The organism is Duganella alba, assembly GCF_009674495.1.
In the GTDB taxonomy this organism is placed as follows: Bacteria; Pseudomonadota; Gammaproteobacteria; order Burkholderiales; family Burkholderiaceae_D; genus Rugamonas; species Rugamonas alba.
Map to the genome: position 1 here is coordinate 56,383 of NZ_WKJN01000015.1, position 56,596 is coordinate 112,978.

Here is a 56,596-nt window from a genome sequence, read left to right on the forward strand (position 1 = left end):
GCGAATTCAACAAGATCATCGTGGCGCGCCGCGCCAACGGACCGGTCTACCTGGAACAGGTGGCCACGGTGGAGGACGGCGCCCAGGAAGAACTGTCGATCTCGCGCATCAACGGCCAGCGCTCGGTGACGCTGGACATCACCAAGGTGCAGGACGCCAACGTGGTGGAAGTGGGACGCCGCATCCAGCTGGTGGCGGCCGATTTGCAGAAGTCGCTGCCGCCCGATATCAAGCTGGCCGTGCTGAACGACGAGTCGCTCAAGGTGCAGAGCCAGCTCGACAACGTCAAGGAAACCATCATCGAAGGCGCGGTGCTGACCATGGTGATCGTGTTCTTCTTCCTGCACTCGTGGCGCTCGACCATCATCACCGGCCTGACGCTGCCGATCTCGGTCATGGCCAGCTTCATCGCCATGAAGGCCTTCGGCTTCACGCTGAATTTCCTGACCCTGATGGCGCTGTCGCTGTGCATCGGCCTGCTGATCGATGACGCCATCGTGGTGCGCGAGAACATCGTGCGCCATCTCGGCATGGGCAAGAATCACCGCAAGGCGGCCGAGGACGGCACCAACGAAATCGGCCTGGCGGTGATGGCCACCACCTTTGCGATTGTCGCCGTGTTCATTCCGGTGGCCTTCATGGAAGGCATCATCGGCCGCTTCTTCCTGCAGTTCGGGATCACGGTGGCGGTGGCGGTGCTGGTGTCGCTGTTCGTCAGCTTCACGCTCGACCCGATGCTGTCGTCGGTGTGGCCGGACCCGGTCAAGGACCGCTTCAAGTACCTGCCATGGCTGGGCCGCTTCATGCACTGGCTGGAAGGCGGCGTCGAATGGCTGCACGTTGTGTACGGCAAGGTGCTGGCGCTGGCGCTGCGCTGGAAGAAGCTGACGCTGCTGCTGGCCTTCGGCCTGTTCGCCGGCAGCCTGCTGCTGGTGCCGAAGATCGGCGGCGAGATGATGCCGCAGCAGGACAACGGCTGGGTCAACTTCATGATCAAGACGCCGGTCGGCTCCAGCCTGGAATACACCGACAACAAGATTCACCAGGTGGAGGCGGCGCTGAAGGAGTTCCCGGAAATCGCCAACCTGATCACCGTGGTCGGCACCTGGGAAGGCCGCAACATCGCCCAGCTCGACATGAAGCTGCTGGACCGCAAGACGCATGCGCGCCGCAGCCAGCAGGAGATGGAAATCGCGATCCGCGCGCGCCTGAGCAAGATCGCCGGCATCACGCTGTCGATGGGCCAGAAGCCGATCTTCATCGCCATTCTCGGCACCGATGAAGCCAAGCTGGACGACGTGGCGCACCGCCTGATGGACAAGATGCGCAAGATCAAGGGCATCGCCGACCTGGAATACAGCCAGGAAGGCGCCAACCCGTCGACCAACATCAAGATCAACAACGAGCTGGCCAGCGACCTCGGCCTGACCACGCAGCAGATCGGCGCCGCCTTGCGGCCGTTCGTGGCCGGCGACACCACCTCGCACTTCCTGGCAGCAGACGGCCAGAACTATGAAGTCAACGTGCAGCTGCCCAAGTCCGGCCGCCAGAAAGTGGCCGACCTGGCCGACCTGTCGCTGGCGTCGAGCAAGCTGGGGCCGGACGGCCGTCCGGTGATGGTGCCGCTGCGCCAGGTGGTGGAATTCGTGCCGGCCTTCAGCCCGCAGGTGCTCAAGCGCCAGGCGCTGCAGCGCCGGGTGGCGGTGTACGCCAGCACCGAAGGCCGGCCCGGCGGCGACGTCGACAGCGACGTCAAGAAGGCCATGAAGGAAATCGAGCTGCCGTCCGGCGTGCGCTTCGACGTCGGCGGCAACGCGCAGAGCATGCAGGAATCGATGACCTCGGCCATGATCGCACTGAGCATCGCCGTGATCTTCATCTACCTGGTGCTGGCCTCGCAGTTCGGCAGCTTCCTGCAACCGGTGGCGATCATGATGTCCCTGCCGCTGTCGCTGATCGGCGTGCTGGTGGCGCTGCTGGTGACCGGCAGCACGCTGAACATCTTCTCGGTGATCGGCTTCATCATGCTGATGGGTCTGGTGACCAAGAACGCCATCCTGCTGGTGGACTTCACCAACCATGCGCAGAAGGAAGGCCAGGGCCAGGTCGAGGCGATCATGAACGCCGGCCAGGTACGGCTGCGCCCTATCCTGATGACGACGCTGGCGATGGTGTTCGGGATGCTGCCGATGGCGATCGGCATGGGGGATGGCGGCGAAACGCAGGCGCCAATGGGCCGCGCGGTGATCGGCGGGGTGCTGACCTCAACCCTGCTGACGCTGGTGGTGGTGCCGGTGGCCTACACCTACCTGGACAACTGGGGCAAGCGCTGCGCCCGCTTCTTCAAGCGCCAGCACGAGGAGGAACACGTGCTGCGCGAGGTGGCGTAGCGCCGCAGATTATTCGCTGTCGGGGGCGAGGCCGGAAGCCTCGCCCTCGGCGACATCCTCTTCGCCTTCCTGCGCCAGGCCTGGATTATTCTTCAACTCGGCCTTGCGCCGGTTCTTCTCTTCCTGCTTTTTCTTCTTTTCCAATTCCCGCTGCCGCTTTTCATATGCGAAGTTTGTTTTGGCCATTTGCTGCTCCTTCTCTAAAAGCGTTGCACTGCACAACCCTCATTATGAACCAAGTTGCTCAACCCCGAGGATGATGTTGCGCATGCAAATGCTTCATGCGCTCGCGGGCGACGTGGGTATAGATCTGCGTCGTGGAAATATCGGAGTGTCCAAGTAGCAATTGAACAACACGCAAATCGGCGCCATGGTTCAATAAATGGGTGGCAAACGCGTGCCGCATGGTGTGCGGCGACAGCGGCGCCGTGATGCCGGCCTTCAGCGCATGCTTCTTGATCAGCACCCAGAACATCTGCCGCGTCATGCCCGAACCGCGCCCGGTGACGAACAGCGCGTCGTCCTGCTGGCCGTTGAGGATGATGCCGCGCGCGCCCTTGGCGTAGCGCTCGATCCACACCCGCGCCTGCTGGCCGAACGGCACCAGCCGCGTCTTGGCGCCCTTGCCGGTGACGCGCAGCACGCCGTCGTTCAGGCTCAGTTCCAGCATTTTCAGCTCCACCAGCTCGGACACGCGCAGGCCGCTGGCATACATCAATTCCAGCATGGTGCGGTCGCGCAAGCCTAACGGGGTATTGACATCGGGCGCCTCCAGCAAAGCCTCGACCTGGGCTTCGCTCAGCGTGTGCACGAAGCGCTGCGGCTGCTTGGCCGAGGCCATCTTCAGGCTGGGGTCATTGGTGATGCGGCGCTGCCGCAGCAGCATCTGGTAGAAGCGCTTGATGACCGACAGCCGCCGGTTCGACGATGTCGCCTTTCCCTGCTCATGGCGGGCGGCGATATAGCTTTCGATATCGTGCGACGCCACCGCCTGCAGCCCGGCCACGCCGGGACGCATCTTCTCCAGCCAGGCGGCAAACAGGCGCATGTCGCGCCGGTAGGCTTCCAGCGTGTTCTTCGACAGCCCGTCCTCCAGCCACAGGCTGTCGCAGAACTCGTCGATCAGAGCAAGGTTGTCTGCTGCCATGCGTATTCGCTCGACCCTTCGTGCGCCAGCAGCCAGCGCTTGATGCCCAGCAGGTAGCCGTTCGGATCGTCACTGTTGGAAAAGCCGCCCAGGCCGGTGGCGGCGGTCACGCGGTGACACGGAATCACCACCGGGAACCAGTTGGCGCCGCAGGCCTGGCCCACCGCGCGCGGCGCCGAACCGATGTGCCTGGCCAGCTCGCCATAGGTGCGCATGCTGCCGCGCGGAATCGAGCTGATCGCCTCCCACACCTTGTGCTGGAACTCGGTGCCGGCGCGCTTCAGCGGCAGGGAGAACTGGAAATCGGCGTCGTCGCAGTACTTCTCCACCTGGTAAGCCACCAGCTCGGCCGCCGCGTCCTGCGGCGCCTTCGCATCAAAATGGGGCGGCAGGTAACACAGCTCGGTAATCAGCCCGGCGGCCGTGCGCACGCCCAGCTTGCCGAACGGGAGCGCCACCACGGCGGAGAACAGCTCGCTGCCCTGTTGTATTTTCATCACACTGACTTGCACCAAAAAAGTACCTCAATTGTGTTTTCGTTGTCCAAATGCACCATTTTGTTGCGTCGCTGCTACAGCAAAAAAACCACGCTGGAAGCATTGTAAATGCCCCGGCCAAAAAAAAACGCACCTGACGGTGCGTTTCCAAATCCTGCTTCACGTTCCCGGTCACTTGCCTGGTTCCGTAGCACGCTTGTGGCGGCTTGCAGAGCCTATAACAGCGACATTCTGTAAAACGTGTGTCTCCTCGATCTATTGCCGGTATTCGTTACCGTTTCTATACACACTCCCCACTTACAATTCTTTGCTACCGGGTCGCATATCGATATGCATGTATCCCTGAGAGCGACGCCATCATAACGTATTCGTTAAGGTTTTTCTCAAATTTTTTATGTACGGGAACGACCATACTTTAAACCTGAAACATGTTTGACGCAGATCAAACAAGTTGTGGTATAGGCAAACTGAACACTGTAGCCAACTTAGTAATAGTCCTTATTGCTAGTCTTGCCAGTCACGGATAATTTACAACTATGCTGGATTTCCCAGCACTAATAATTCTTAGAGACATATTATGCTGACAAAAATACTCGACCATCTGGAGGAGTGGATCATCACCCTCCTGATGGGCGGCGCCACCCTGATCATCTTCCTGTCCGTGGTGCACCGCTACGGCACCGGCCTGCCGATTCCCTACGTCCAGGACTACCTCCTTTCGCTGCATTTTGAATGGGCGCAGGAACTGGCCATCATCATGTTCGTGTGGATGGCCAAGTTCGGCGCCGCCTACGGCGTGCGCAAGGGCGTGCACGTCGGCGTCGACGTGCTGGTCAACCGCATGCCGACCGAATGGCGCCGCTTCACGGTGCTGCTGGCGATCGGCTGCGGCATGCTGTTCACCGGCATCGTCGGCACGCTGGGCCTGACCTTCGTCTGGGAAAACGGCATGCACCACGCGGTCTACACGCTGCTCGGCTGGGACGCCAGCGACGTGCCGGAAGGACCGACCACGCCGGACCTGGAATGGCCAACCTGGTTCATCTATTCCGCCGTACCGATGGGCTCCTACCTGATGTGCTTCCGCTTCATCCAGGTCGGCTGGACCTTCCTGCGCCACGGCGAACTGCCGCACCATGACGAATCCCACGTCGAAGGCCTGGACGACGAGGAAGACGACGAACTGTTCGCCGCCGCCCCGTCGCACCAGCCAGCCCACGGAGGTGCGCGATGAGCGGCGCCGTGGCAATGCAGGGCATCGAGCCCTGGAGCAAAAAGAAGGCCGGCACCATCCTGTCGGTGATCGCCGGCATCCTGCTGGCCGTGTGCCTGCTGGGCGGCAAGGTCGGCATCGTGTTCGCGCTGCTGATCCTGCTGATGCTGACCGGCATCCCGGTTTCCATCGCGCTCGGCCTGACGGTGCTGATGTTTATGTACCTGCTGACCAATGTGCCGGTCGAGGCGGTGGCGCTGAAGCTGTTCAGCGGCATCGAGAAGTTCGAGATCATGGCCATTCCGCTGTTTATTTTGGCCGGTAACTTCCTGACCCACGGCGGCGTCGCCAAGCGCATGATCGCCTTTGCCACCAGCCTGATCGGCCACTGGCACGGCGGCCTGGCGCTGGCCGGCATCATCGCCTGCGCCATGTTCGCGCTGGTGTGCGGCTCGTCGGTGGCGACGGTGGTGGCGATCGGCTCGATCATCCTGCCGGCCATGGTCAAGCAGGGTTATCCCAAGGCCTTTGGCGCCGGCGTCATCATTACCGCCGGCTCGCTGGGGATTCTGATGCTGCCGTCGATTCCAAAGGTGATCTACGCCATCTCGACCAACACCTCGATCGGCGCGCTGTTCCTGGCCGGCCTGTTCCCCGGTATTTTGCTGACGGTGATGCTGTGCACCACCACCTGGGTGCTGGCCAAGAAGAACAACTACCCGCGCATGCGCAAGTCCACCTGGGGCCAGCGCTGGAAGGCCTTCCGCAAAAGCGTGTGGGGCCTGATGCTGGTGGTGATCATCATTGGCGGCATCACCAAGGGCATCTTCACGCCGACCGAGGCGGCGGCGATGAGCGCGGTGTATGCGTTCCTGATTTCGGTGTTTGTCTACAAGGATATGCCGCTGTCGAAGACGCCGGAAGTGCTGAAGAAATCGGCGGCGCTGTCGGCCATGCTGCTGTATATCATTACCAATGCCGTGCTGTTCTCGTTCCTGATGGCGCACGAGAATATTCCACAGGCGATGGCGGATTGGATTCTGGGCAAGGACCTGGGCCAGGCTGGTTTCCTGTTCTTCACCAACATCCTGCTGCTGCTGGCGGGGAATGTGATGGAGCCGTCGTCGATCATTCTGGTGATGGCGCCGATTCTGCACCCGGCCGCAATCCGCCTCGGCATCGACGCCGTCCACTTCGGCATCATGATCGATGCGAACATGGAAGTGGGCCTGTGCCATCCGCCGGTGGGCCTGAATCTGTACGTGGCCAGCGGCATTTCGAAGATGAGCATCTCCGAGTTGACCGTGGCGGTGATGCCGTGGTTGCTGACGATGCTGGTGTTCCTGGTGATTGTGACGTACTGGCCGGGGTTGTCGCTCTGGCTGCCGAAGGCGATGGGGTTGATGTAAAGCGCGCGGCACCTGCGCAACCCGCACACCGCTGCGGCCAGGGTCTGACCCCGTACGGGGTCAGACCCTTTCGTCAGGGGTACTCCATGCGATAACAATCGTCCGCCGCCTCTCCCCCCAAAAAAAAGGAGGCCAATGGCCTCCTTTTTCACTTCCCAGCGAAGATTTACTTCGCCGCTTCCTTGTTGATCGCCGAGATCAGATCCTTGCCGATCCGGCTCTCCATCTGCTGCTGCACCGGCAGCAGCGCCTTGCGCCAGTCGGCCTGCTCTTTCACGCTGAGCGTGTAGATCTCGGTCTTGCCGGCCTTTTTGATCGCATCCAGCGCCATGTCGTTGTCACGTTGCGCAATCGCTTTCTCGAAGGTGGTGGCATCCTTCATCGCCTTGTCCAGCGCGGCGCGGATGTCCGGCGGCAGACCGTCCCAGAACTTCTTGTTGACGATGACCGCATAGCCCAGGTAACCGTGGTTCGACACCGTCACATACTTCTGCACCTCGTGCATCTTCTGCGTGTACATATTCGACGGCGGATTCTCGGTGCCGTCCACCACGCCGGTCTGCAGCGCCTGGTACACCTCGGAGAACGCCAGCACCTGCGGGTTCGCGCCCAGCGCGCGCATCTGCGCGTCCAGCACCTTGGACGACTGGATGCGCATCTTCAGGCCTTTGAAATCGGTCGGATTATGCAGTGGCTTGTTGGCCGACATGACCTTGAAACCGTTGTCCCAGAACGCCAGGCCGGTGATGCCCTTCGGCTCCAGCTTCTTCAGCAGCGACTTGCCGATTTCGCCTTCGGTGACGTTGTACAGCGCCGTTTTCGACGGGAAGATGTACGGCAGGTCGAACGCCTCGAATTCCTTCACGCCCAGCGGGCCGAACTTGGCCAGCGACGGCGCCAGCATCTGCACCGCGCCCAGTTGCAGCGCTTCCAGCTCTTCCTTGTCCTTGTACAGCTGGCTGTTCGGATACACCTCGATCTTCACGCGGCCGTTGGTTGCCTTTTCCGCCAGCTGCTTGAAACGCTCCGCCGCCTGGCCTTTCGGCGTGTCGGTGGCCACCACGTGGCTGAATTTGATGACGATCGGCGCCTGGGCATACGCGTTGAAGCTCAGGGCCGCGCTCAGGACGAGCAAGACGGGTTTCAGTTTCATGAAGTCTCCTGGTGGGTTTAAAGTTACACTATTGTTCTATTCTGACCGATTCTTATAAATAGCTGCAACACTGGCAAGTGTGGATAACCACAATGGCCGCACCACCGTGACAAGCTACCCTGACCGTCCATGACCGAATCGCCTTCCACCGCGCCCGCGCCGCGCCGCCGCACCCACACCAGCACCTCGCTGCGCTGGCTGCTGCCCATCGTGCTGGTGTTGTTTTTTCTGGCGATCCTGATCTGGCTGCCGTGGCAGGCGCGCCAGATGGAGAGCAACGAGCGCCAGGAACAGCTGATCGCCGATACCCTGTGGGTCGAGCAGACCATCCGCTTCCAGATGGGCCGCGACGAGGAAAGCCTGCGCAGCCTGGGCGTGGAAATCGCCGCCGGCCATCTGTCGGCGCATGAGCTGCACGAGCGCATGGCACGGCTGCTGAAGAACGGCCACGAACTGCTGCGCGTGGTCTGGCTCAAGCCCGACGGTCAGCTTGGCAGCAGCAGCGATCCCCTGTCCGAGCCGGTGGAACTGACGCCGGCCTCCAAGGCCACCGCCGAGATCACGCGCAAGACGCGCCGCGCCATGTACGCCCAGCCGGAAGTGCAGGCGCATAACCAGACCGCCGCGCCGTCGGCGGTGCTGATGGACTACCACGTGCCGCTGTTCCGCGGCGACGACTATCTCGGCGACCTGGTCGCCACCTATCAGACCAGCGCGCTGCTCGATGAAATGGTGCCGTGGTGGTTCGCGCAGGACAACCAGGTCACGCTGGTGGACCGCGACGACAAGGTGCTGGCGCGGCGCGCGGCCGCCGGCCCGGGCCACGGCATCTACACCCACAAGCGCGCGCTCGACCTGCCCGGCGCCACCGTCACGCTGGTGACGGACAGCGTCAAGAGCGAGCCGCAGCTGCTGCCCAACCTGCTGGTCGGCTCGGTCATCGTGCTGTCGCTTGGCCTGCTATGGAGCCTGCTGGCCCTGTGGGGCCACATCTCGAAACGCCTGGCGGCCGAAGGCGCGCTGCGCCAGCAGATGTCGTTCCGCACCGCGATGGAGAATTCGCTGGTGACCGGCCTGCGCGCGCGCGACCTGGAAGGCCGCATCACCTACGTCAATCCGGCCTTCTGCCAGATCGTCGGCTATCCGGCCGAGGAAATCGTCGGCAAGCTGCCGCCCATGCCCTACTGGGCGCCGGAGGCGATGTCCGAATACCAGGCGCGCTTTGCCTCGGTATTGGCCGGCAAGGTCACGCCGCAGTTCGAAACCATCTTCCAGCGTCCCAACGGCGAGCGCGTGCCGGTGCTGGTGTTCGAGGCGCCGCTGGTGGACAACCACGGCAAGCAGACCGGCTGGATGGGTTCCATCCTCGACATCTCCGACCGCAAGCGCATCGAGGAAGTCAACCGCCAGCAGCAGGAAAAGCTGCAATCGTCGGCACGCATGGCCACCATGGGCGAGATCGCGTCGATGCTGGCGCATGAGCTGAACCAGCCGCTGGCCGCCATCTCCAGCTACACCACCGGCGCGCTGAATGTGCTGGACCGTGCGCATGAGGACCATAAGCCGATCGATCGCGGCATCCTCAAGCCGGCGCTGGAACAGGCCAGCGCGCAGGCGCAGCGGGCCGGCCAGATCATCCGCAGCGTGCACGAATTCGTCAAGAAGCGCGAACCGCTGCGGCAGGCGGTGGCGATTCCGTCGCTGCTGGACGGCATCCGCGCGCTGATCGAACTGCAGGCGCGCCAGAGCTACGTATCGTTCCACACCGACCTCCCGGCCGACCTGCCGCCGGTGCGCGCCGACCGCGTGATGATCGAACAGGTGCTGCTCAACCTGACCCGCAACGGCATCGAAGCGATGCAGCACGTGCAGCCACAACGGCGTATCCTCAACGTGGTGGCGCAATACCATGCGGACGCCGACCAGGTCAGCGTGGCGGTGATCGACCAGGGCCACGGCATTCCGGACGACGTGGCGCAGCGCCTGTTCTCGCCGTTCTTCTCGACCAAGGCCGAGGGCATGGGCATGGGCCTCAACATCTGCCGGACTGCGATAGAATTCCATGGCGGCGCGCTGACCTTCCGCGCCAATCCGCAAGGCGGAACAATATTTACGTTCGTGCTGCCGGCCGCGCCGGCAGCCACGACACAGGAGACATAAGACAAATGCTGCATATCGTCGACGATGAAGCGGTGGTGCGCGACGCACTGACCTGGCTGGCCACATCCCGGGCGATTCCCTCGCGCGCCTACGACTCCGGAGCGCAGTTCCTGCAGCACGCCGGAGATTTCGACACCGACGGCGACTGCGTGCTGCTCGACGTGCGCATGCCCGACATGAACGGCGTGGCGGTGTTCGACCAGCTGCTGACGCGCGGCCTGGCGCAGCGCATGCCGGTGATCTTCCTGACCGGCCACGGCGACGTGCCGATGGCGGTGGACACCTTGAAGCGCGGCGCCTTCGACTTCTTCGAAAAGCCGTTCAACGACAACCAGCTGATGGACCGCGTGCAGGAAGCGCTGGCCAACTCGCGCCGCGCCGGCGAAACCGCCGCCGTCCACGCCCGCCTGGCGACGCTGTCGACGCGCGAGCGCGAAGTGCTGGACCTGATCCTGGCCGGCAAAATGAACAAGGTGGTGGCCGACCAGCTGGGCATCAGCATGCGCACGGTCGAAGTCCACCGCGCCCACATCTTCGACAAAATGCAAGTCAAAACCGCCGTCGAACTGGCCGGCCTGCTGAAGTAAATCCCGCTTCAAAAACATACATAAGCACTTATGTATCATGGTATGCTTGTCGCATGAGACAAGGACTTGGTACGCAATTACGGCATTTGATCGACCTGCTGGACGGTGCGGTCAGCGCTGCCTATGAGGAGGCGGGCATCGATTACCGGCCGCGCTACACGCCGGTGATGCGGGCGCTGGAGGGCGGCGAGCCGCGCACCGTCAGCCAGATCGCCGAGGCGGCCGGCATCACGCAGCCGGCCGCCACGCAAACCGTCACGCTGATGATGAAGCAAGGCTTGCTGGAAGCCTCGCCCGGCGTGCGCGATGCGCGCCAGAAGATCGTCCGCCTGAGCGCCCAGGGCGAAGCGCTGCTGCCCCAGCTGCGCCTGTGCTGGCAAGCCACGCGCGCCGCCGCCGACAGTCTCGACCGCGACATGCCCTACCCCCTGTCCGACGCGCTGGCGGAGGCCATCGCCGCCCTGCAAACCCAGTCTTTCGGCGCCCGCATCCGCGCGGCGCGTGCCACCACCAAGAGCAAAAAGGAGACATCATGAGCATCGCCCAGCCACAGGTCGTTTCATCCGTGCCTTCGTTCCGCGCCCGTCTGTTTGCGCACCCGGTCACGCGCATCATCATCGGCATGTGCGCCGTGGTGCTGCCGATCATCCTGACGCTGGCCGTGATCGACAAGCTGGTGCCCAAAGAGCTGCGCTTCGGCTGGCAGTTCCTGCTGGCCGGCGGATTGGCCATCCTCAGCTACCGCTACTTCGTGCGCCGCACCGAACAGCGCGGCCTGACCGAACTGGCGCCAGCCGGCGCGGCGCGTGAAACCTTCACCGGCGTGGCGCTTGGCGCCGCGCTCGGGCTGGCGGTGGCCGGCGTGCTGGCGGCGGCCGGCGCCTTCGCCATCAGCGGCAGCAATGATGCGGCCATCATGCTCAAGACCCTGCCGGAGCAGATGATGGTGGCGGTGTTTGAAGAACTGCTGTTCCGTGCCGTGCTGTTCCGCATCGTCGAACAACGCTGGGGCACGCGCACGGCGCTGATCGTCTCCTGCGTGGTGTTCGCGCTGGCGCACGTGTCGAACGACCAGGCCACCGCGCTGGGCATCCTGATCACCGGCGTGGCCTCGCTCACGCTGTGCGCCGCCTACCTGCGGACGCGCCGCCTGTGGCTGCCGATCGGCCTGCACTTCGGCTGGAACTACCTGTACGACAGCCTGTTCGCCGTCCCCGTCTCCGGCCACGCCGCACGCGGCTGGCTGCAGGTGACGATGACCGGCCCCGACTGGCTGACCGGCGGCGCCTACGGCGTCGAAGCCTCCGCCATCACCCTGCTGCTCTGGGGCGCCACCGCCCTCCTCCTCCTGCGCCGCGCCGTCAAGCGCTGACGCCGCCGCGTGGCTGACGTTCAGGCATGGCAGGCCAGTGCCCATTCGACGTGCTCGCGCACCAGCGCCGACGGATCGTCGCGCCGCGCCGATAGCGCCGCCACGATGGCGGCATCGCCCTTGGCGCCGGCCGCCGCCGCGTTCCCCAGCCCCACCGCGATATTGCGCAGCCATCGCTCGTGGCCGATGCGGCGGATCGGGCTGCCCTCCATCTTGCGGTTGAAGTCGTCCTCGCTCCACGCGAACAGTTCGATCATCGAGGCGCTGCCCAGGCCATGGCGCTCGTCGAAATCCGGCAGCACCGCGCGCTGCGCGAACTTGTTCCAGGGGCAGGCGGTCTGGCAGTCGTCGCAGCCGTAGATGCGGTTGCCGATCAGCGGCCGCAGCTCCAGCGGAATCGCGTTCTTCAATTCGATGGTCAGGTAGGAGATGCAGCGCCGCGCATCGAGCTTGCCCGGCCCGAGGATGGCCTGCGTCGGACAGGCCGTGATGCACGCCGAACACTGGCCGCAGTGCGCGCCGGTCGGCTCGTCGATGGGCAGCGGCAGGTCGACCAGGAATTCGCCCATGAAGAACATCGAGCCGGCCGTGCGCGACAGCAGCAAGGTGTGCTTGCCGCGCCAGCCCAGGCCGGCCTTCTCGGCCAGCGGCAGCTCCATCACCGGCGCCGAGTCGGTAAACACGCGGTAGCCGAAGTCGCCAATCTCCGCCTTCACCTTGTCGGCCAGCTGCTGCAGGCGCGCACGCAGCACCTTGTGGTAGTCGCGTCCCCGCGCATAGACCGAAATGACGGCCGCGCCGGGATCGGCCAGCCGCGCCGCCTCGCGCGCACGCCAATCGTGCTCGCCGCTGGTTTCCGTGTTCCTCGGCAGATAGTTCATGCGGGCGCTGACCACGCGGATGGTGCCCGGCACCAGCTCGGCGGGCCGCGCGCGCTTCATGCCGTGGGCCGCCATGTAGTCCATTTCGCCGTGCATGCCGGCGTCCAGCCACGCCTGCAGGCCCGCCTCGGCGTGACTGAGATCAACGTCGGTGATGCGGATTTCGGCGAAGCCCAGCTCCGTGCCCCAGCGCTTGATGCTGACGGCAAGTTCGGCTAAATTGGTTTCGGACAGGGACATCTTGGAGTTTGCACTGGCGTAGGCGGTTACAATGGCGGTCAAACCAACATGACATTCTAATTGATGCAGCACTTCACAGCCCACCTCCACGACGAAGAAGGCACCGCCGCCCTGGGTGCGGCGCTGGCGCGCGCCCTGGCGCCCGGCCTGGCGATCCACCTGCACGGCGACCTGGGCGCCGGCAAAACCGCCCTCACCCGCGCGCTGCTGCACGCGGCGGGCCACGTCGGCACCGTCAAGAGTCCGACCTACACGCTGTCCGAACCGTACAGCATCCAGCTCGACGGCCGCGCCGTCAGCGTGATCCACTTCGACCTGTACCGCATGGGCAGCCCGGAGGAATTCCTCGACGCCGGCTTCCGCGAAGACTTCAACGGCGACAACGTCTGCATCGTCGAGTGGCCGGAAAAAGCCGAAGGCGTGCTGCCGCCGCCGGACCTGAATGTGTTTTTGACTGTGTCCGGCCATGGCCGTGATGTAGAATTGCAGGCGTCTACCGCCTTGGGTAACTCATGCCTTCAACGCCTCAAATTCGCTCCCAACATGTGAGCCGCCGCACCGTCCTGAAGGCCGGCGCCACCCTGCTGCTGTCCGTGACGGTGCCGCTGCGCGCCAATGCCGCGCAAATCCTCGCCGTGCGCGTCTGGCCGGCCGACGACTACACCCGCGTCACGCTGGAAAACGACACCGACCTCAAAGCCACGCACTTCATCGTCAAGGACCCGGAGCGCATGGTGGTCGACATCGAAGGCCTGGAGCTGAACCCGACGCTGAAAAGCCTGGTCGCCAAGATCCAGTCCAACGACCCGTACATCAAGCAGGTGCGCGTCGGCCAGAATAGGCCCAACGTTGTGCGGCTGGTGTTCGACCTGAAGGAAGAGGTCAAGCCGCAGGTGTTCACGCTGCCGCCGGCCGGCAATTACAAGCACCGCCTGATCTTCGACCTGTACCCGGTCAAGGCGGTCGATCCGATCGCCGCCATGATCGAAAAAGGCGACTGGTCCGGCGACGAGAAAGTCGCCAACGTGGCGCCAGCCACGCCGAAGGAACAGCTGGAACAGCTCAAGCCCGACCTGAAGGCCGAACCGCGCGAAGAACTGAAAACCGAGCTGAAAACCGCCGACGCCCAGGCGCAGTCCAAGACCAGGGCCGACCAGCCGGGCAAGATCGTGCGCATGATCACCATCGCGCTGGACCCCGGCCATGGCGGCGAAGATCCCGGCGCCTCCGGCAAGAACGGCAGCCACGAAAAGGACATCGTGCTGGCCATCGCCAAGCGCCTCAAGGGCAAGCTGGAAGAACAAGCCAACATCCGCGTGATGCTGACCCGCGACGGCGACTACTTCGTCCCGCTCGGCACCCGCGTCGACAAGGCGCGCAAGGTGCAGGCCGATTTGTTCGTGTCGATCCACGCCGACGCCTTCGTGCAGCCCACCGCGCGCGGCTCGTCGGTGTTCGTGCTGTCGGAAAAAGGCGCCACGTCATCGGCCGCGCGCTGGCTGGCGGACAAGGAAAATTCGGCCGACACCATCGGCGGCGTCAACGTCAAGAGCCACGACAAGCAACTGGCCAGCGTGCTGTTCGACCTATCCACCACGGCGCAGATCAACGACAGCATGAAGCTGGGCCGCTCGGTGCTGGGCGAAATCGGCGGCATCAACCGCCTGCACAAAGGCTCGGTCGAACAGGCCGGCTTCGCGGTGCTGAAGGCGCCGGACATTCCGTCGATCCTGATCGAGACGGCCTTCATCTCCAATCCGGAAGAAGAAGCCAAGCTGCTCGACGACGCCTACCAGAACAAGCTGGCCGACGCCATCGTCACCGGCATCCGCCGCTATTTCGCCAAGAATCCGCCGCTGGCCAAGAACCGCTTAACTTAAGAAGAGAGACACATGGCTGTAGTTACGATGACCAGGTACGGCGATCTGCCGGCCGTCCACATTACCGCCGCCGACGGCGCGCAGGCAACCGTGTCGCTGTTCGGCGCGCACCTGCTGTCGTGGAAAACCGCCGACGGCAAGGAGCGCTTGTTCGTCAGCTCGAAGACGCCGCTGGACGGCAGCAAGGCGATCCGCGGCGGCGTGCCGGTCATCTTCCCGCAGTTTAATGTGCGCGGCCCCGGCCTGCGCCACGGCTTCGCGCGCGTCAGCACCTGGCGCTTGAGCGACAGCGGCGGCGATGGCGGCCGCTCCTTCCTGGAATTCAGCCTGGCGCCGGAAGACCTGTCGCCCGAGCATGCGCAGGCGTGGCCGCACGCGTTCGACCTCAAGCTGCGCTTCACGCTGCATGGCGACGCGCTGGAGATGGCCTACACGGTGCACAACCCCGGCCAGCAGGCCTTCCCGTTCGGCGTGGCGCTGCATACCTACTACGACGTCGGCCATCTGGACGCGACCAGCATCAGCGGCCTGCAGCACGTGCAGTTCCTGGACCATCACAACCAGACGCTGGAGCAGGACACGCCGGCGCTGCACTTCACCGAGAAGCACGACCGCATGTACCAGTCCACGCCCGGCGTGACGCTGAACACGGCCGCCTCCACGCTGCGCCTGGAGCAGCAGGGCTTTGAACAATGGGTGGTGTGGAATCCGGGTGCGGAAGACGCGGCGGCCCTGACCGACCTGGGTCAGGATGAATACCTGCGCTTCGTCTGCATCGAGCCGGCGCGCATCTACCAGCAGCCGCTGGAAGCCGGCGCCACCTGGACCGGCAAGCACACCATCAACGCTTAATTCGATTCCTTGATGATGCGGCCCGCGCTAGGCTGGGTCGGCCGCGCATTCAATGGATAGAGGCGGCTGAACAGCGCCATCTGCGCCGGCGACGCCTGCACCGGCTCCTTCATCACCAGCCACAGCACGCCTTCGTTGCAAGGCGGCGTGGTCATCGACCCCATGAAGGTGAAGTAGTCGCGGCGCGCCGGAATCAGGTCCAGCGGATCGAGCGGCTCCACCGGCGCCGCGGTATCGAGCTTCTCCAGCGGCAGATTGTTCCACACGGTCTGGATCACCGGCTGCGGCTTGCCGCGCTCCAGCAGCAGCGCCAGCATGGCGATGCGGCCTTCGCCATCCTTGTGCACCAGGTGCACCACCATCTCGTAACCCTTGCCGTTGATGCGCTCTTCCGACGGACGATGGAAGTGGAACTGGATCAGCTCATAGGTGCGGTTGCCCACCGTGAGGAAATTGCCGCTGCCGACCATCACCTGCACCGTGTGGCCGTTGTCGGTCACATTGAACGACGACGGATGGTAGTCGAAGGTGATCTGCTCCAGATCGACCTTCATGCCGTCGCGGATGTCGATCGGCGACTGGCGGTTGCCGGTGCCGCACTTGGCCCAGGCGGGATTGATCTTGCCCCAGTTGGCCGGGCCGGTCTCGCCCTCATACGACCACACATTGCTGTACACCTTGGGGATCGTCGCGATGGCGGCTTCCTTGGCGGCCGCCTGCTTCTTGGCCTTGGCCGCCGCCGCCACGCGCGCCGCCTGGTTGGCGCGCATGATGGCCAGCCGCTCCTGGATGCGGGCCGACAGGTCGGCCTCGGCCTGCGCTTCCTTCTCGCGCTCGGTCAGCTTGCGCGGCGGCGCGCTCGGGGCCGAAGACGAAGCGGAGGCGGACGAACCGGTGGACGTGACGCCGGCAGCACCCACCAGCGCCGATTTCGTCGATGGCGAAATCAGCGGGTCTTTTTCGTTATTGGCTGCTGCGGTAACAACGTAGCAGCAGGCCAATAGGGTCAGGAGGGTGCGCATTGGGTATCCAGAATGAACAATTACATTCTGGTTTACGGATGCATTTGGGCAAAACTTGAGGGAAAGCGGTAAAACGGCATGCTGCGGCGGACGCGCAGCATGCATTCATGCGGGTTTCAGCGGCTTTGCATGCGGCGTGTCAGTTTCCACAAACCGCCCAGCGCCATCGGCACCACGGCCACGGCCACGCCGAACAGCACGATCTCGGTCAGGTGCTCGCGCACGATCGGGATATTGCCGAAGAAGTAGCCGGCGGTGGTCAGCAACGCCACCCACAGGATGGCGCCGGTGAAGTTATACAGCTGGAAGCGGGCGAAGGTCATGTCCGATACGCCGGCCACGAACGGCGCAAAGGTACGCACCACCGGTACGAAACGCGCCAGCACGATGGTCTTGCCGCCGTGTTTTTCGAAGAATTCGTGGGTGCGGGTCAGCGCTTCCTTGTTGAGCCAGCGGTAATCGTGGGTAAACACCCGCTGCCCGACCTTTTCGCCGATCCAGTAATTGACGGTGTTGCCCGTGATCGCAGCCGTGGTCAGCAGGACCAGCAGCAGCGGCAGATTCATTTCACCCACCGCGCACAGCGCGCCGGCGATGAACAGCAACGTGTCACCAGGGAAGAAGAACAGGACCACCAGACCGGTTTCGGCGAAGATGATGGCGAACAGAACCACGTAGATCAGTGTTCCGTATTGTTGGATCAGCACTTCCAATGTCTTGTCGACATGGAGGATCATGCCGAAAAATTGCATAAAATCCATATTCTTCCCGTAAAGTGAGCGCCGGAATCATACACCACCCTAAGCCCTAGCGGCATCGGTTTCCGAGCGATTGATATCCAGTTTACAATCCAGCTAGGTCCCGCAGCAAGCGGGTTCGCTCAACCAAGGAGATTTGGATGGCTTTGTTACACATTTTCCGTGTTTTATCCCTGCCGGCCCTGGCGCTGGGCCTCGGCGCCGTCAGCGCGCACGCCGCCGACCTGCCGGTGCGCCCGAGCGCCAGCGACATCATCAAGACCTCCAAACCGTCCGACTGGCGTCCCACCGACCCGGCCAACACCTTGTACATGGACCTGCCGACCGGCCGCGTGGTGATCGAGCTGGCGCCGGACTTCGCGCCGCTGGGCACCGCCAACATCAAGACCATGGTGAAAGAACATTATTTTGATGGCCTGGCCATCATCCGCTCGCAGGACAACTACGTGGCGCAATGGGGCGACCCGAACGCCGAGACCAAGCCGAAGTCGCTGGGATCGGCCAAGGCCAAGGTGCCGGGCGAATTCACGGTGCCGATGTCGAACGACAAGCACTTCGTGCAGCAGAAGGACGCCGACGGCTACGCGCCGCAGATCGGCCACTCCAACGGCTTCCCGGTCGGCCGCGATCCGAAGGCCAAAAGCACCTGGCTGCTGCATTGCTACGGCATGGTCGGCGTCGGTCGCGACAATGACACCGACAGCGGCAGCGGTTCCGAGCTGTACGCCATCACCGGCCACGCGCCGCGCCATCTGGACCGCAACATCACGCTGCTGGGCCGCGTGATCTCTGGCATGCCGCTGCTGACCACCCTGCCGCGCGGCAGCGAGGCGCTGGGCTTCTACGGCCCGAACGAGGCGCGCATGCCGATCGTCTCGGTGCGCCTGGAAGCCGAGGTGCCGGAAGCGGAGCGCAGCCACTTTGAAGTGATGCGCAGCGAAGCGCCGATCTACGAGCAGGTGCTGGAAGCGCAGCGCAACCGTGGCGGCCCGTGGAATAAATACGCGGCCAACTATCTGGAAGTATGCAACGCCATGATTCCGGTACGCGAACGGCCAAAACAGTAACCCCGGGCGTTACGGTTTGCGGGGTTCGCCGGTGCCGCACACGTTATAATCGCAGGGATGAACGCCCCAGACCTTCGCCCCCCACGCCCCATCCAGGCCCTGCCTGACCAGCTGATTTCCCAGATCGCCGCCGGCGAGGTGGTGGAACGACCATCCGCCGTGGTCAAGGAACTACTGGAAAACGCGCTGGACGCCGGCGGCACGCAGATCGCCGTGCGGCTGGAAGAAGGCGGCGTCAAACGCATCTGCATCACCGACAATGGCCGCGGCATCCCGCCCGAGCAAATGCCGCTCGCACTGGCGCGCCACGCCACGTCCAAGATATCTTCCCTGCACGACCTGGAAAACGTCGGCACGCTCGGCTTCCGTGGCGAAGCGTTGGCGTCGATCGCCTCGGTGGCCGCCGTCACCATCACCTCGCGCACCGCCGACGCGGCGCACGCGTGGGAGATCGTCGGCTCGCACAACGCCACGCCGGCACCGTCGTCCGGCGCGGTGGGCACCACCGTCGACGTGCAGGATCTGTACTTCAACACGCCGGCGCGCCGCAAATTCCTCAAGTCCGAGCAAACCGAGTTTGGCCACTGCGCCGAAGTCGTGCGCCGCATCGCGCTGGCGCGGCCGGACGTGTCGTTCTCGCTGAGCCACAACGGCCGAACCATCGACCACTGGAACGTCAGCGAGATGGCCAAGCGCAGCGCCCACATCCTGGGCGACAACTTCGCCGAAGCGCGCCTGGCGGTCGATGAAACCATGGGGCCATTGCGCCTGCACGGCTACGTCGGCCTGCCGACCGCTTCCAAGGCGCGCGCCGACGGCCAGTTCTTCTACGTGAACGGCCGCTTCGTGCGCGACAAGGTGCTGGTTCACGCGGTGAAGGCCGCCTACCAGGACGTGCTGCACGGCGACCGTTTCCCGTCGTATGTGCTGTCGCTGGAGATGGACCCGGCGCTGGTGGACGTCAACGTTCACCCATCGAAAATTGAAGTGCGCTTCCGCGACAGCCGCGCCGTACACCAGTGCGTGTTCCACGCGGTGCAGCGCGCGCTGGCGCAGACCTCGGCCACCGCGCACGGCAGCGTGCCGTCACCGCTGCCGGCGGCGGACAGTCTGAGCACCACGCCGATGTGGCGCGGCGAACAAACCTCGTTCGGCCCCTTGCTGGCGCCGGACTATGCGCCGACCTTCTCGCCGTCGCCATTCGGCAGCGGCGGCAGCGGTTCAGGCGCCGCTGCCGCCAGCACGCAGGGCAGCTTTGGCAGCAGCTACGCCGGCCCGCGCTTCGGCGCCGACGGCGGCGTCGCCCAGAGCACCGAAAAATACGGCGCTATGTTCCGTGACAGCGACCGCCCTGCCGGCGCACGCAGCGAATACGACATGACGCTGCCGCAAGCCAGCTCCTTCACCGTCTCCGCCGCCGCCATGGCGCAGGAAGAATTCCCGCTCGGCTTCGCGCTGGCGCAGCTGCACGGCATCTACATCCTGGCGCAGAACGCCAAGGGTCTGGTGCTGGTCGACATGCACGCCGCGCACGAGCGCATCCTGTACGAACAGCTGAAGACCGCCTTGGACAGCCGCGTGGCCGGCGAAGAAATGCAGGTGCAGCCGCTGCTGATCCCGATCACCTTCTACGCCGACGCGGTGGAAGTGGGCACCGCCGAAGAACACCAGGACACCTTGCAGACACTGGGCTTCGACATCGCCGTGCTGTCGCCGACCACACTGGCGGTGCGCTCGGTGCCGGTGCTGCTGAAGAACGCCGACGCCCAGACGCTGGTGCGCGACGTGCTGCGCGACGTGCGTGAATTCGGCGGCTCGCGCGTGCTGATCGAGCGCCAGAACGAACTGCTCGGCACCCTCGCCTGCCATACGGCGGTGCGCGCCAACCGCATCCTGTCGGTACAGGAGATGAACTCCCTGCTGCGCCAGATGGAAATCACCGAACGCGCCGACCAGTGCAACCACGGCCGCCCGACCTGGGTGCAGGTGGAAATCGGCGCGCTCGACAAGCTGTTCCTGCGCGGTCAATAACATGAGCACCAAACCACTGGCCGTCGCCATCATGGGGCCGACGGCGTCGGGCAAGACCGCCTCCGCCCTGACCATCGCCGGACGCATCCCGTCCGAAATCATCTCCGTCGATTCGGCGCTGGTGTACCGCGGCATGGACATCGGCACCGCCAAGCCAACGCGCGAAGAACTGGCCGCCGTACCGCATCACCTGATCGACATCATCGATCCGCTCGATGCGTATTCGGTGGCGCAGTTTCGCAAGGACACGCTGCGGCTGGTGGAAGACATCAGCGCGCGCGGCAAGCTGCCACTGCTGGTCGGCGGCACCATGCTGTACTTCAAAGGCCTGGCCGATGGCCTGGATGATCTGCCCGGCGCCGATCCCGCCGTGCGCGCCGCGCTGGATGAGGAAGCGGCCCGCCTCGGCTGGCCCGCCATGCACGCCCGCCTGGCCGCCATCGATCCGGAAACCGCCGCGCGCCTGGCGCCGGCCGACTCGCAGCGCATCCAGCGTGCGCTGGAGATTCACGCGTTGAGCGGCAAGCCGATGTCCGAGCTGCTGGCGCTGCGCGAGAAAACCGAACTGCCGTTTGAGCTGCTGTCGTTTGCGCTGGAGCCGTCCGACCGCGCCGTGCTGCACAAGCGCATCGCACGCCGCTTCGACATCATGCTGGAAGAAACGCCGCACGGTAATCTGATCACCGAAGTGGAGGCGCTGCGCCGGCGCGGCGACCTGCATCCGGGCCTGCCGTCGATCCGCTGCGTGGGCTACCGCCAGGCGTGGGAGTACCTCGACGGCACCATCGACTACGCCACCATGCGCGAAACCGGCATCATCGCCACGCGCCAACTGGCCAAGCGCCAGCTGACCTGGCTGCGCTCGATGCCGGAACGCGTGGTGCTGGACTGCCTGGCGCCCGATCCCGCCAACGCCATGCTGGCGCAGATCGCCGAACGGCTGGGTTAAGCCTTCGGCGGCTCGCCGCTCATATACACCACTTCCCACAGGTGGCCATCCAGATCCTGGTAGCCATGGCCGTACATGAAGCCATGGTCCTGCGGCTCCTTGTAGGCGCTGCCGCCAGCCTCGATGGCCTTGTTGACCAGCGCCGTCACCGCCTCGCGCGATTCCACCTGCAGGCACAGCAGCACCTCGGTCGACGTGTGCGCGTCGCTGACCGGTTTCGGCGTAAACTCCTTGAACCGCGTTTCGGTGAGCAGCATGACGAAGATATTCTCGTCCACGATCATGCACGTGGCGGACTCGTCGGTGTAATGCTGATTGAAACTGTAGCCCAGGTGCGCAAAGAACTTGATCGACTTCTGCAAGTCGCGCACCGGCAGATTGATAAAGATATTGGTTGCCATATTGCCCCCGTTATAAAAATAATCACTGGCGAGGACACAGAATACCAATATGCCAATGTTTTGACGACCGCCACGCGTTATTCGGCACTTTTTTCAAAAAATTTTTGGGTCAGTCTTGACAGTCATGGTGCCATCCCCTATGATGCTGGGCGTTGCAGGTGATATAGCTCAGTTGGTTAGAGCACAGCATTCATAATGCTGGGGTCGGTGGTTCAAGTCCACCTATCACCACCAAGATTCCTAAAGCCGTAATTCACCTTGTGAATTACGGCTTTTTTGTTTTTCTTGTGCCGTCACAAGGCCTGCAGCCGAGGCGGTCGCTACATTGGAGACTTTCTGCCTCGGCGCCATCAACGCATCATGCAACATTTCCTGGACGGCTCCCGGCATCTTCTCGACTAGCAAGGGAGGCCTCCATGCCGGACGATGTCTTCACCAAACACCCCCTGGACAACACGCCGCTCGGCCGCAATACCACACCAGTGTCCGAATGCGATATCCACAGCGCCACCGTGGGCAGCAAAGCCTGCAAGGCCATCGATGTGCCGATCCTTAGTTGTTCCAGCATCTGGTTGCGGGTGCAGAAAGAAGCCGAAGCCTGGATCGCTCCTGGCGGCAAGTTGATAGCCGATCCTGTTGCTCGCAACCGCCGCATTAACCAGGCTTACGCACAATTATGGTTGGCCGACAGGCGTTTTCAATGGACAGGGCTGGCAGCCTTCGCCTCGAAACAAGTCGGCTGCGGCCTCCTGCACGCTGCCGATAACATCCAAAAGTCGCAGGAAGAAATCGCCACGGCTAGTCGCATCGGTGTGATGGGCAACGCCGACAGCGCGGCAGCCAGTGCGATGCCATCCGGTATAGCAGGGAGTTCGGCCTACATGTATCAGCAACTTGCACTGGGCAATACGACGCTCTTCCTCGATATTTATCCTCTTCATCGTTTCTTCATGCTACGCGGATACAAGCATCTGCACAGCTGTCTTCCTCAACGTGCAGAAATCAGCCAAATGATTATTTGGCCCGCTGAAAAGACAAGAATCCCGTTTGGCAAATCGTTCGATGAAATTCTAAAAGCATTCAAAATGATCGAGAACAATGAAGTGACTCAAAGTGTGAAGGTTCTCGCCTACCATGAGCAAATCAACATCCTTCAACCTGCGATCTACGACACTACGGCGATGCGATTGGCGCTGGATGCAAATCAACTATCCTGGGCAACCGATTTTCCAACTGGTGTCGCGGCAGAAATTGAACTCACGCTATCCGCCGAGTGCAAGTCCCAGTCCAGTTCTCGCAATATATGGTTCTCAAAAAATAGAACTGCAAAACTTTACGACAAAGATCAACGTATGGCCTTTGTCTATCAGGCCGCGACTCGGTTCGACAACCTATTGAGTGGTAGTAGCAAACCCAATGTCGAAGCATCGATTGCGGAAATTGCCGCAAATGGCGGAATCAAATGAGAATGCCCCGTGCACTCGCACTCTCGGCATGCGCAGGGCTAATCTGCTATCTCTTCCATGAACCAGCTCCGATGGTTCTTTCGCTACGTGTGGGTCAGACATTCGAAGAAGTCGCGCAATCGTCTTCCTTTCCTGTTCGGGTATTCTCAGACGTCCCTGACAAAGATGGTGATGGCTTTGGCACGACATGGGTAACTCGTCCCTCCGTGATTGTGATCTTCAACGACCCCGCTCATGGATTCACGTTGCCGCCAACCAGATTTGCCACCATTGGCTATATCAAAAATAAAGTCATGACGATATCGACCACTCCCATGCTCTACAAAATGCCCTTCGATCAAGCGATGGATGAGCTAATCAATTTACAAAGTCAATTCAAAGCGGGAGAGTGGCGTCCGACAAATGGCACCCATTGGTTTGATTTATCCCCCACAGGCCAACAGACGCTACGTAGCCACGTGCGCGACCCAGGCCATGGCTACATGAAAACCACGTTTCTGGTTATCCCGCACAAATACGAGATGATTTTCCGTTTCTACTGTGCGGCACAATGCGATAGCACCATAGGACTGGATCGATATCTGATCGATATTGGCGCTGGCGAAGATAAGGGAGGTGACTAACGCAGCCCCCCATAGATTTTTGCTTTTCTTGTGCGCCGACAAAGCCTGTTAACGGAGCGCTCGCTACATTGGAGACTTTCTGTTCGTTGACGGAAAGCCCATGCAACGCTACCACATCACCCTCGGCGCCAGCACCAGTGCCGGCGGCAAAGTCATCAGCGCCAGCAGTTGTTGCAGCATCGACGGCGTGCTGGTCGCGCTGGAGGGCGACGCCATCTTCTGCCCTGCCTGCAAATCGCCGGGCAAGATCAAAATCTTCGGGCCGCGCATCTCGGAAAGCTGGAACGGCACGCAGGTGGCGCTGCAGGATGACCTGTGCGTCTGCAAGTGCACGCCACCGCCCAAGCTGATCGCCAGCCAGCAGCGGAAATATCAGGAAGTGGGCGGCAGCGCGCCCGCCCCTGCCGCAGCCACGCAAGCCGCCGCGACTGCGCGCGAGGAAGCACAAGTCGCTGCCCTTGGCGACCAGGACGACCAGATCACGCTGCGCTTCCTGGACGCCCTCACGCAAGCACCACTCGCCTCCCGGCGCTACCGATTGGAGCTGGCAGGCAAAACCATCGAAGGCGTTACCGACAGCGGCGGCTACACCCAGCCCATCAACGCAGCCGAGCGCGCGCAACTGACCGCCTGGCATCTTCTCGACTAGCAAGGAGACTTCCATGCCGGCTGATGTCTTCACCAAACACCCTCACGACACCACGCCGTTCGGCCGCAACACCACGCCAGTGCCGGAGTGCAACGTACACGACGCCACGGTGGATGGCAAAACCTGCAAGGCCATCGACGTGCCGATCCTCAGCTGCGCCAGCATCTGGCTGCGCGTCCAGAAAGAAGCCGAAGCCTGGATCGCTCCCGGCGGCAAGCTGATCGCCGATCCCGTCGCGCGCAATCGCCGTATCAATCAAGCCTATGCGCAGCTGTGGCTGGCCGACAAGCGCTTTCAATGGGCCGGCTTGGCGGCGTTCGCCTCCAAACAAGTCGGCTGCGGCCTGCTGCATGCGGCAGACAACATCAACAAGTCACAAGAAGAAATGGCGGCCAACGCCTACCGTCCCGACATCACCGGCAGCGCCGACATCGCAGCGATGAACACCATCCCGGCAGCCATCGGCGCCAGCTCGGCCTATATGTACCAACAACTCGCCCTCGGCAACACCACGTTGTTCCTCGACATCTACCCGCTGCACCGTTTCTACATGCTGCGCGGACTAAAAGCTTTACAGGCCTGCCTAAAGGAACGTGAGCTTATCTTCAAAGACGTGATCTGGCCAATCGATCAAACCAAACTCGCGTTTGGAAAATCCTCCAATGACATCCTTGAGGCTTTCGAGATGATCGAGAATGGCCAGACGGCCAAAAGCGTTGAGCGATTAGCCCACCATGAGCAAATCAATGTACTGCAAGCGGCGATATACAACGACATCATCATGCGACGAGCGCTAGACGCCAACCAATTTTCCTGGGCCATAAATTTCCCCACGGGTGTCGCCGCAGAAATCTCTCTTACGCTATCAGCAGAATGTAAAAGAACCTCCGGGCCACTTACCGTAATATTTTCAAAAAATAAGAATGCAAAACTGTATGAAGAGTCTCAGCGGATGGCTTTCGTTTACATGGCGGCTGCGCACTTCGATAATCTATTAAATCGGAACACGCGAAAGGATGTCGAGGCCTCTATAAACGAGATCGCGCAAGCCGGAGGCCGGTGGTGAAGAAATTACGTTTCATGGCGATCACAACCATCGTTTATATCGCTTGGCTATTTTTCTCTTATCCTGATCAAACTTCGGTATCGCTTCATATACAGCAGTCATTCCATGAAGTAGTGAGAGACTCGACCTTTCCTGTCATGGCCGCATCGAACGTCCCGGATGCGAGCACGGACGGCAGTGGAGCAACGTGGATTACCGAGCCGGCTGTTGTTATCCGCTTCAACGATCCGCAACATGGCTTCATACTGCCGCCGACGACATTTGCAGGCATCAGCTACAGCGACTATCGGGTGAGCACCATCGATACCTCACCGATGCTAAAAAAACTTTCGTTCAGCGATACACTCGATCTTGTCGAATCCTTGCAACGACAATTTCAGACCGGAGGCTGGCTGCCCGACGAGAATCAAAATTGGATAGACGTAAGCGCTTCAGGCCGGGAAGCCTTGCATGCTTTGCTGCGGGAACATGGTCATACGATCGTCCTCAGAGTGCCTCGAAAGTACGCCATGTTTTTCGGCCTGCACTGCGCCGATCGATGTCATAGCCGAATAGGACTGGATCGCTATCTGGTCGATATAAGCATTGGTCGAGATTTCTATGCCGATATCGGCAACGAGAAACCGCAGCCGGGGTCCGCAGCTCCAACACCATCGACAGCAGCAAGATCGCAGAGATGAACAAGATACCGCCGCGTGCTCCGGCACCGATGCCACCAATGAGCGAATAAGTAGTTAGCGCAGCGGACGGCAAGGAGTGGCGAAGTCCACGTGATAGTGTTCATCGTGCCGTATCCACGACCGCTCCTTCATGAAATGCAGGTGCTGATTCAGGTATGCGCCACGGTTGGTGGAGAACAATTGCGGCGTCAGCAACGGATCGAAGATCACGCGCGTGATCCCCAGCTTGTGCGATTCGGCAGCGCGGGACAATTGGTACAGATGTTCGGCCATGGCCTCGTAGTCGATCCGCAGATCCTTGAACTTTCCGGCGTTGTCGAACTCAATTCCGTAACCGAACTTGTTGGCGGCATTCCCCGGCAGCGGCACTGATGCGCCGGCGGCGTTTAACACCGGCACCATCAAGTCCACCGACAAGCCGGCCTGATGGGTTTTGTGCGGGCGCATCTGTCCGCCCTCGGCAAAGCCGGTTTCGCCGTAGACGAAGGTGGTTTTGGGCATTGATTGCTCAAGCGCGCGATACGCGTCGACCACCACCTCGCGCACCGCGCTGTGTACATAGGTTCGGCCAAGCTGCACGCCCAGGCTGCTGTAGGCTGCGAAATTGACGCCATCCTTTGGCAACTGTACGCCCTCCTCCAGACGTCCATGGGCGACCGTACCGTAACAGGTGCTGGCCATCCCGATGCCTGGCGAGGCGGCAAGCGCAATGCAGATTAGTAGGCGACGCATATCTCATCCTTTCATGCGGCCCCAGTTTTACCACAACTGCACCACATCAAACTGATCGCCCGCAGGGGCAGGACAATGGTCGTCGTGACGCGCAACAAGAAAGATTTCAAAGGCCCCAACATCCGCGTTCCCTACGAACTGGAAACCGCCACCATTGCCGTAAATTGGCTCGTCGGTTTTTCCCCACAGCGTCGTATAGAAAATTTGCGTTCGCCTATACGATGTCGGCATACCTGACCGTCCAAAACCTCGCCTGCCCCGCCGTTTTCAATTTCATCACATGGACAAAATCGCTCGCTTTCAGAGCGAAATCCTCCTGTCCACACCAAGGTAAAGCCTCTGCCGCAGCGCAATAAAACGTTTTCCGAGCCGTGTTGCCTCGGCTTGTCGAAATGGCTAGTCTTGACTGTGACAGGTCATCAGACAACCTGCGCCCTCCCAGAACTAACCACTGAGGAAAAACATGAAAAAGAAAATAATGGAGACCGTGGTTCCGCTTGCCTTGGCGGCCATGTATGCCCCTGCTGCACTCGCCCAGCAGGCCCCGACACCTCCCGCAACCGCACCAGCCGCCGAGCCACCGCTGCCGTCGCCAACCGACGATCCCGGCACCACCGTGGTGGTCACCGGTTTCCGCTCCAGCCTTCAGAAAGCGCTTAACCTGAAACAGCAGGCGATCGGCGTGCGCGATTCCATCGTCGCCGAAGACATCGGCAAATTCCCGGAGGCGAACGTCGCCGAATCCCTGCAGCGCGTGCCGGGCGTGATTCTGAACCGCGACGAATCGTCCGGCGAAGGCCAGCGCATCTCGATCCGCGGCCTGCCCACCGAATACTCGGTCACCACGCTGAACGGCGCGCCGGTCAACACCACCTCCACCGCCACCATCGGCACGGCGGCGCGCGGCTTCAACTACGACGTGTTCGCGTCCGAACTGTTTGGCCGCGTCGATTTCTACAAGTCGCCGCTGGCCGAACTGACCGAGGGCGGCCTTGGCGGCGTGGTGGACCTGCAAACGCCGCGTCCCTTCGACAATCCGAAGCGCACCATCCGCTATGGCCTGACCGATACCTACAACACCAGTTCCAAGCACAACGATCCGAACGGCTTCGTGCTGTACTCGAACACCTGGGACAACCTTGGCTTCCTGATTGGCGCCTCGCACTCGGGCAGCATCAACACGCGCTCCGGCTTCGAGGCCACCGGCGGCTACAACAGCTCCTTCAACGGCAGCCAGAATCCGGTCAAGGGCAACTTCGCCCTGGCGCTGGACTTCGACAGCCCCCTGGCCAATCTGGGCAACTACACGCGGGATCAAGTGGCGAAAGCCTTCCTGCCGCGCATCTACCGCTTCTACGGTTCGCAGAACGAGCGCACGCGCGACGGCCTGGTCTCGTCGGTGCAGTGGAAAACGCCGACGCTCAACGTCAGCTTCGACACCATGTACTCCAAGCTGGAGAACACGCGCGCGGAGCAGCTGTTCGGCATCCTGGTGCGCAGCACCGCCACCACCAACCGCAACGCGCCGGTCGGCGCCTCCGGCAACAACGGCCTGATACCGCTGAATGTCAGCATCGACCCATCCACCAATCTGCTGACCGGCACCTTCGGCAACACCACCTACAACGCCGGCGCCGCCTACACCAAGGACGACACCAAATTCGGCTACGGCGCATTAAACGCCAGCTGGAAGGCCAGTCCCAAGCTGACCCTGAGCGGGCAAGCCAGCCTGAATCAGAGCACCGCCACCAGCGCCACCGGCCAGCTGTCCGGCTACATCTACGGCGCCACCTCGACCATCGACTACGGGAGCGATCACGTCTACCCGTCGATCTCCTCGCCGACCAGCTACACGGACCCGAACAGCTGGAGCGGCTTCACCATCGGCACCGGCTGGACCAAGGAAACCGACAAGGGCAAGCAGGCGCGCGTCGCCGCCGATTACGACTACGATCTGCCCGGCGGCTGGACCGGCCACCTGAAAACCGGCCTGACTTACGTCGCCACCATCAAGGGCGTCAACAAGCGTAACGGCACCGCGCTGGCCACCGCGCACCTGAACAGCATCGGCGCGGCCGGCCTGCGCAGCGCGATGACGTCGCAACTGCCGATCGATCACCTGGACTTCGGCGCCGGCTGGCCGCACAGCTGGGCGACCTGGAACAGCAGCTACTTCTACTCGCAGTTCGATCCGAATACCTACAATCCGGAGTCCACCTTCACGCCATCGCAAAGCTTCGCGGCGGAAGAAGATGTGAAGACCGCCTTCGCGCAGTCCGACTTCAAGGGCGATATCGGCGGCCACGAGCTACGCATCAACGCCGGCGTGCGCTTCTCCAAAACCGAAACCAGCATCGACAACTTCAAACAGAAAGGTGCAGGCCTGGTCTACTCGCCGAACCATGAGCAAGGCTCGTACAGCAATGTGCTGCCGGCCCTGAGCAGCGCGCTGGACCTGACCGATACGCTGATGTGGCGCGCCTCCTGGGGCAAGACCATCACCCGCGCCTCGCTGTCCATCATCGCGGCGCAGACGGTCATCCCGAACCAGTTCGACAACTCGGCCACGTCGGGCAATCCCAGCCTGCGTCCGCAGCAGTCGAAGAACCTGGACACCAGCCTGGAATGGTACTTCAAGCCGGGCAGCCTGCTGTCGGCCGCGCTGTTCCAGAAGAAGCTGACCGATGCCACCGTCGCCAACACCACCGTGGTGCCGTTCTCCTCCCTCGGCCTGCCGGATACGGCGCTCGGCCCATTGTTCCAGGACGCGAACGGCCACGTCGATCCTAACCTGGCGATGACGCTGCGCACCTACACCAACGCCGGCGAGCAAACGCTGAAAGGCTACGAGCTGGCTTACCAGCAGGCGTTCAGCTTCCTGCCGGCGCCATTCAACGGCATGGGCGCGCTGGCCAGCTACACCCACATCAATCCCTTCAACAGCGTGCCGTGGATTACCAACGCGGGCAAGGTCATCGACGTCAACTCGGTGCCGAAGTACGCCTACAGCGCCACGGTGTATTACGAGCAGGGACCGTGGGCGGCGCGCATGTCCTACAACTACAAGGACAAGTCGCTGCATCCAGACAGCCCGCGCAACCTGGGCGATGATTTGATCCGCTGGCGCGCAGGCCGAGGCTACCTCGATGCGAACATCAGCTACAAGATCAACGAGAACCTGGAGTTCCGCGTCGACGCGCTCAACCTGAGCAACACGCTGGCGTATGATTACTTCGAGGACGCGAGCGGCCAATACGGCAGCGGCAAAAAGACCCGGATGGACTATGCCAAGTATGATGGCCGCACGATCAAAATCGGCATCCGGGGAAAACTCTAAACCATGATGAAACGACTCTACGCCGCCGGCATGCTGGCGGCCAGCGTGACCGTATTGGCCGGCTGCGCTTCGGCGCCGCCGGCGGTCGACACTTCCGAGCAGGAGGTGATCGGTATTATCAACAAGGTCAATGGCTACTGGCAGCAGCGGGAAGCGCCGCAGAAGTGGGCGTTCTGGGACATCGCCGCCTACCACACCGGGAATATCGAGGCTTACCAGATCACCGGCAATCCCGCGTGGCGCAAGTATTCGGAGGACTGGGCCGCGCACAACAACTGGCAAGGCGCCAAGTCCACCAACAAGGCCACCTGGAAGTACCAGTACGGCGAGACCGACGACCATGTGCTGTTCGGCGACTGGCAGATCTGCTTCCAGACCTATGCGGACCTGTACCAGCTCGATCCCGATCCGAAGAAGATCGCCCGCGCCCGCGAGGTGATGGAGTACGAAATGAGCACGCCCAACCAGGATTACTGGTGGTGGTCGGACGGCTTGTACATGGTGATGCCGGTGATGACCAAGCTGTATGCGATCACCGGCAATCGCCAGTACCTCGACAAGCTGTATGAATACTTCCAGTACTCGAACAGCATCATGTACGACAGCGATGCGCAGCTGTACTACCGCGACGCACGCTACGTCTATCCCAAGCATCAAAGCGTGAACGGCAAGAAGGACTTCTGGTCACGCGGCGACGGCTGGGTGTTCGCCGGGCTGGCCAAGGTGCTCAAGGATCTGCCGAAGGACGATCCGCACCGTGCCGAATTCATCGCCAAGTTTCAGGGCATGGCGCAGGCGTTGAAGAAGGCGCAGACCGACGACGGCTACTGGACCCGCAGCCTGCTCGATCCGCAACACGCGCCAGGGCCGGAAACCAGCGGCACCGCCTTCTTCGTCTACGGCTACCTGTGGGGCATCAATAACGGCCTGCTGGAGCGCGACGCATATCTGCCGGTGGTGCGCAAGGGCTGGCGCTACCTGAGCAAGACCGCGTTGCAGGCGGACGGCAAGATCGGCTATGTGCAGCCGATTGGCGATCGCGCCATTCCCGGCCAGGTGGTGGACCAGAATTCGACCACGGCGTTCGGCGTCGGCGCCTACCTGCTGGCGTCCTCGGAGCTGGTACGCCTGCTGCGTCAATAACAACGGAGACTGAATGGAACGACGACACTTTATCCAGACCCTGGCCGCAGCTGCGGGCGGCGGCATGGCTGCTGCCCCCGGCGCGGCGGCGACAGCCAGCGCCATCGACACCAGCGGCGGCGCAGCCCGCGCACAACTCGCCGCGCTGGCGCAGAAAATGTCCGAACCGGTGCTGACCAACATGGCCGCCGGCACGCTGAAGAAAAACTTCGCCCTTGAAGTCAGTCCCACCTGGGATGGCCGCGACAAAGGCGTCGCCTACCTGGAATGCTTCGGCCGCCTGATCGCCGGCATCGCTCCCTGGCTGGCCCTGGCCGACGACGGTACGCCCGAAGGCCGCACGCGCAAACGCCTGCAACAACTGGCCCTGCAAAGCTACACCAATTCGGTCGATCCAGCGACCGCGGACTACCTGCTATGGAAAGGCCCCGGCCAGACGCTGGTCGATTCCGCCTACTTCACCAATGCCCTGATCCGCGCGCCGAAAGCGCTGTGGGAACCGCTGGATGCCAGAACCAAGCAGCGCATCGTCGCCGAAATCAAAGCCCTGCGCCGCATCGAACCGCCCTATATCAACTGGATGCTGTTCGCCGCCATGAACGAAGCCTGGCTGATGTCCATCGGCGAGGAATTCGACCCGTTGCGCATGAACGTCGCCATCCGCAAAATCAATGAATGGTATGTCGGCGACGGCTGGATCAAGGACGGTGACGCCTTCCACTTCGACTACTACAACGCCTTCGTCATGCACCCGATGCTGGTCGAAATCCTCGACGTGCTCGATGAGAAAAAAGGCGCCTTCTGGAACGGCAAACCGGAAGAGCTGCGTGCGCAGGCGATCAAGCGCATGCAGCGCTACAGCGAACACCTGGAACGCTTCATCTCCACCGATGGCAGTTTCCCGCCCATCGGCCGCTCGCTGACCTACCGCACCGCCGCCTTCCAGCCATTGGCCCTGCTGGCGCTGCGCAAGCAGCTACCGCAAAGCCTGCCCGAAGGCCAGATCCGCGCCGCGCTGCAAGCGGTGCACAAGGCCGTGTGGTCAGCGCCATCCAACTTCAACAAGGAAGGCTACCTGACCATCGGCTTCGTCGGCCATCAGCCGGAGCTGGGCGACTGGTACTCCAACAACGGCAGCATGTACATCGCCTCCGCCAGCCTGCTGCCACTGGGCCTGTCGCCCACCGACAGCTACTGGACCGCGCCAGCGCAGGACTGGACGCAGAAGAAAGCCTTTGCGGGCGCCCGCTTCCCTAAAGACTACCCAGTGAACTACTAATGACGATCAAATCCACTTCCCGCCGCAACGTGCTGCGCGGCGCCAGCGCCGCTGCCATGGGCAGTCTGATGCTGCCGCTGTCCACCCAGGCCGCCGCCCGCTTCACCATCAGCGACACCGACTTCATGCTCGATGGCCAGCGCCTGCAAATCCGCTGCGGCGAAATGCACTTCGCCCGCGTGCCGCGCGAATACTGGCAGCACCGCCTGAAAGCCATCAAGGCCATGGGCTTGAATACCGTATGCGCCTACCTGTTCTGGAACTACCACGAATGGCGCGAAGGCCGCTACGACTGGGCGGGACAGCGCGACGCCGCCGAGTTCTGCAAGCTCGCCCAGCAGGAAGGCCTGTGGGTCATCCTGCGTCCCGGTCCCTACGCGTGCGCCGAGTGGGAAATGGGCGGCCTGCCATGGTGGCTGCTGAAGAAACCGGGCGACGCCTTCCTGCGCACGCGCGACGCCAACTTCGTGCAGCCGGCGCGCCGCTACATGAAGGAAGTCGGCCGCGTGCTCGGTCCGCAGCAGATCACACACGGCGGTCCGATACTGATGGTGCAGGTGGAGAACGAGTACGGCTTCTTCGGCGAAGACCTGGCCTATATGCGCGAGATGAAAAGCATGCTGCAGGACGCGGGCTTCGACGTGCCGCTATTCCAGTGCAATCCGACCAACGCGGTGGTCAAGTCGCATATCGACGGCTTGTTCAACGTGGTCAATTTCGGCAGCGATCCGGCGGCCGGCTTCAAGGTGCTGGACCAGGTGCAGAAAGGCCCGCGCATGTGCGGCGAATACTATTCCGGCTGGTTCGACACCTGGGGCGCGCCGCACCGGCGCGGCTCCGCCAACGGCGCCGTGGCCGACATCCAGGCCATGTTGAAGGCCAACGGCTCGTTCAGCCTGTACATGGCGCACGGCGGCACCAGCTTCGGCCTGTGGGGCGGCTGCGACCGTCCCTTCCGTCCCGACACCAGCAGCTACGATTACGACGCGCCGATCAGCGAAGCCGGATGGACCGGCGAAAAATTCCAGGCCTACCGCGACGGCATCAAGCCTTTTCTGCCGGCCGGCGAAACGCTGCCGCCGCCACCGCCGAAAAATTCCGTCATCGCCATCAAGCCGTTTGCGCTGAAACAGTCCTGCACCGTGGCCAGCGCGCTGCCCGCGAACGGCATGCGCGTGGCGTCGCCGCAACCGATCGAACAGTACGACATCAGCCGGGGACTGGTCTCCTACCGCGTGACGCTGCCTGCCGGCCCGGCCGGCACGCTGGAAGCAGCCAAGGTGCGCGACCTGGCCTGGGTCAGCATCGACGGTAAACAGGTCGGCACCATGGACACGCGCTACCGCCGCTTCAGCATCGACCTGCCGGCGCGCAGCAAACCGGCGACGCTGGAGATACTGCTGTACACCATCGCTCGCGTCAACTTCGGCGTAGAGATCCACGACCGCAAAGGCCTGCATGGACCGGTCACGCTCAACGGCCAGCCGGTGGAAAACTGGGACATCCGCGCCATCGACTTCGACGCCGACGGCGTGCTGCCGCCGCTGACGTGGAAGACCGGCCGCGCGCAAGGCGCCGCCTTCTGGCGCGGCAGCTTCGACGTGACACAAGCCGACGACACCTTCCTCGACATGTCAGGCTGGGGCCAGGGCATCGTCTGGGTTAACGGGCGCTGCCTGGGACGCTACTGGAGCATCGGCCCGACGCAGACCATGTACCTGCCCGGCCCATGGATCAAGCGCGGACAGAACGAAGTGGTGGTGCTGGACCTGACCGGCCCGCGCAGCGCCCGTATCGCCGGCCTGACCGCGCCTATCCTCGACCAGCTACATCCGGAACTGGATCTGGCGCGTCCGCCAAGCAAGGTCAAACCGGCACTGGACGCCATCAAGCCGGTGCACGAAGGCGAGTTCGCGCGCGGCGGCGCCGTGCAGGACGTGACCTTCGCACATCCGGCCAGGTGCCGCCAGTTCTGCCTAGAATCGCTGGATGCCTGGGACGGCAAGCAGTACGCCGCCGTGGCCGAACTGTCGCTGCTGGGCGTGGACGGCAAGCCGCTCAACCAGTCCAACTGGACCATCGCCTACGCCAGCAGCGAGGAAGCCACCAAGGAAGACGGGGGCGCCCTCAACGCCATCAACGGCCAGGCCACCGACCACTGGCACACCGCCTACAGCGGCAAGGCCGCGACGGCGCCAGGCAGCAAGCACCCGCATCGCCTCATCATCGATCTAGGCGCCGAAGCCACCGTGGCCGGCCTGCGCTACACCCCACGCCAAGGCCCGGAAGGAGTCACCGGCCGCATCAAGCACTACCGCGCCTACGTCGGCGATCACCTGGTAAAGGAAAACTGAAAGCGGACTAGCGACAAGGCTGCGCTCAGATTGAGGAGATCAACTTGGCTCCGCACGCAGCCTTGTCGCCGTCGTAAGCAACAGCCTTGCCGTGATGATGTCGATCGCTGGCCGCCACCTGTATCGGGAAGTTGCCTTTACATTGCGGACAGACGGTCATATCGCCATCCACAGCGATGGGCTTTCCCAGCGCTTTGAAATCATTGGCCGCAGAGACCACTTTACCTCCGTGCGACGTTGAGTCACCTAGACGAATGACGCCCTTCCCCTGACTGTTTTTCATGTGGTCCCTCCGTCGCGCTTCTCAATTAGTTACCAGGAGCGACTTCTGCTCGCCAAAGCTCGGCGTTCTTGAAGCTATCTTCCTCGCCATACCAGTTCGGCGTCTTGCTGCGTGGGTCCGAGGGATACGTTTGCGTTTTGTGCGCCTGTGACGTAGCGGCCCACCCGACGGGCATATCGCCAACCGGTTGCTGATATGGATCATCAGCGGGCACATGGCAAAGCGCTTTTATTTCCGGTGGCCAGATCGGCGCCCGGCAGGTCGCAAGCGACGACACACGCAGAAAAGTAAGCCAAATAAAGAAAGGCATGAAGGCTATTCGCAAAGATGCACTCAGCCCAAACCCCACCTCGTACATACAATACAGAAATGACTCAAAGAGATTTTCGCGCTCAGTCAGAAAAAGCAAGGGCTTGGGCAGTTCAGCAGGGCCGTGATTCATATACCAGCACCAGTAGTTCCATTGGCAGAGCAAATCATTCATGCCGTCAAGCCCGTCCCACTCCCTGCCAATGGCGAAGCCGCCCAATACCTTGCCATTTGAATCAAGCTGATATTAGCGAATGTGATAGCTATCCGAATGGTCAGTATTCTGCCTGCCACGATGAACACAAAATACAGTATCGTCGGTCCACGGTACCTCCACTGTGAGGTCGCCAAGTTTATACGCTGCAAAGAATCGTCGTCGCCGAATGGCGAAAATTTTCTGTTCAATTCGATGGAACCGAATTGGCCGCCGGGTCAAGGAGAAGACTTCATCTCGACCGAATTTGACGCATACGTAGCCAAATCCGATGGCAGCAGCACCAAATTGGAAGATACCAAGTGCAAGCATAAATTCCCAGTCCCCTGAGCAAGAGTCATAGAGAAAAAAAATGGCAAAAATCAAAAATACCACTGAAAAAAAAGCCGCAGTAAAAGTACCTCCTGCAAGCCATTGCCTCATCATCTGCGGCTGTTCGCTGACGTCCATAAAAACAGAATTAATCCTATGTACAGTGGCGCTATCCTTGTATTCAGGGGCAACACATCCCGTAATTGGCAGGCGGTGTTTGGCATCCCAATCAGGAATCGGCCGGCCTATTTTGATCTTAAAAACCCGCTCGTCCATTTAATATCCCCAGGTATACGGTAACGCGTCTACCATCCCCACTTATTCTGCATATGGCGTTTCGGAGCCGCGAAACAATCGACGATAACGCCAATATCCCGTTGGCTCCACAAGCTGCTCGCGGAAGCCGGCAATAGAATCATGCACAAAATCATCAAAGAATTTTGCGACAGAAGAAGAAACCTTCGGATGAGCGACCACCCTTCGTCTAAGCTCGGGCGCCTCAGGTTCTAGAACGTATAAATTGGCCTGGTTTCTGTCACGATCATAAGGTCGTTTCTTTTTGAGGACGTCGAATGACAATAGGGCATTCATTGAAAGTTGTTCATCGGCCGCACAAAACTGCCGATTTGATGCAATCAAAAGGCGACGATGATCAGGATTTGCTTTTGCGACCTGGCCGGTTTTTTCAAATTCTTTCCTTACCTGCCAACGCCACGACAGGTAAGGTAGCATCCAATCACCTAATGACCTCGGTTCCCCTGTTGAGGTATCGATAAAATTCTCAAATGCCATAAGCAAGTCATGATGAATTGAAAAATTTACGGTACTCCGGCTTTTTGATAGCGGCACCCCTGCGGCAAGTGCGCAATCGTAAAGATGATTTAGGGTAATCTGCGAGAGCTTTAGCGAATCATCTGGAGACACGCCGAGCTCCCCAGGTTCATATCCGCCACCAACGTCGCTGTGTGATCCTGGATAGGCAAACTCCAGACAATTCGAAGGTAGCTCTCGATTAAATAACACCGTGTCTAACGGAAAATTCTTGCGAAGTTCATGCATCGCAATTAAGTGAACGCAATTTTCCACATTGGGAAGAATCCGCATAACCTCCGGCGTAGCCCAATTAGCATGGCCTCCCGTAGAACGCAGGCGATCATTTTTAATGCCTTCAACTATGCCCACAGACGCGACAGTATCCATTAAACCTAAGAAGCGAAAGCGGCAAGGAATGTCAGCCAACCCGGTCCGAGTCAGAAAATCATTCAGCCAATGACAGAATACTCGCGCCTCCGTAGCCCCGCGAGAAAAGCCAAAGATATCCAGAACACACTCGCATACTGTGGCCGTGCGCTTAGACTTCATCCGGGCTTTTATGCTATCTATACAGACAGTCAAGAATGGTCCCCTGAGCGCTCCGTCATCTGCGACCAGACTATCAGTCAGGCCTACGCTTCGAAGCAATTTTTTATCCCCCTTTGAGGGGCTATTAGTACAGAGCGCCGTAATCATCGCAGCCGAAAAGATTTCGGTGCCGAATAGTCCCCTGTGCAAAGCATTGAAAACTCGCAGCAGCGCAACCATGATGCGGGAGTCGCCGCCTCGGGCAAAAGCGCTTCCAAACACACTTTCTGTGACTTCATTGATTAGTGCAAAGGGCTTACCTAGCCCTGGGATGTACACTGCATGGGTGCCCTTTTCGGGTATATGAGGATAAGCTTCATAAAGCCGTGCCACATTGGAATGACCTTTCTTGTTTTTGTGTAGGTATAAGCTATTACCCGTGCCATCAAAGAAAATTCCTATCTGAATAGCTATTTCGCAAGCAGAGGCATTGGCGTATTGAGCAGGTTTGGACGGCTTCAGATATTCCACTGGAGCAGTTCGCGTAGCTCTGAATTTCCCGTTTGATTGCATCATCTCCATGTATTCCTCCGATGGTCCATCTGCTTCTCTTCAGCAGCCGTAAACATTTTCGCAATAGGTCGCCCGGCTGTCGCCAATGCTCCCCCCTCTGTCGGTCCATATGACACAGGGTGATCGGGGCTGATGACTGAAAAAGGCGTAGTCAATACTCGAACCTGGCCGTTCGGAAAAAAATGAACGTACAAGCTATAAACCTCTGAGTATTTTTCAACGGGAACCTTTGCGATATACATGGCCCTGGCCTTAACGCTTCGATAGTTTCCGGCCTCTATTTCTAAACGATCAGCGTGCGACCAATCTTCCACTCTCCACCGAACCTCCACGAGCAGGCCGGGCCGCCAACGCCGAGGGATCATGATGCAACACATTTCACCACTCCCGCCTCCTTCGCGTTGCACGCCTGTGCCGCCGTATTTGTTAATATAAAATTCTGGTATCAGGTAATCCGGTCCGAGATGGTGCACACCAATCACTACCGTTGCCAAATACTCGTCTTCCTCAGAGGAAAAGAAGAATGTCCTCCCTGAAATCACAAGAGTTACGCCCAGTGTGCAAAGGATAAATGCTCGTAACCCTATTTTTATCATCATCTGCCCCCACCAGAATGATGACTTGCCAGGCGATGCAGATCCCTGCGGCGACTGGCGACATCGGATTGCTCTAGCACCTGCTGTAAGCCAGGGTGACGCAGCAGACTTCCCTTTGTCTCAAAAACGTCGCGAGCAAATAGCAATAAATCTGTGTTTTCTTCAAGGCCTGCCGACAACCACATCTGCCGCACTCGCTCGGCATCACAATGTGCCTGCATGGTCGAATATTCTGAATCGTGCTCCGGCCGTATCTTGCGCAAGTTCGCCAGCAATTGGTCTGCGCCAAAAGCCTCTCTGAGAGAATTAATTTGGCAATCGCTTAGTATCAAAGGGGACCTTAACGTCGATTGAGCCCTGGAGACGGGCAATGACTTTAGCTTTCCATCACGGTCGTGTATTTTCCAGCTGTCAACAGGCGCAACGAGCGACGCCCATTGCTCGTTGGTGAGAAGAATAGAGAGTGCAGATAACACCAAGCAATCGGCAAACCTCAACGTTAGCTCTGCGCCGCCGGCAGCCAAAACATAAATGAACTGACGGAGGTGTGTCTGCAATTCCGCCAACGATAGCTCTGTCTCGATGAACGAAATTCCCAACTGTGGTAATTGAGCATTAACTAGTGTCATCATTGCGTCGATTCGAGAGCACTGCAATGCGCGCTCCACATGAATCAGTACCGGACTGATTGATATTGCATCTCGCTCGTATATCGCAGCAATCCAACTTGGCTTACGGCGCTTCTTTGTCCACGGCTTGTGTTTCTGGTACCCAATCAGAGTTGTGTCGATAAGAATGTACGACGAGGTCATGATCAGGCTCCGGAGCTGGCAAAAGGACTATGCGCATCTGCAGCGATCAATAGGCATGGGATACAAATCTTGTGGAACGCTTTATCTTCAGGGAAGGAAACGTTACGCTCTTGTCCTGGGAAAGTTTGATGGCTGGATGCATACATCTCATGTTTTCCCGAGGTGTAGCCTTTGATACCAGCGGCACTCAGCTCCAACTCTGTTCCACCGCCATTGATGCGTACTCCCTTTTTGGCCTTGATCGTTATCCAATCGGTGTTGCTAATGATCTCAACTATCTTTTTAGCCAATACATGTAACTGATCGTCCTGAGCTTGCAACTCAACTTTACCGCTTGCTGCTATCACCTTTATGCCGCCTTCATTTGCAAATAGGCTCATCGATTGGCCGGAACGAAATGACGCACTCTCTCCGGAGGCTAGAGAAGTAGCGGCAGCACTAACAATATCAACCGTGGTCGCAGCTGCGATTGCGATATTTTTAGTGCTCCCGAAAATTAAGCCGGAGGGACCGTTAAGGGCCACAATCGGAGCTCCATCGGTATCAAGTTTTCTCAGTTTTTCAATTAGGTCGGCTAAATCCTTGTTCGAAGCCTTGTCGCCGGCATGTTGCTCCGCCTGCTCCCCTAGTTGATAAACGAGTTTTTGCAGACTTTCCGCAATACGAAGCAGTTCAGCACGTTCGAGATGCTTTCCCTTCTCCGCCTCGCATTGTTCGGCGGTTATAAGAACACCTTGTTGACCACGTACCACGACGTTCATATCGCTACGGAGTTCGGCTCCCGATCCCCGCTGTTCTCCTCGGCCATTTTCCTTAGGCTCAGACAGCCAGCCCAGATTCAGCTGACTCGCGCCGTGGTCGGTCGCCAACTGCGCACTGATTTCGCCATTCGTATCATCAAAGCGGAGTTGGCTGCCACGGCCACCACGTATTTCTCGGCTTTTTATTCCAGATAAATAGCGGTTCCCTGGTAAGTCGCCAGCATTGCTGAGAGCAATTGGTTGCCCCTGCTGGTTATAGAGTTGAGCCACAACCACTGGCTTATCTGGATCGCCACCGAGGAAAGTCACCAAGACTTCTGTACCAATGCGTGGCAAGCCAATCGTGCCGCATTGTTGAAAGGCCCCCGGGCCATTACCTGCCCAGTTGGAGGCGACACGTACCCAGGCGGAATCGGTTTCAGTATCGGATGCGCCGGAACCGGCGGCTTCTTCATGGTCTTTCCTGCGGGTGCCGGGGAAACGGATTTTTACGCGGCCTAGTTGATCGCAGTGGACTTCTTCGCCTTGCGGGCCGACGACGATAGCGCTTTGCATTTGTGCCTGCGGCGTGTCCACGCCCGGATCAAAGACCGGGACGATGGTCACGCCGCGTCTGACAGCTGTGAACTGGATGTGCATGCGTAGCGGACCATATGTCACTTTGTCGGAAATGTCGCGCTGCAATTGAAGGTCAGCGGCACCTTGCATCCAGCGGCTGCGGGTGAACAGGCGTTCAACGCGCGCGGCGAGTGCTTTGGGGAGGTTGTTCTGCGCCGTGACCTGCAAGGCTGTGACGACGAAGTCGCGGTCCTCTGGCGCGTGTTCGTCCACTTCCGGATGCTCCGCCAGCGTGAAGTATTCACCGGCGCACAGGTCGCGCACGCTGCCTTCGCCGTGGAAGCATTTGGACTCATAGTCGTGGCGGTGCATGCTTACCTGGCCCAGGCGGCACAGGTCTTCGTTGTCGTCGCCGGCGTGGGGCATCAGGACTTGGTAGTCGTCCAGGGTTGCGGCTAATTCGTTGCCGCTGGGGCCTTGGTCGACGCCACTGCTGGCTTGCGCCATCATGAAGTCGCGCCCCTGAGTGTTGCGGTAATCCCAGCTATGGCGCGTCACTAGGCCCGGTTGCAGGCTGCGTACCGCGCTCCAGGAGGTGATGGTGTCACGTTCTTCGGTGGCAGCGTCGCGGTGATAGCGGATGGTGCCGGCTGCATTCTGGCGCAGGCTGTCGGCGCTGTTGAACAGTACCAGCGTGTGCGACGGTGCTTCAGCCTCGCCTTCGGCCCGTACGTACCAGCCGATGCCGCGCCGCTTCAGCAGCCGGCGGATAAAAGCGGCGTCCGATTCGTTGTGCTGCATGGTGAATTCGCGCTGGGGATAGGTGCGCTGGCCGAAGGCTTCGTCGGTCTCGTGGTTGAAACAGGTGCCGAGGATGGCGCTTTTCTGCCGCCATTCGTTGAGGAGGCGCTGGACGATTTCCACCTCGTTCATGTTGCGAAACACACGGGTATTGGTACGCTTTTCCAGGATCGCCAGCGCATCGCGCAGCACCAGCTGGTAGCTGGCAAGGCCCCCGTCGCTGTCGCCGGAAGCGGCTTCGGTGACGATGCCGCATACGCTGCGCAAGTCGCCGCGATCAGTGACGAATTGCAGCGCCGCCGGCACGGCGATCATGTCCTTCAGCGGCAGGTGCACGTTGGAGGAGACGCACAGCACGCGATATTCGATGCCGCCGCACAGCGTCTCGGAACCGAACACGCGCTGCGGCAGCAGCATATCGTCGTTGATCCCACCCGGGAGGTCGAGGCGCAGCCGCAATGGGCGGTTGTTGGTAACAAGCTCCTTGGGCAAGGCCATGAAGTCGAAGAAGTCATTGTCGCTTTCCACAATCTCTCCCGTTCGCCGTGCAAGTGCCCGATCATGTCAGAGTGATGCGAGAGGCTTTTGAGGTTGAGCAACTCCGCGTAAGATGCCATGCAAAAAAGTAACAATTAAACATTTTCGTCATTGCAATCATTGACAGCAGGACGGTCGCCGGGCAATCTTAGGCGTGCTGTCCTCAAAATGCTGGCGATGATCAAACGTGAAAAATTCTGGCAGCGGCCGGGCTGGGTGTTTTGCCTGTTATTGGCGCTGTTCCACTTTGCCAGCGTCAAGCTGACTTTCTTCTGTGCAGTCACGCCGGAAAACGCTGTGGTGGTGTGGCTGCCCAACGCCGTGCTGCTGGCGGCGCTGCTGCGCTTCCGTGGTCAGCGCGCACCGCTGCTGGCCGCGATCACCTTCACGTCCGACGTGCTGGCCAACCTGAACGCCTTTCCGTGGTACGAAGCGGTGCTGCTTAGCGCCGTCAACCTGGCCGAAATCACATTCACCTATCAGATCATGACGCGCAGCCGCGCCTCGCCGCGTTTGCACCGTCTCAAAGACCTGGTCAAGTTCATCATCGCCGGCCCGGTGTTCGGCGCCATGCTGGCCGGTTTGCTGGCGGCCGTGGTACTGCAGCAGGTGGGCGGCGCCACCACGTCCTATTTCACGCTGGCGCGGGTGTGGTGGTTCGGTGACGGCCTCGGACTGCTGATCTACACGCCGCTGCTGCTCGCCTACACCCAACCGCAGCGCCAGCGCCTTAAGCTGACGCGCCTCGATGATGCGGCGCTGGGACTGACGCTGATGTTGTCCTTCGCCGTCCTGTCGGCTCATGGCGGTGAAATCGATGGCGTATCCGTCACCCCAACGCTGCTGCTGCCAGCGGTGGCGGTGATCGCCTTCCGCTTCGGTGTGCGTCTCACCACGCTGCTGGTGGCGCTGATTTCACTAAGCACTGCGATGCTGATGACCACTGGCCTGAAACCGTTCGGCGACGTGCCGATCCACCTGGAGGTGGTGCGCGCGCAGGAATTCATTCTGACGCTGTGCATCATCGGCATCGGCTTTGCCGTCCTCTTGAGCGAACTGCAAACCCGCGAGCGCGAACTGGAAAGCCGGGTGCGCGAACGCACGCGGGAGCTGGAACAATCGAACGCGCGCCTGGCCGCGATCAGCGCTACCGACGGATTAACCGGCATCGCCAACCGCCGCCGTTTCGACGAGACGCTCACCGGAGAATGGAACCGCGCCCGCCGCAGCAAGCAGCCGCTGGTGCTGGCACTGCTGGATGTGGACCTGTTCAAGCAATACAACGACCACTACGGCCACCAGTGCGGCGACGACGCGCTGCGCGCCATCGCGGCCGAGCTGGCGCGGCACGCGCGCCGCAGCGGCGATTTCGTGGCGCGCTACGGCGGCGAAGAATTCGCCTTGATCGCCCAGGCCTCCGGCGAGGACCATGCGCTGGCGATGGCGGAACGGCTGTGCCGCTCGATCGCCACGTTGCGCATGCCGCACGCTACGTCGCCGTTTGAGGTGCTGACGGTGAGTATCGGCGTGGCGGTCTTCACACCGGGCCAGCAGGACTCGTGGGACGATCTGCTGAAGGCCGCCGACGTGGCGCTGTACCGCGCCAAGCAGTTGGGCCGAAATCGCGTCGAACTGGCCGACGTCGAATCAGTCACCTGAACGGCGCGCCGATAGCTGCCGATACTGGCTGGGCGTCAGCCCGGTGGTGGCCTTGAACTGGCGCGTGAACGCCGAGTGATCGCCATAGCCGCAGGCCTGCGCGATCTCCGCCACGCTGGCGGCGCCGTTCAGCATGCGCGAGGCGGCATCGACGCGGGTCTGGATGATCATCTGGCGCGGCGTCAGGTGGAAGATGCGCAGGAAGTAGCGCTCGATCTGCGCCACCGACATATTCGCGATGCGCGCCAGCTCCGGCAGCTGCAGCGGCTGGCCGTACTGTTCATGGATCACCTGCACTGCCGCCGCCACCTTGCGGTAGGCCGGATTTTTCTTGTCCGCCATCGCCAGGTCGCGCGAGATGCCGGTCAGGCCGACGATGCGGCCATGGGCGTCGCGCAGCGCGGTCTTGCGGGTCAGGCACCAGCCGGGATCGCGGTTGGGATACAGGTGCAGTTCCAGCTGGTCTTCGATATCGCTGTCACCGGCCAGCACTTGCATGTCCTGCGCCAGATAGGTCTGGCCGAACGGATGGGCGAACACCTCGGCCGGCGTGCGTCCGATCAACGCCGATTTGTGCCGCTGGCCGCAACGCTGGACCAGCGTCTGGTTGACCACCACGTAACGCCCTTCGATATCCTTGACGAAAAACACCACGTCCGGCAACGCATCGAACAAGCCCTCTGCAAAAAAGGGATCGGCGATATTTGCACCCAGTGTGCGGCGCGCGGCCTGATTGTTGACGGATTCTGTATGCATGAACTTTATTGTGCACCATTATGCAGATTTCGTCACCCATCATGCGCAGGCCAAGCAAGACAGGGGGCAGCGTCCAGCCTAAGATTTATGGTATGAAAACCATCTCCATCATCGATTCCCATACCGGCGGCGAACCGACCCGCCTTGTCATCGACGGCGGCCCTGAATTGGGCAAAGGCCCGCTCAGCGAACGCCTGGCCCGGCTGCGCGCCGCCCACGACAACTTCCGCTCCGCCGTGGTGTGCGAGCCGCGCGGCTCGGACGTGCTGGTGGGCGCGCTGCTGTGCGAGCCGCACGCGCCGGACTGCGTGGCGGGTGTGATCTTCTTCAACAACGTCGGCTACCTGGGCATGTGCGGCCACGGCACCATCGGCCTGGTGGCGTCGCTGGCCTTCATGGGCCGCATCGCGCCCGGCCGCCACCGCATCGACACGCCGGTGGGCGTGGTGGAAGCGGAACTGCATGCCGATGGCAGCGTCACCGTGGACAACGTGGCGTCGTACCGCAGCCGCGCCGCCGTCACGGTGGAGGTGCCGGGCCATGGCGCCGTCACCGGTGACATCGCCTACGGCGGCAACTGGTTCTTCCTGGTCGCCGATCATGGCCAGGAACTGAGCGTGCGCAATGTCGAGGCGCTCACCAGCTACACAGTCGCCGTCAGCGACGCGCTGGCCAGGGCCGGCATCACCGGCGACAACGGCGCCGTGATCGACCACATCGAACTGTTTGCCGATTCGCGCACCGGCGCCGACAGCCAGAGCTTCGTGCTCTGCCCCGGCAAGGCCTACGACCGCTCGCCCTGCGGCACCGGCACCAGCGCCAAGCTGGCCTGCCTGGCCGCCGACGGCAAGCTGGCCGAAGGCGCGCTGTGGAAGCAGGAAAGCGTGATCGGCAGCGTGTTCGAGGCTTCGTACCGCGTGCGCGACGGCCAGCTGCTGCCGAGCATACGCGGCAAGGCCTGGGTCAATGCGCAGGCGCAGTTGATCCTCGATCCGAGCGATCCCTTCGTCTGGGGCATCCGGTGATCAGTGCCGACGTGATCGTCATCGGCGCCGGCATCGTCGGCGCCGCATGTGCGGATGCGCTCAGCGAGCGCGGACTGCGCGTGGCGATCATCGAGCAGGACATCGCCGGCGGCGGCGCCACGGCGGCCGGCATGGGCCACCTGGTGGTCATGGACGACAACTCGGCGGAACTGGCGCTGTCGGCCTACTCGGTCTCGTTGTGGAAGGATCTAGTGGGCGACCGCCCGCAGCGCCACGAATACAGCGGCTGCGGCACCATCTGGATCGCCGCCGATGAAGAGGAAATGGATGCCGCGCTGGAGAAGGCGCAGAACCTGTCCGGCCATGGCCTGATCTGTGAAGTGCTGACGCCCGCCGCGCTGTATGCGCGCGAGCCGCAGCTGCGCGCCGGCCTGGCCGGCGGCCTCCTGGTGCGCGGCGATGGACTGGTGTATCCGCCCAAGACCACCCGCATCCTGCTGGACCGCGCCATGCGCCGCGGCGCCATCACGCGCCGCGCCAGCGTCACCGCCATCGAGGACCACTGCGTGGTGCTGGGGGACGGCACGCGCCATCAGGCGCAGCACATCGTGCTGGCGGCCGGTGCCCGTTCCAGCGCGCTGCTGCCGGAACTGCCGATCCAGCCCAAGAAAGGCCACCTCGCCATCACCGACCGCTATCCGGGTTTCGTCAGGCACCAGTTGGTGGAGCTGGGCTACATCAAGAGCGCGCACGCCGCCAGCGGCGATTCGGTGGCGTTCAATCTGCAACCACGTCCCACCGGACAAATCCTGATCGGCTCTTCGCGTCAGTTCGACACCACCGATCCGGCGGTGGAACCAGCCATGCTGCAACGCATGCTGCGCCACGCCGCCACCTTCACGCCGCAACTGGCGCAGCTGAATGTACTGCGCACCTGGACCGGCTTTCGCGCCGCCACGCCGGACGGCCTGCCGTTGATCGGCCCTAGCGGCGCAAGGAGCGGTTTGTGGCTGGCCACCGGCCACGAAGGCCTGGGCATCACCACCTCGCTGGCGACGGCGCAGCTGCTGGCCGGCCAGATGCAGAACGAAAGAACGCGCATCCCGTTTGCGCCCTACCTGCCGGGACGCTTCCATGTCTGACACCCTGATCACCCTCAACATCAACGCCACCGACATCAGCGTGGCGCCCGGCGTGACCGTGGCCGCCGCCATCGCCATGACGGGCGACATCATCACCCGCCGCTCGGTCAGTGGCGCAGCGCGCGCGCCCTTGTGCGGCATGGGCGTCTGCCAGGAATGCCGCGTCACCATCGACGGCCGCCCGCACCAGCTGTCGTGCCAGACGCTGTGCGCCGACGGCATGCACGTCGTCACCGGAGCTGTGGCATGAAGCGCTACGACGTCCTGGTGGTGGGCGCCGGCCCGGCGGGCCTGGCGGCGGCGCATGCAGCGATGACGCAGGGCGCGCAGGTCGGCATCATCGACGACAATCCGCTGGCCGGCGGCCAGATCTGGCGCGGCGGCCCGGACCTGCAAGCCGATGCGCGCGCACCGCAGATGTGGAACGCCTTGCGTGCGTCGGAGCTGGTCGAGTTCTTGCCGCAGACGCGCGTGATGTACGCGCCGCAGCAGGGCCAATTGCTGGTGCAGACACCCAGCGCAGCGGCCACGCTGCATTACGCCAGACTCGTGCTGGCGACCGGCGCGCGCGAACGCCTGCTGCCCTTCCCTGGCTGGACGCTGCCCGGCGTCACCGGAGCCGGTGGCCTGCAGGCGCTGGCCAAGGGCGGCTATCCGCTGCAAGGCAAGCGCGTAGTGGTGGCGGGCAGCGGCCCGCTGCTGCTGGCCGCCGCCGCCACGCTGAAGAGCAAGGGTGCGCACATCGTCGCCATCGTCGAACAGGCGGGCACCCCGGCGCTGCTGCGCTTCGGCTTAGGCCTGCTGGCGACGCCGGCCAGGATCACCCAGGCGATGCAATTGATGGCGCAACTGGGCGGCACGCCGTATCTGCGCGACAGCTTCGTGCATTCGGCGCATGGCGACGGCACGCTGCAATCAGTGCAGATCCAGCGCGGCGGCGTACCCGAGATGGAAAACCTGCAATGCGATTATCTGGCCTGCGGCTACGGCCTGATGCCAAACGTGGAACTGGCGCAGGCATTGGGCTGCGCCACCGCGACGGACGGCGCGCAGACAGTGGTGACAGTGGATGAATCGCAGCTTACCTCCGTGCCGGACATCTACTGCGCCGGCGAAGGCACCGGCATCGGCGGCGTGGATCTGGCCCTGGCGGAAGGCCATATCGCCGGCCTGGCCGCCTGCGGCAAAGCCGAGCCGTCACCGGAGGCGATGCAAAGCCGCGCGCATTGGCGGAAGTTTGCCGGGCGCCTGGCGCGCGCGTTTGCGCTGCGTCCCGAACTGCGCACGCTGGCCGGCGACGACACCATCGTCTGCCGCTGCGAAGACGTCTGCCACAACGAACTGCGCACGCATGGCAGTTGGCGCAGCGCCAAGCTGCAAACCCGCTGCGGCATGGGTCCGTGCCAGGGCCGCATCTGCGGCGGCGCCACCGAGGTGCTTTACGGCTGGCGGCCGGACGCGGTCAGGATGCCGATCTCGCCGACCCGCATCGCCAGCATCATCGAGTAGTTAATTGCGCTTGATGGTCGAGCCGCGCAGGATCAGTTGCGGCTCGATCATGGTGGTGGTCGGCGGCGCCTTGCCGTCGATGGTGGCAATCAGTTTTTCCATGGCGGCTGCGCCCATGCGTTCACTTTGCAGGTCGACCGTGGTCAGCGCCGGCGACGTGTATAAACCGTATTGAATATTATCGAAGCCGGCCACCGACATATCCTCCGGCAGTTTGAAGCCCAGCGCCTGCGCCGCCTTCATGAAGCCCAGCGCCATCAGGTCGTTATAGCAGATCAGCGCATCCGGATGTTCGCCGCCCAGCATGATGGCCGAGCATACGCGCTCGCCTTCGGCCGCCGTCGGCGCGCTGCTTTCGTGGACGATCAGTTCCATGCCATGCGCGGCCAGGCATTCGCGGATGCCGCCCAGGCGCTCTTCGTCGCGGCGCGAACGCGGGAAGCTCAGGTAGGCGATGCGCTTGTGGCCCAGCGACACCAGGTGGCGCGTCAGCATGTAGGCGCCGCGATGGTCGTCGCTGATCACCCATGGAATCTCCAGGCGGTTCAGGCGGCCGAAGAACACCAGCGGCTTGCCCAGCTCCGTCATCCAGTCCATTTCCTCTTCCAGCATGCGCGAGAAGACGATCATGCCGTCGACGCGGCGGCTCAGCGCCTCCAGCAGCGGGCGTTCGCGGCCCGGATTCTCTTCCGTATCGACCAGCAGCAGCGTGTAGCCGTGCGCCTGCGCCACACGGTTAGCGCCCTTGACGATGCTGGTGAAGTGGGGATTGCTGACGTCCAGCACCGACAGGCCGATGCTCTTGGTGCGGCCGGTGATCATCGACGCCGCCAGCGGGTTGGAACGGTAGCCCAGCTTTGCAATCACCTCGGTGATGGTGGCTTCCACCGCGGGCGAGAAACGCTGCGCACCGTTGACGAACTTGGAGACGGTGGCAGTCGAGACACCGGCGGCGGCGGCCACGTCACGGATGGTTGCTACGTTTTTTTTCATGTTCAGACTGTCGGAAAGCGTGGCGGCTGCTGCGCCGAAGCGACAATCTTAGCATGACGGCATGTTTAGTCCGTCATAAAGCGGTAGCTGGTCTGCGAACGGAAGACCTGGCCCGGACGCAGCGCGGTGCTGGGGAAGCTGGCGTGGTTCGGACTGTCCGGGAAATGCTGGGTTTCGAAGGCAAACGCGCCGAAGCGCTGATAGGCCACGCCTTCGCTGCCGATCTCCTTGCCGTCAAAGCCGTTGACCGTGTACAGCTGCACCGAAGGCTCGCTGGTGCTGACCACCAGCTTGCGGCCGGCCGCGATGATGGTGGCCACGGGCGCATAGGCGCCAACCGGCTTGGCCAGCACCAGGCTGTGGTCATAGCCGCCGGTCACGCTGTCCAGCCGCGCGCTGACGCTGGCGGCGCGGCGAAAGTCGAACGGCGTGCCCGCCACGTCCAGCAGCGCGCCGGTCGGGATGCGCAGCGCGTCGGTTTCCAGGTACCGGTCGGCGGCGATCTGGAAGCGATGATCCCGCAGCGTATTGGCGGCGGCGCCGGCCAGGTTCAGATACACGTGATTGGTCAGGTTGAGCACCGTTGGCGCGCTGCTCGTGGCCTGGTACTCGATGCGGAATTCGTCGCGCTTGCGCAGCAGGCGGTAGGTCACGGTGATGTCCAGCGCACCGGCGAAGCCCTGGTCGCCGTCGGCACTGTGCAGGCGGTAGATGGAGCCGATCGATTCCCTGTCGGCGAAATCCTGGCGCTGCCACACACGCTTGTCGTAGGGATCGGGATCGCCGTGGATGGCCATGCCCTTGCTGTTGGCGGGCAGCTGCACGGTCTTGCCGTCCAGCGTGTAGCGCGCGTTGGCGATGCGGCCGGCGTAGCGGCCGATCACGGCGCCGTAGCGGCCGCGCGTGCGCTCGAACGCCGCCAGGTCGGGCAGGCTGAGAATGACGTTGGTGCGCTTGCCTTGCTTGTCCGCGACGTCGGCCGCCACCAGCGTGGCGCCGTAATCAATATAGGCCAGCCGCATGCCGCGCGCATTTTCAAGCACGACTTTCTCGACCGGCTGGCCGGCCTGGGTGACGCCATACGCCTCCGTGCGGATGCCGCCGGCGGCACTCGCATGGACGCAGGCCGCGAGCAGCGCGGCGGTCAGGGCCGCGCGCATCACAGGTCGGTGATTTCCTTGTGGCGCGGGACCAGCGCCTTCATCACGCTCCACGCCACCAGGTAAGCCACGGCGCAAATGCCGAACATGATCATGTAGCCGGTGTGGATGTCGTTCACCTGCTTGTAGTAGTCGAACACCCAGCCACCCAGCTTGGTCAGCGCCACGCCGCCGATGCCGCCGGCCATGCCGCCGATGCCGATCACCGAAGCCACCGATTTTTGCGGGAACATGTCGGACACGGTGGTGAAGATATTCGCCGACCAGGCCTGGTGCGCCGACGCGCCGACGCCGATCAGCAGCACCGGAATCCAGTAGCTGATCGCGCCCAGCGGCTGCGCCAGCAGCACCACCAGCGGGAAGAAGGCGATCATCAGCATGGCTTTCATGCGGCCGTCATACGGCGCATAACCGCGCGCCATGAAGTAGCTCGGGAACCAGCCGCCGCCGATCGAACCGACCATGGTCATGCTGTACAGCACGGCCAGCGGGATGACGATGGCCTCGCCCTTCATGCCGTATTGCGCCGACAGATAGGTCGGCAGCCAGAACAGGAAGAACCACCACACGCCATCGGTCATGAACTTGCCGAAGGCGAAGGCCCAGGTCTGGCGATACTTCAGCAGCTGGAACCAGGAGACTTTCTTGGCGGCGGCGATCGACGCTTCTTCCGTGGTTTCCACCGGCGCGATGGTGTCGCTGCGGATGTAGGCCAGTTCGACGGCCGACAGGCGCTTCTGCTGCTCCGGCTTCTCGTACAGCCACAGCCACACGCTCATCCAGATGAAGCCCAGCATGCCGATCATGACGAAGGCCGCCTGCCAGCCCCACACGGCCGCGATCAGCGGCACCGAGATCGGCGCCAGGATCGCGCCGACGTTGGCGCCCGAGTTGAAGATGCCGGTGGCGAAAGAGCGTTCCTTCTTCGGGAAGTATTCAGCGGTGGCCTTGATCGCGGCCGGGAAATTGCCCGCCTCGCCGACCGCCAGCACCGCGCGCGAAATCATGAAGCCGGCAATGGACGGCACGGCAACCACGCCGAACACACCCAGCACCGCCACCGTCACGTTGCCGATCGGCACCGAGAAGGCGTGCAGCAACGCGCCCAGCGACCACACGGTGATCGCCACCACGTAGGCGGCCTTGGTGCCGATCTTGTCGACCACGCGGCCGGCAAACAGCATCGAGATGGCGTAGACGAACTGGAAGGCGGCGGCGATGTTGGCGTAGTCGGTATTGCTCCAGCCAAACTCGGTCGATAAGGAAGGGGCCAGCAGGCTCAATACCTGGCGGTCCAGGTAATTGACGGTGGTGGCAAAAAACAACAGGGCGCAGATGGTCCAACGGTATTTACCGACGGATTGCGCCACCGCTTGCGCATTGACAGGCTCGCTCAGGTTCATGGCATCACTTATTTTATGTTTATGGTGATGATCTCTCGGTCTCCACGAGATCACCTTTAGTCGTATGTCATCGTACAACTACTTAGAACCCGAGGCAAGCGGAAAGATGGGCTTGCCGTCGATTGTTGTACGATGACTTAGCGGGTTTTCACCATGAACAGCGCCACCAGACTGATGACCGCGGCCACCGACAGGTAGTAGCCGACGTACTGCAAGCCGTGGTTGGTCGCCAGCCAGGTGGCGGCATACGGCGCCAGCGAGGCGCCCAGGATGCCGGCCAGGTTGAAGGTCAGCGACGAACCGGTGTAGCGCACCTCGGCCGGGAACAGTTCCGACAGCATGGTGCCCAGCGGACCGTAAGTCAGCCCCATCAGGCCCAGACCCAGCGACAGGAAGATGGTCACCTCGGTCGGATCGCCCGAACCGAACATCGGCCCCAGCACCAGGCCGAACACGGCAATCGCGGCCGAGACCCAGATCAGCGTCGAACGGCGGCCCTTGCGGTCGGCCCACACGGCCGAGAACGGAATCGTGAGCGCAAAGAACAGCACGGCGAACAATTGCAGGATCAGGAAATTCTGGCGCGTGAACTTCAGCGCGCTGGTGCCCCAGCTCAACGCGAACACCGTCATCAGGTAGAACAGCACGAAGGTGCACAGCGCGATCAATGTGCCCAGCACCAGCACGCGGCGGTGGTCGCGCCACACGGTCAGCACCGGCACCTTGACGCGCTCGTTTTTGTCCAGCACCTTCTGGAAGTCCGGCGTTTCATGGATCTTCAGGCGGATGTACAGGCCGACGATCACCAGCAGCGAGCTGGCCAGGAAAGGAATGCGCCAGCCATAGCTGAAGAACTCGGCGTCGCTGAGCACCTGGCTCAACAGCAGGAAGATACCGCCCGACAGGAAGAAGCCGATCGGCGCGCCCAGCTGCGGGAACATGCCGTACCAGGCGCGCTTGCCCGGCGGCGCGTTCTCGGTGGCCAGCAGCACCGCGCCGCCCCACTCGCCGCCCAGGCCCAGGCCCTGGCCGAAGCGGCACAGCGCCAGCAGGGCCGGCGCCAGGGTGCCGATGGTGGCGTAGGTCGGCAGCAGGCCGATCACCACGGTGGACACGCCCATGGTCAGCAGCGCCGCCACCAGCGTCGCCTTGCGGCCGATGCGGTCGCCGAAGTGGCCGAACACGGCCGAGCCTACCGGACGGGCAAAAAAGGCGATGGCGAAGGTGGCCAGGGATTGCAGCGTGGCGGCGGCGGGATCGCCGGCCGGGAAGAACAGCTTGGGGAACACCAGCACGGCAGCGGTGGCGTAGATGTAGAAATCGAAGAACTCAATCGTGGTGCCGATCAGACTGGCAAACAACACGGTGGCCGGCGAATTGCCCTTCGTCGCTCCCTGGTGAGGCTGGCTCATGCTTGACGCTCCTGCAATGTGGTGTGCGGGCCATCATACACAGGACATTGCAGGATTGCCAAGCCTGGTCAGGGGTCGATTTGCGCAAAGCCAACCGATAGGTCATCGGCGCGTAGCGGCCGCACCACGCGCGCCTTTTCCTCGCCGTCCAGCAGGAAGATAAAGGTCGGCCACAGCTTGACGCGGAACGAGCGCCCCAGCGGCCGGCCGGGACCGTCCTCGACCTTGTAGTGGCGCACGCTCTCGTTGCCGGCAAACGCCTGTTGCAGCGGCGCTTGCGCGGCCATGCAGTGGCCGCACCAGTTGGCGCCGAACTCCAGCAGCACCGCGCCCTGGGTGGCGTCGATCTCGGCGCGCTGCGGCGCCTCGGGGATGTATTGTGTCTTCATTTACCCTTTTTCAGTTGTTTGCACGGGTCGTCTCGTTGCTGCGGCGCCAGCGTCTGGATGCTGTCGTAGCGCCCGCCGTTGTCACGGCTTTCCACAAAGCCCACGCTGCGCATGGTCAGCGCCGGCGCCACCTGCTTGAGCCAGTAGCCGACGCCGATATCCTTGCGCACGTGGCCGTTGCCGGCAATCAGCACCACATCCTTCGGCTGCTGGTCGCGGATGATCTTGGCCATCCAGATATCGCGCGACATTTGGGCGTCGATCATGCCGCCTACCATCATCTCCGGCAGCATATTGCAATGGCCGGTGACGATTTCCTGCTGCTGCGCGTTGCGGACCGCCGCCGGCACCGGCGCGTCCAGCTTGTAATCCTTGATGCTTTGCGGATCGAACGTGGCCTTGACGCCGTCGCGCACCACGCGCGACGCATCGGCGCGCGACAGATTGCCCGCCACCAGCGGCAGGTGATAGGTCAGCGCCAGCTGGATCACAGGATAATACAATTGCCAATCCCAGCGCGCACCGGCCACCACCTGGATCACGCACTGGGCGTCGGCGCAGCCTTTTTGCGCCTTGTCGACCAGATCCTGGTCCTCGCGGTCGAACTGCTCCATGACGATGGCCGGCCGCCAGCCCGCCTCCACCCGCTGCCGCAGCAGCTCGTAGCGCAGCTTGTGGCCCTGGACGTTGTCATGCACCTCGCCCAGCAGCAGCACCTGCGGATTCTTGGCTTCCAGCAAGTCCGCCGCCGGCGCGCTGGCCGGCTTGCCGCCGCTGGCGCAGCCTGCCAACAACACCGCCGCCGGCAGCGCCAAAGTCAATTGTGTTCTGGCCTTATATGTAGAAATCATCTGATGAACGCCTGTATGCTTCAAAATTATTTGTTGAAAAAGTGACATTCCTCTGCGCCACAGGCAAACGGCCGGCGGGTGTTGTTGCGACGCAAAATTACGTTGTACCAAAAGAAAAAGTGATGGCAATTTATTATGGGCCATGGTTTAATAGCAGAACGGTAGCAACTATTAATTCCGCCGTCCGCAATTTTACAGTTTATGCATTAGTTCGACCTTAACTTCCTGTTGATGCAGCAACGTCAGGAGTGTCATCGTGAAAGTACTGTCCTTGATCTCGACTGCTTTACTAGCTTTAAGCCTTGCCGGCGCCGTACAGGCTCAGCCTGCCGCACCGGAAACTAGCAATAGTGCACCTGCAACAATCGTCCTGGCTCATTGCGAGTCCAGCGACACTGCGCCGTGCAGCACCGACGTCGCGGTCGACAGGAACGGCGACATCGATCCACACACCCTGCCGCCCGCCGACCCGAAACAGCGCCCGCAAAACGATCCGGCCACGCCGGTGCCGGAACCGCACACCTTCGTCATGCTGATGCTGGGTCTGTTGGTGTTGGGCGTGGTCTCGCGCCGCCGCCAGTCGACCGACAAGTTTGACGACTAGGCGCCGCACCGCCCCATGAAACATCCCGCTGCGTGCGGGATTTTTTACGTCAGGCGTGCAGGCGCGAATCGGCGTGCAGGGTGACGTCATCCACCGGCGTCACGCACGGCATGCGCAGCACGAAGCTGGCGCCCTGTCCCAGCACGCTGGACACGGTGATACTGCCGCCGAACTGCTTGGCGATCAGGTTGAACACGATATTCAGGCCCAGGCCGGTGCCGCCCTGGCCGCGCCGCGTGGTGACGAAGGGATCGAACACCTTGTCCAGCATGTCCGGCGGAATGCCCTTGCCGTTGTCGGTCACCTGCATTTCGATCCAGTCGCCCTGCTGCGCCACGCCGATGATGATGCGGCCCTCGTCCTCCGGCCCGAAGGCGTGGTCGACGCAGTTCAGCGTCAGGTTGGTGATCACCTGCGCCAGCGCGCCGGGGTAGCTGTCGAGCATGATGTCGGGCGGACAGGCGATGCTGACCGTGATGCGGGTCTTCTTCAGCTTGGGCTGCAGGCTCGACACCACCTCGTTGATGTAGTCGCGCAGCTCGAAGCGGCGGCGCGCCTCGCTGACCTGGTCGACCGCGATCTGCTTGAAGCTGTGGATCAGGTGCGCCGCGCGGTAGGCGTTGTTCATGATCAGCCGGGTGCTCTCGGCCGCCGTCTCCAGGTAGCGCGTGATGTCGGATTTCTTGATGTTGCCGCCCTCGACCGAGGCCTGCACCTTCTCGGTCGCCTCCATCAGCACCGAGGCGCTGGTCAGCGCGATGCCGACCGGCGTGTTGATCTCGTGCGCGACGCCGGCCACCAGCCCACCCAGCGAGGCCAGCCGTTCTGCCTGCAACAGCGACTCCTGCGTGCGGCGCAGGTCGTCCATCGCCTTGGCGGTGGCCTGCGCCGACTTGCGCGCCTCGTCCTCGGCCTCGCGGATGCGCTGGATATTCGATTTGATCTTGCGCTGAATGGCGTTGAAGCCGCGGATCACCTCGCCCAGCTCATCCTGGCGGTTGTCCGGCAGCTCCTCCACCTCGTCGCTGCCGCGCGTGGCCAGATCGAACAGGCCGTCGCGCAGCTGCTTGAGCGGATCGAACACGATGCGCAGCGACCACGCCAGCGCCGCCACCAGGATCAGGTCCAGCAGCAGCACCTCGGTGACCTTGCGCCGCACCTCGGCGGCCAGCGTGGCGTCGATCTGCGCGCGGCTGAAATTGACCACCACGCGGCCGACGATCACCGGCTTGAGCGCCGCCCCGGCCGCGCCGGAATCGCGGTAGGCCAGGTCGGCCACCACCGGCGTGCCGACCAC

General features: G+C 62.0%; 52 protein-coding genes and 1 tRNA gene (2 of these 53 running past the window's edge). 29 read left to right on the forward strand and 24 right to left on the reverse strand.

All coding sequences use genetic code 11. From position 1 onward, the window contains the following. On the forward strand, positions 1-2,390 hold the 3' portion of the coding sequence (locus tag GJ695_RS16200) for an efflux RND transporter permease subunit (protein ID WP_154366453.1). It extends 715 nt beyond the left edge of the window; only the last 2,390 of its 3,105 coding nucleotides appear in the window; its start codon lies beyond the left edge, outside the window; it ends in the stop codon at positions 2,388-2,390. Positions 2,391-2,399: 9 nt separating this feature from the next. Here the strand turns inward: GJ695_RS16200 and GJ695_RS29645 are convergent, their stop codons facing one another. The 3 genes from GJ695_RS29645 to GJ695_RS16210 are packed head-to-tail and all read right to left on the reverse strand — an operon-like array spanning position 2,400 to position 4,034. Continuing rightward, entirely contained in the window at positions 2,400-2,576 is a 177-nt protein-coding gene (locus GJ695_RS29645) for a hypothetical protein (RefSeq protein ID WP_166454865.1), read from the reverse strand. Between the two features lie 58 nt (positions 2,577-2,634). Next, complete coding sequence (gene xerD, locus GJ695_RS16205; protein WP_154366455.1) at positions 2,635-3,537, reverse strand: site-specific tyrosine recombinase XerD; 903 nt, start codon at positions 3,535-3,537, stop codon at positions 2,635-2,637. Further along, positions 3,513-4,034, reverse strand: coding sequence for a methylated-DNA--[protein]-cysteine S-methyltransferase (locus tag GJ695_RS16210; RefSeq protein ID WP_154366458.1), 522 nt, complete (start codon positions 4,032-4,034; stop codon positions 3,513-3,515). Before GJ695_RS16210 ends, xerD begins: the two co-directional genes overlap by 25 nt. A gap of 577 nt (positions 4,035-4,611) precedes the next feature. Here GJ695_RS16210 and GJ695_RS16215 point away from each other — a divergent pair. Together GJ695_RS16215 and GJ695_RS16220 are read left to right on the forward strand one after the other, a co-directional pair. Next, a complete protein-coding gene (locus tag GJ695_RS16215) occupies positions 4,612-5,268 on the forward strand; it encodes a TRAP transporter small permease (protein ID WP_208023429.1) in 657 nt (218 codons plus the stop codon). 14 nt (positions 5,269-5,282) lie between these two features. Then, positions 5,283-6,656 carry a TRAP transporter large permease gene (locus GJ695_RS16220; protein ID WP_166455245.1) on the forward strand — a complete coding sequence of 458 codons (1,374 nt, stop codon included), beginning with the start codon at positions 5,283-5,285 and terminating at the stop codon, positions 6,654-6,656. Between the two features lie 166 nt (positions 6,657-6,822). Here the strand turns inward: GJ695_RS16220 and GJ695_RS16225 are convergent, their stop codons facing one another. After that, on the reverse strand, positions 6,823-7,809 hold the full coding sequence (locus tag GJ695_RS16225) for a TRAP transporter substrate-binding protein (protein ID WP_154366462.1): 987 nt from the start codon (positions 7,807-7,809) through the stop codon (positions 6,823-6,825). Between the two features lie 129 nt (positions 7,810-7,938). Between GJ695_RS16225 and GJ695_RS16230 the strand changes: the two genes are divergently transcribed. The 4 genes from GJ695_RS16230 to GJ695_RS16245 are packed head-to-tail and all read left to right on the forward strand — an operon-like array spanning position 7,939 to position 11,928. Continuing rightward, positions 7,939-9,969, forward strand: a complete 2,031-nt coding sequence (locus tag GJ695_RS16230; protein ID WP_154366464.1) for a two-component system sensor histidine kinase NtrB — start codon at positions 7,939-7,941, stop codon at positions 9,967-9,969. 5 nt (positions 9,970-9,974) lie between these two features. Beyond that, positions 9,975-10,556: a response regulator transcription factor gene (locus tag GJ695_RS16235; RefSeq protein WP_154366465.1), complete on the forward strand. Its 582-nt coding sequence runs from the start codon at positions 9,975-9,977 to the stop codon at positions 10,554-10,556. Positions 10,557-10,609: 53 nt separating this feature from the next. Then, on the forward strand, positions 10,610-11,092 hold the full coding sequence (locus tag GJ695_RS16240) for a MarR family winged helix-turn-helix transcriptional regulator (protein WP_154366467.1): 483 nt from the start codon (positions 10,610-10,612) through the stop codon (positions 11,090-11,092). Further along, positions 11,089-11,928, forward strand: coding sequence for a CPBP family intramembrane glutamic endopeptidase (locus GJ695_RS16245; RefSeq protein ID WP_154366469.1), 840 nt, complete (start codon positions 11,089-11,091; stop codon positions 11,926-11,928). The genes GJ695_RS16240 and GJ695_RS16245 overlap by 4 nt, the downstream gene beginning before the upstream one ends. 20 nt (positions 11,929-11,948) lie before the next feature. On the opposite strand, the gene queG is transcribed toward GJ695_RS16245, so the two are convergent. Then, the gene (gene queG / locus GJ695_RS16250) at positions 11,949-13,049 is read right to left on the reverse strand and encodes a tRNA epoxyqueuosine(34) reductase QueG (protein ID WP_154366470.1); all 1,101 of its coding nucleotides are present in this window, start codon (positions 13,047-13,049) and stop codon (positions 11,949-11,951) included. 63 nt (positions 13,050-13,112) lie between these two features. Between queG and tsaE the strand changes: the two genes are divergently transcribed. Genes tsaE through GJ695_RS16265 form a run of 3 tightly spaced genes read left to right on the forward strand, consistent with a single transcriptional unit; the run spans position 13,113 to position 15,781 of the window. Then, a complete protein-coding gene (tsaE, locus tag GJ695_RS16255; RefSeq protein ID WP_154358270.1) occupies positions 13,113-13,598 on the forward strand; it encodes a tRNA (adenosine(37)-N6)-threonylcarbamoyltransferase complex ATPase subunit type 1 TsaE in 486 nt (161 codons plus the stop codon). Then, positions 13,562-14,929, forward strand: coding sequence for an N-acetylmuramoyl-L-alanine amidase (locus GJ695_RS16260; protein WP_154366472.1), 1,368 nt, complete (start codon positions 13,562-13,564; stop codon positions 14,927-14,929). The genes tsaE and GJ695_RS16260 overlap by 37 nt, the downstream gene beginning before the upstream one ends. A gap of 12 nt (positions 14,930-14,941) precedes the next feature. Further along, a complete protein-coding gene (locus GJ695_RS16265; protein ID WP_154366474.1) occupies positions 14,942-15,781 on the forward strand; it encodes a D-hexose-6-phosphate mutarotase in 840 nt (279 codons plus the stop codon). Here GJ695_RS16265 and GJ695_RS16270 read toward each other — a convergent pair. Both GJ695_RS16270 and GJ695_RS16275 read right to left on the reverse strand, forming a co-directional pair. Next, the gene (locus tag GJ695_RS16270; protein ID WP_154366476.1) at positions 15,778-16,803 is read right to left on the reverse strand and encodes a carbonic anhydrase; all 1,026 of its coding nucleotides are present in this window, start codon (positions 16,801-16,803) and stop codon (positions 15,778-15,780) included. The genes GJ695_RS16265 and GJ695_RS16270 overlap by 4 nt on opposite strands. A 116-nt stretch (positions 16,804-16,919) precedes the next feature. Continuing rightward, on the reverse strand, positions 16,920-17,564 hold the full coding sequence (locus GJ695_RS16275; RefSeq protein ID WP_154366478.1) for a VTT domain-containing protein: 645 nt from the start codon (positions 17,562-17,564) through the stop codon (positions 16,920-16,922). Positions 17,565-17,701: 137 nt separating this feature from the next. Here GJ695_RS16275 and GJ695_RS16280 point away from each other — a divergent pair, with 137 nt between their 5' ends. From GJ695_RS16280 to miaA, 3 genes are read left to right on the forward strand one after another with little or no spacing between them, the layout of a single operon-like run. After that, positions 17,702-18,628 carry a peptidylprolyl isomerase gene (locus GJ695_RS16280; RefSeq protein WP_154366480.1) on the forward strand — a complete coding sequence of 309 codons (927 nt, stop codon included), beginning with the start codon at positions 17,702-17,704 and terminating at the stop codon, positions 18,626-18,628. A gap of 57 nt (positions 18,629-18,685) precedes the next feature. After that, positions 18,686-20,659, forward strand: a complete 1,974-nt coding sequence (gene mutL, locus GJ695_RS16285; protein ID WP_154366482.1) for a DNA mismatch repair endonuclease MutL — start codon at positions 18,686-18,688, stop codon at positions 20,657-20,659. Between the two features lies 1 nt (position 20,660). Beyond that, the gene (gene miaA / locus GJ695_RS16290; RefSeq protein ID WP_154366484.1) at positions 20,661-21,608 is read left to right on the forward strand and encodes a tRNA (adenosine(37)-N6)-dimethylallyltransferase MiaA; all 948 of its coding nucleotides are present in this window, start codon (positions 20,661-20,663) and stop codon (positions 21,606-21,608) included. Here the strand turns inward: miaA and GJ695_RS16295 are convergent. Next, entirely contained in the window at positions 21,605-22,009 is a 405-nt protein-coding gene (locus tag GJ695_RS16295) for a VOC family protein (protein WP_154366486.1), read from the reverse strand. The genes miaA and GJ695_RS16295 overlap by 4 nt on opposite strands. A 157-nt stretch (positions 22,010-22,166) precedes the next feature. On the opposite strand from GJ695_RS16295, the gene GJ695_RS16300 reads away from it, so the two are divergent. The 6 genes from GJ695_RS16300 to GJ695_RS16325 all read left to right on the forward strand — a co-directional run bounded on the left by GJ695_RS16300 (position 22,167) and on the right by GJ695_RS16325 (position 26,493). After that, positions 22,167-22,243, forward strand: a tRNA-Met gene (locus GJ695_RS16300). A 182-nt stretch (positions 22,244-22,425) separates the two neighbouring features. Continuing rightward, complete coding sequence (locus GJ695_RS16305) at positions 22,426-23,475, forward strand: DUF2515 family protein (RefSeq protein WP_154366488.1); 1,050 nt, start codon at positions 22,426-22,428, stop codon at positions 23,473-23,475. Next, entirely contained in the window at positions 23,472-24,098 is a 627-nt protein-coding gene (locus GJ695_RS16310; RefSeq protein WP_154366490.1) for a hypothetical protein, read from the forward strand. The genes GJ695_RS16305 and GJ695_RS16310 overlap by 4 nt, the downstream gene beginning before the upstream one ends. 100 nt (positions 24,099-24,198) lie before the next feature. Next, positions 24,199-24,747: a PAAR domain-containing protein gene (locus GJ695_RS16315; RefSeq protein WP_154366492.1), complete on the forward strand. Its 549-nt coding sequence runs from the start codon at positions 24,199-24,201 to the stop codon at positions 24,745-24,747. A 13-nt stretch (positions 24,748-24,760) separates the two neighbouring features. After that, positions 24,761-25,813 carry a DUF2515 family protein gene (locus GJ695_RS16320; protein WP_154366494.1) on the forward strand — a complete coding sequence of 351 codons (1,053 nt, stop codon included), beginning with the start codon at positions 24,761-24,763 and terminating at the stop codon, positions 25,811-25,813. Beyond that, entirely contained in the window at positions 25,810-26,493 is a 684-nt protein-coding gene (locus GJ695_RS16325; protein WP_154366496.1) for a hypothetical protein, read from the forward strand. The genes GJ695_RS16320 and GJ695_RS16325 overlap by 4 nt, the downstream gene beginning before the upstream one ends. 54 nt (positions 26,494-26,547) lie before the next feature. Here the strand turns inward: GJ695_RS16325 and GJ695_RS16330 are convergent, their stop codons facing one another. Further along, complete coding sequence (locus tag GJ695_RS16330; RefSeq protein ID WP_154366498.1) at positions 26,548-27,225, reverse strand: penicillin-insensitive murein endopeptidase; 678 nt, start codon at positions 27,223-27,225, stop codon at positions 26,548-26,550. Between the two features lie 463 nt (positions 27,226-27,688). On the opposite strand from GJ695_RS16330, the gene GJ695_RS16335 reads away from it, so the two are divergent. The 4 genes from GJ695_RS16335 to GJ695_RS16350 are packed head-to-tail and all read left to right on the forward strand — an operon-like array spanning position 27,689 to position 35,338. Further along, on the forward strand, positions 27,689-30,562 hold the full coding sequence (locus GJ695_RS16335; RefSeq protein ID WP_154366500.1) for a TonB-dependent receptor: 2,874 nt from the start codon (positions 27,689-27,691) through the stop codon (positions 30,560-30,562). Positions 30,563-30,565: 3 nt separating this feature from the next. After that, entirely contained in the window at positions 30,566-31,705 is a 1,140-nt protein-coding gene (locus GJ695_RS16340; RefSeq protein ID WP_208023428.1) for a glycoside hydrolase family 88/105 protein, read from the forward strand. 13 nt (positions 31,706-31,718) lie between these two features. Next, the gene (locus tag GJ695_RS16345) at positions 31,719-32,984 is read left to right on the forward strand and encodes a DUF2264 domain-containing protein (RefSeq protein ID WP_154366501.1); all 1,266 of its coding nucleotides are present in this window, start codon (positions 31,719-31,721) and stop codon (positions 32,982-32,984) included. Then, a complete protein-coding gene (locus GJ695_RS16350) occupies positions 32,984-35,338 on the forward strand; it encodes a beta-galactosidase (RefSeq protein WP_154366503.1) in 2,355 nt (784 codons plus the stop codon). The genes GJ695_RS16345 and GJ695_RS16350 overlap by 1 nt, the downstream gene beginning before the upstream one ends. 25 nt (positions 35,339-35,363) lie before the next feature. Here the strand turns inward: GJ695_RS16350 and GJ695_RS16355 are convergent, their stop codons facing one another. From GJ695_RS16355 to GJ695_RS16380, 7 genes are read right to left on the reverse strand one after another with little or no spacing between them, the layout of a single operon-like run. Then, positions 35,364-35,621, reverse strand: coding sequence for a PAAR domain-containing protein (locus tag GJ695_RS16355; RefSeq protein ID WP_154366505.1), 258 nt, complete (start codon positions 35,619-35,621; stop codon positions 35,364-35,366). A 25-nt stretch (positions 35,622-35,646) separates the two neighbouring features. Then, entirely contained in the window at positions 35,647-36,150 is a 504-nt protein-coding gene (locus GJ695_RS30155; RefSeq protein ID WP_229260545.1) for a DUF6708 domain-containing protein, read from the reverse strand. 27 nt (positions 36,151-36,177) lie between these two features. After that, positions 36,178-36,732 (reverse strand): hypothetical protein, encoded by a 555-nt coding sequence (locus GJ695_RS30160; RefSeq protein WP_229260544.1) that lies wholly within the window; start codon positions 36,730-36,732, stop codon positions 36,178-36,180. Between the two features lie 42 nt (positions 36,733-36,774). Continuing rightward, entirely contained in the window at positions 36,775-38,379 is a 1,605-nt protein-coding gene (locus tag GJ695_RS16365; RefSeq protein WP_154366507.1) for a T6SS phospholipase effector Tle1-like catalytic domain-containing protein, read from the reverse strand. Next, positions 38,370-38,969 (reverse strand): DUF3304 domain-containing protein, encoded by a 600-nt coding sequence (locus GJ695_RS16370; protein WP_154366509.1) that lies wholly within the window; start codon positions 38,967-38,969, stop codon positions 38,370-38,372. Before GJ695_RS16370 ends, GJ695_RS16365 begins: the two co-directional genes overlap by 10 nt. Continuing rightward, the gene (locus tag GJ695_RS16375; protein ID WP_154366511.1) at positions 38,966-39,778 is read right to left on the reverse strand and encodes a DUF4123 domain-containing protein; all 813 of its coding nucleotides are present in this window, start codon (positions 39,776-39,778) and stop codon (positions 38,966-38,968) included. The genes GJ695_RS16370 and GJ695_RS16375 overlap by 4 nt, the downstream gene beginning before the upstream one ends. Before the next feature lie 2 nt (positions 39,779-39,780). Then, entirely contained in the window at positions 39,781-42,426 is a 2,646-nt protein-coding gene (locus GJ695_RS16380; RefSeq protein WP_371866535.1) for a type VI secretion system Vgr family protein, read from the reverse strand. 186 nt (positions 42,427-42,612) lie between these two features. Between GJ695_RS16380 and GJ695_RS16385 the strand changes: the two genes are divergently transcribed. After that, a complete protein-coding gene (locus GJ695_RS16385) occupies positions 42,613-44,094 on the forward strand; it encodes a GGDEF domain-containing protein (protein ID WP_154366513.1) in 1,482 nt (493 codons plus the stop codon). Here the strand turns inward: GJ695_RS16385 and GJ695_RS16390 are convergent. Continuing rightward, positions 44,083-44,850 carry an AraC family transcriptional regulator gene (locus GJ695_RS16390; protein ID WP_154366515.1) on the reverse strand — a complete coding sequence of 256 codons (768 nt, stop codon included), beginning with the start codon at positions 44,848-44,850 and terminating at the stop codon, positions 44,083-44,085. The genes GJ695_RS16385 and GJ695_RS16390 overlap by 12 nt on opposite strands. A gap of 92 nt (positions 44,851-44,942) precedes the next feature. Here GJ695_RS16390 and GJ695_RS16395 point away from each other — a divergent pair, with 92 nt between their 5' ends. The 4 genes from GJ695_RS16395 to GJ695_RS16410 are packed head-to-tail and all read left to right on the forward strand — an operon-like array spanning position 44,943 to position 48,487. Continuing rightward, the gene (locus GJ695_RS16395; RefSeq protein ID WP_154366517.1) at positions 44,943-45,875 is read left to right on the forward strand and encodes a 4-hydroxyproline epimerase; all 933 of its coding nucleotides are present in this window, start codon (positions 44,943-44,945) and stop codon (positions 45,873-45,875) included. Beyond that, a complete protein-coding gene (locus GJ695_RS16400; RefSeq protein WP_166455238.1) occupies positions 45,872-46,978 on the forward strand; it encodes an NAD(P)/FAD-dependent oxidoreductase in 1,107 nt (368 codons plus the stop codon). Before GJ695_RS16395 ends, GJ695_RS16400 begins: the two co-directional genes overlap by 4 nt. Then, positions 46,971-47,228 (forward strand): (2Fe-2S)-binding protein, encoded by a 258-nt coding sequence (locus GJ695_RS16405; RefSeq protein ID WP_154366519.1) that lies wholly within the window; start codon positions 46,971-46,973, stop codon positions 47,226-47,228. The genes GJ695_RS16400 and GJ695_RS16405 overlap by 8 nt, the downstream gene beginning before the upstream one ends. Continuing rightward, positions 47,225-48,487, forward strand: a complete 1,263-nt coding sequence (locus GJ695_RS16410) for an NAD(P)/FAD-dependent oxidoreductase (RefSeq protein ID WP_154366521.1) — start codon at positions 47,225-47,227, stop codon at positions 48,485-48,487. Before GJ695_RS16405 ends, GJ695_RS16410 begins: the two co-directional genes overlap by 4 nt. Here GJ695_RS16410 and GJ695_RS16415 read toward each other — a convergent pair whose 3' ends face one another. The 6 genes from GJ695_RS16415 to GJ695_RS16440 all read right to left on the reverse strand — a co-directional run bounded on the left by GJ695_RS16415 (position 48,488) and on the right by GJ695_RS16440 (position 54,665). Further along, positions 48,488-49,480, reverse strand: coding sequence for a LacI family DNA-binding transcriptional regulator (locus GJ695_RS16415; protein ID WP_154366523.1), 993 nt, complete (start codon positions 49,478-49,480; stop codon positions 48,488-48,490). It lies immediately after the preceding gene. Between the two features lie 65 nt (positions 49,481-49,545). Then, positions 49,546-50,640, reverse strand: coding sequence for an aldose epimerase family protein (locus tag GJ695_RS16420; RefSeq protein ID WP_154366525.1), 1,095 nt, complete (start codon positions 50,638-50,640; stop codon positions 49,546-49,548). Continuing rightward, positions 50,640-52,043 carry an MFS transporter gene (locus tag GJ695_RS16425; protein WP_154366527.1) on the reverse strand — a complete coding sequence of 468 codons (1,404 nt, stop codon included), beginning with the start codon at positions 52,041-52,043 and terminating at the stop codon, positions 50,640-50,642. Before GJ695_RS16425 ends, GJ695_RS16420 begins: the two co-directional genes overlap by 1 nt. 137 nt (positions 52,044-52,180) lie before the next feature. Beyond that, on the reverse strand, positions 52,181-53,455 hold the full coding sequence (locus tag GJ695_RS16430) for an MFS transporter (protein WP_154366529.1): 1,275 nt from the start codon (positions 53,453-53,455) through the stop codon (positions 52,181-52,183). Between the two features lie 68 nt (positions 53,456-53,523). Next, the gene (locus GJ695_RS16435) at positions 53,524-53,844 is read right to left on the reverse strand and encodes a thioredoxin family protein (RefSeq protein ID WP_154366531.1); all 321 of its coding nucleotides are present in this window, start codon (positions 53,842-53,844) and stop codon (positions 53,524-53,526) included. Next, positions 53,841-54,665, reverse strand: coding sequence for a ChaN family lipoprotein (locus tag GJ695_RS16440; protein ID WP_229260543.1), 825 nt, complete (start codon positions 54,663-54,665; stop codon positions 53,841-53,843). Before GJ695_RS16440 ends, GJ695_RS16435 begins: the two co-directional genes overlap by 4 nt. A 286-nt stretch (positions 54,666-54,951) precedes the next feature. On the opposite strand from GJ695_RS16440, the gene GJ695_RS16445 reads away from it, so the two are divergent. Beyond that, positions 54,952-55,299: a PEP-CTERM sorting domain-containing protein gene (locus tag GJ695_RS16445; RefSeq protein ID WP_166455237.1), complete on the forward strand. Its 348-nt coding sequence runs from the start codon at positions 54,952-54,954 to the stop codon at positions 55,297-55,299. 49 nt (positions 55,300-55,348) lie between these two features. On the opposite strand, the gene GJ695_RS16450 is transcribed toward GJ695_RS16445, so the two are convergent. Next, positions 55,349-56,596 carry the 3' portion of a sensor histidine kinase gene (locus GJ695_RS16450; RefSeq protein WP_154366535.1) on the reverse strand. 333 nt of this gene lie beyond the right edge of the window, so only the last 1,248 of its 1,581 coding nucleotides appear in the window; its start codon lies beyond the right edge, outside the window — the gene reads right to left on this strand; its stop codon occupies positions 55,349-55,351.

Excerpts from the sequence above, each read along its gene's own strand:
- GJ695_RS29645 (WP_166454865.1), bottom strand. The coding sequence starts at position 2,576 with ATGGCCAAAACAAACTTCGCATATGAAAAGCGGCAGCGGGAATTGGAA.
- xerD (WP_154366455.1), bottom strand. The coding sequence starts at position 3,537 with ATGGCAGCAGACAACCTTGCTCTGATCGACGAGTTCTGCGACAGCCTG.
- GJ695_RS16210 (WP_154366458.1), bottom strand. The coding sequence starts at position 4,034 with ATGAAAATACAACAGGGCAGCGAGCTGTTCTCCGCCGTGGTGGCGCTC.
- GJ695_RS16215 (WP_208023429.1), top strand. The coding sequence starts at position 4,612 with ATGCTGACAAAAATACTCGACCATCTGGAGGAGTGGATCATCACCCTC.
- GJ695_RS16220 (WP_166455245.1), top strand. The coding sequence starts at position 5,283 with ATGCAGGGCATCGAGCCCTGGAGCAAAAAGAAGGCCGGCACCATCCTG.
- GJ695_RS16225 (WP_154366462.1), bottom strand. The coding sequence starts at position 7,809 with ATGAAACTGAAACCCGTCTTGCTCGTCCTGAGCGCGGCCCTGAGCTTC.
- GJ695_RS16230 (WP_154366464.1), top strand. The coding sequence starts at position 7,939 with ATGACCGAATCGCCTTCCACCGCGCCCGCGCCGCGCCGCCGCACCCAC.
- GJ695_RS16235 (WP_154366465.1), top strand. The coding sequence starts at position 9,975 with ATGCTGCATATCGTCGACGATGAAGCGGTGGTGCGCGACGCACTGACC.
- GJ695_RS16240 (WP_154366467.1), top strand. The coding sequence starts at position 10,610 with ATGAGACAAGGACTTGGTACGCAATTACGGCATTTGATCGACCTGCTG.
- GJ695_RS16245 (WP_154366469.1), top strand. The coding sequence starts at position 11,089 with ATGAGCATCGCCCAGCCACAGGTCGTTTCATCCGTGCCTTCGTTCCGC.
- queG (WP_154366470.1), bottom strand. The coding sequence starts at position 13,049 with ATGTCCCTGTCCGAAACCAATTTAGCCGAACTTGCCGTCAGCATCAAG.
- tsaE (WP_154358270.1), top strand. The coding sequence starts at position 13,113 with ATGCAGCACTTCACAGCCCACCTCCACGACGAAGAAGGCACCGCCGCC.
- GJ695_RS16260 (WP_154366472.1), top strand. The coding sequence starts at position 13,562 with ATGCCTTCAACGCCTCAAATTCGCTCCCAACATGTGAGCCGCCGCACC.
- GJ695_RS16265 (WP_154366474.1), top strand. The coding sequence starts at position 14,942 with ATGGCTGTAGTTACGATGACCAGGTACGGCGATCTGCCGGCCGTCCAC.
- GJ695_RS16270 (WP_154366476.1), bottom strand. The coding sequence starts at position 16,803 with ATGCGCACCCTCCTGACCCTATTGGCCTGCTGCTACGTTGTTACCGCA.
- GJ695_RS16275 (WP_154366478.1), bottom strand. The coding sequence starts at position 17,564 with ATGGATTTTATGCAATTTTTCGGCATGATCCTCCATGTCGACAAGACA.
- GJ695_RS16280 (WP_154366480.1), top strand. The coding sequence starts at position 17,702 with ATGGCTTTGTTACACATTTTCCGTGTTTTATCCCTGCCGGCCCTGGCG.
- mutL (WP_154366482.1), top strand. The coding sequence starts at position 18,686 with ATGAACGCCCCAGACCTTCGCCCCCCACGCCCCATCCAGGCCCTGCCT.
- miaA (WP_154366484.1), top strand. The coding sequence starts at position 20,661 with ATGAGCACCAAACCACTGGCCGTCGCCATCATGGGGCCGACGGCGTCG.
- GJ695_RS16295 (WP_154366486.1), bottom strand. The coding sequence starts at position 22,009 with ATGGCAACCAATATCTTTATCAATCTGCCGGTGCGCGACTTGCAGAAG.
- GJ695_RS16305 (WP_154366488.1), top strand. The coding sequence starts at position 22,426 with ATGCCGGACGATGTCTTCACCAAACACCCCCTGGACAACACGCCGCTC.
- GJ695_RS16310 (WP_154366490.1), top strand. The coding sequence starts at position 23,472 with ATGAGAATGCCCCGTGCACTCGCACTCTCGGCATGCGCAGGGCTAATC.
- GJ695_RS16315 (WP_154366492.1), top strand. The coding sequence starts at position 24,199 with ATGCAACGCTACCACATCACCCTCGGCGCCAGCACCAGTGCCGGCGGC.
- GJ695_RS16320 (WP_154366494.1), top strand. The coding sequence starts at position 24,761 with ATGCCGGCTGATGTCTTCACCAAACACCCTCACGACACCACGCCGTTC.
- GJ695_RS16330 (WP_154366498.1), bottom strand. The coding sequence starts at position 27,225 with ATGCGTCGCCTACTAATCTGCATTGCGCTTGCCGCCTCGCCAGGCATC.
- GJ695_RS16335 (WP_154366500.1), top strand. The coding sequence starts at position 27,689 with ATGAAAAAGAAAATAATGGAGACCGTGGTTCCGCTTGCCTTGGCGGCC.
- GJ695_RS16340 (WP_208023428.1), top strand. The coding sequence starts at position 30,566 with ATGATGAAACGACTCTACGCCGCCGGCATGCTGGCGGCCAGCGTGACC.
- GJ695_RS16345 (WP_154366501.1), top strand. The coding sequence starts at position 31,719 with ATGGAACGACGACACTTTATCCAGACCCTGGCCGCAGCTGCGGGCGGC.
- GJ695_RS16350 (WP_154366503.1), top strand. The coding sequence starts at position 32,984 with ATGACGATCAAATCCACTTCCCGCCGCAACGTGCTGCGCGGCGCCAGC.
- GJ695_RS16355 (WP_154366505.1), bottom strand. The coding sequence starts at position 35,621 with ATGAAAAACAGTCAGGGGAAGGGCGTCATTCGTCTAGGTGACTCAACG.
- GJ695_RS30160 (WP_229260544.1), bottom strand. The coding sequence starts at position 36,732 with ATGGACGAGCGGGTTTTTAAGATCAAAATAGGCCGGCCGATTCCTGAT.
- GJ695_RS16365 (WP_154366507.1), bottom strand. The coding sequence starts at position 38,379 with ATGGAGATGATGCAATCAAACGGGAAATTCAGAGCTACGCGAACTGCT.
- GJ695_RS16370 (WP_154366509.1), bottom strand. The coding sequence starts at position 38,969 with ATGATGATAAAAATAGGGTTACGAGCATTTATCCTTTGCACACTGGGC.
- GJ695_RS16375 (WP_154366511.1), bottom strand. The coding sequence starts at position 39,778 with ATGACCTCGTCGTACATTCTTATCGACACAACTCTGATTGGGTACCAG.
- GJ695_RS16385 (WP_154366513.1), top strand. The coding sequence starts at position 42,613 with ATGATCAAACGTGAAAAATTCTGGCAGCGGCCGGGCTGGGTGTTTTGC.
- GJ695_RS16390 (WP_154366515.1), bottom strand. The coding sequence starts at position 44,850 with ATGCATACAGAATCCGTCAACAATCAGGCCGCGCGCCGCACACTGGGT.
- GJ695_RS16395 (WP_154366517.1), top strand. The coding sequence starts at position 44,943 with ATGAAAACCATCTCCATCATCGATTCCCATACCGGCGGCGAACCGACC.
- GJ695_RS16405 (WP_154366519.1), top strand. The coding sequence starts at position 46,971 with ATGTCTGACACCCTGATCACCCTCAACATCAACGCCACCGACATCAGC.
- GJ695_RS16410 (WP_154366521.1), top strand. The coding sequence starts at position 47,225 with ATGAAGCGCTACGACGTCCTGGTGGTGGGCGCCGGCCCGGCGGGCCTG.
- GJ695_RS16415 (WP_154366523.1), bottom strand. The coding sequence starts at position 49,480 with ATGAAAAAAAACGTAGCAACCATCCGTGACGTGGCCGCCGCCGCCGGT.
- GJ695_RS16420 (WP_154366525.1), bottom strand. The coding sequence starts at position 50,640 with ATGCGCGCGGCCCTGACCGCCGCGCTGCTCGCGGCCTGCGTCCATGCG.
- GJ695_RS16425 (WP_154366527.1), bottom strand. The coding sequence starts at position 52,043 with ATGAACCTGAGCGAGCCTGTCAATGCGCAAGCGGTGGCGCAATCCGTC.
- GJ695_RS16430 (WP_154366529.1), bottom strand. The coding sequence starts at position 53,455 with ATGAGCCAGCCTCACCAGGGAGCGACGAAGGGCAATTCGCCGGCCACC.
- GJ695_RS16435 (WP_154366531.1), bottom strand. The coding sequence starts at position 53,844 with ATGAAGACACAATACATCCCCGAGGCGCCGCAGCGCGCCGAGATCGAC.